We start from the raw sequence: 43,967 nt of genomic DNA, 5'->3' as shown, positions 1-43,967 counted from the left end.
TGCTCAGGTACTTAAAAAAAATATTTTATAATAGTGTTGCGGAATTAAGGTTAATTTAAAATCAAAGTATCAAAGATGAGAAAATCAATTCTCTTGTTTGTACTCTTTACTCTGACAAGTATCCCCCTGTTGCTTTTTGCACAGGGTGGATATCAGGTAACTGGACATATTATTTCGGCGGAAGATAATCAGCCGATGATTGGTGTGTCTGTTTTGGAGAAGGGTACGACGAACGGAGTAATTACCGATATGAATGGTAATTACAGTATCACAGTGACGAAATCCCCCGCCATTTTGCAGTTTTCTTACATTGGAATGAAAACGATGGAAAAGCAAGTGTCTGCTGCCACTCGTATTGATCTGAAGATGGAGAGCGATGCACAGATGGTAGAGGAAGTGGTGGTCGTTGCCTATGGTACACGTAAGAAAGGAACGATTGCCGGTGCCGTATCTACTGTAAAGGCAGAAAAAATGGAAAATGTACCTGCGGCCGGTTTCGACCAATCGTTGCAGGGACAGACTCCTGGATTAACGGTAATCTCTAATTCGGGGGAACCAAGTAAGGCGGCTGTTTTCCAGCTTAGAGGTACCAACTCTATCAATTCAGGTACATCTCCTTTATTTATTTTGGATGGTGTACCTATTTCCAGTGCTGATTTTAATACAATCAGTCCGGGAGATATAGAATCCATTTCTGTGTTGAAAGATGCTTCATCAACCTCTATTTACGGTGCCCGTGCTGCGAACGGTGTGGTAGTAATCACTTCCAAACGTGGTTTGGCGATTGACAAGGCGAAAGTAACCATGCGTGCGCAATGGGGTTTTTCACAATTGGCTTCAGACGACAATTGGGTAGTGATGAATACTCCGGAACGTATCCAGTTTGAAAAAGAAATCGGTTTAGATACGGGAAAGGATTACAACTTGCTGTCTCGCACGGATGTAAACTGGCTGGATGAAGTCTTCAATGATCGTGCTCCTTTACAGAGTTATGAATTGTCAGTTAATCGTGCCACCGACCGTTTGAACTATTTTGTTTCCGGGGGATTCTACGATCAGGAAGGTATCGCCCAGAGTTCTACTTTTCGTCGCTATAATATGCGTGCCAATGCGGAAGTGAAAGCTAGCAACTGGCTGAAAATTGGTACTAATACGATGATGGCGTACGAAGAGATATCACAGGCCGAAGAGGGAGAACCAGCACTCTATACACCTATTTCTGGATCTCGTTTTATGTTGCCTTATTGGAATCCTTATAATGCGGATGGTTCTTTGGCTTCCGAAAACGATGGAACTTGGACGGGAACCGGACAGAACCCGATAGAATGGATGGCGAATAATCCTGTAGAATATAAAAAATACAAATTGCTGTCTACTATTTTCGCGGAAGTTACTCCGATTCGGGATTTAACCATTCGTGCACAGTTTGCTGCAGATTATGCACATTCTACGGCTTTCATGCAGTCTTTCCCAAGTTATATAATTAATAATAAATCAGGTAAAGCGGGGCGCAGTTCATCCGATATTCTTAGTTTGAGTGAAACTCTTACAGCTAATTACCGGTGGGCCTTGAATGATAATCATTCATTGAATTTTTTACTGGGACAAGAAGGGATAGATTATCACTCAACCGGATTTCAGGTAAGTACACAAGGACAGAATAACGACCGTCTTACTAACTTGCTTTCCGGAACTCGTGCTATCTCATGGCCGGATTCAAATAGTGCTTATTCATACCTGTCTTTTTTCTTTCGTGGAGAGTATAATTATAAAGAGTTATATTATGCGGAAGTTGCCGCACGTGCAGATGCTTCTTCTCGTTTTGGTAAAGACCACCGTTGGGGAATGTTCTGGTCGTTGGGCTTTATGTGGAATATCAAGAACGAGGCTTTCCTTAAAGATATAGAATGGCTCACAAACGCACAGATTAAGTTAAGCACAGGTACTTCTGGTAATTCGGAAATTCCTTACTATGATCATTTAGCGCTGGTTTCCGGTAATGCCAACTATAATGATGAAGCTGGTATATATCCTGCACAAAGTGGGAACGAAGAGTTAAGCTGGGAGCAAACTTGGGCAAACAATATCGGTTTGAGTTTGGGCTTTTTCAATAGAGTCAATTTGAACGTCGATTTTTATCATAAAAAGACTACTAATATGTTGATGTTAGTTCCTCAATCGTATGCTATTACCGGTGTCGGTAATCGTTGGGACAACATTGGCGCTATGATGAATCGAGGAGTGGAAGTTGCAATTGACGGAGATGTGATCCGTACAAAAGACTTCACTTGGAATCTGAGCGCGAACGTATCTTATAATAAGAATAAACTGTTGGAACTTTATAATGGCGTGGAAGAATATGTAAATTCCACTACCGGATTGAAATACGTAGTAGGACATCCTGTACATGAGTACTTCATGAACCGTTATGCAGGAGTGAATCCGGCCAATGGTGATGCTTTGTGGTACACTGCCGACGGAGAACTGACAACAGAATACCGTGAAGAAGACAAAGTGATGACCGGTAAAACCTTTGACTCTCCCTGGGCAGGCGGCTTCGGCACAACCCTAATGTGGAAAGGGCTTTCATTATCGGCCCAGTTCAGTTGGATGGCTAAACGATATGTGATGAATAATGACCGCTTCTTCGAAGAAAGTAACGGACTGTATAGTGCTTACAATCAATCAAGAAGACTATTGTACGATCGCTGGAAAAAACCGGGCGACATTACGGATATTCCCCGTTATGGAGTGACGGCTCAACTGGATGACCGCTTTCTTGAGAACTCTTCATTCCTTCGTTTAAAGAACCTGACACTGGCTTATGCGCTTCCACAATCATTATTGAGCAAAACTCATTTCTTCACGTCAGCACGTGTTTATTTGCAGGGACAGAATTTGTTTACTTGGACAGGTTTTACAGGACTTGATCCGGAAGTGGCAACTAATGTGTATAGGGCAAAATATCCAGCTTCACGTCAGTTTACTTTGGGTATTGACATTTCATTCTAATAGTATAATAAAAAAAGATGATTAAGAAATTTAAATTATATATCCTGATAGCTGCTGTGGCTTTTTCCGCCACTTCCTGTTTGGATAAGATGCCGGAAGATTCTATTCCTTTTGACGATGCCATTCAGACGGTGGATGATGTAAATCTGGCAGTTATCGGTATTTATGATGCATTTAAGAATAGTGCTCTGTATTCCGGTAATCTCACAATACTTCCTGATTTGCAGACCGATCTTGTGTATGGAATTAACGGAAATACGAATATATACGGAGATATCTGGCGCTGGAAAGATATTCTGGCAACAAATACAAGTATTGAGGCTGTTTATGCCGGACTTTACAATGTGATCAATCGTTGTAACTTCATGCTCGACCGTGTAGACGGAGTGAGAAATAACACAACGGATGATAATGATTTGGATAAGCTCGACCAGTATTGTGGTGAAGCTTATTTTGCCCGTGCACTTGCTTACTCTGAATTGGTGAAGCTATTCTGTAAGGTTTATGAAAGTGATGAAGACGCAGCCAATCAGTTGGGGGTTATTTTGACTAGGCATTATCAGGGCGGAGAAGAAATGAAACGTGCTTCGTTGAAAGACTCTTATGGATTTATTCTTGAAGACCTTGACCGGGCTGCTAAGTTGCTGGAGTTGGATAAGGATTATGACCCGTCTGTAGATGTGCCTTTATTTAACAATGCTACTTACTTCAACGAGTATACTGTATATGCTTTACGTGCCCGTGTTGCTCTTTATATGAAGAAGTGGGACGAAGCTATCAAGTACTCCAGTAAAGTTATAGATAGCGAATATTATCTGTTGGCTAGTTGTACTCGTGCGATTTCATCCGGAGTCAGTTATTATAAGTATATGTGGACAAATGACATGTCTACGGAAGCTATTTGGAAAGTGGGGTTCACCGTCAATTCTTATGGAGGCAAACTGGGATTGATTTTTTTAAATTACGACCACGTGAATTATCGTCCGGACTATGTTCCGGCTACTTGGGTGCTCAATTCTTATAATGCAAATGATTTACGTGCTTCTACTTTCTTTGAATCACGCACTACCAGCTTCAGCCACCATCTTTCATGGCCTTTGCTGATTAAGTATGCCGGTAACGAAGAGTTTATTGCTGCCAATATTCTTCATGTTTCCATGCCAAAAGTATTGCGTTTGTCAGAGCAATATCTGATACGTGCCGAGGCTTATGTGCAAAAAGAACAGCCTGATTATAACCGTGCGGGAAAAGATATCACAACACTGCGTACCGCACGATATTCCTCTTATGGTGGATCAACTCCCATGAGTGAGTCTAATGCAATGGAGATCATCGAGTCCGAACGTGTGAAAGAGCTTTATATGGAAGGTTTCCGTCTTCATGATTTAAAGCGCTGGCACAAAGGATTCGAGCGTAAGCCCCAAGACCAATCTTTGTCAACAGGAGACCGATTGAAGGTAGAAGCGGATGATCCTTTGTTTGTATGGCCTATACCGCAACATGAACTGGATGCTCCCGGCTCGCAAGTGGAACCGAATGAAAGTAATAAATAAGATTTAAACATATGATAATGAAGAAATTATTAATAGGATGTATAGTAGCCGTTGCTGCTCTGATAGCTTTTTCCGGATGCGATCAGGACAAGGTGTTGTACAGCGGGCCCAATTATCTTATGTTTTCTGACACGCTTTATACATATGCCGTGCAAGAAACCAATGAGATATTCAATGTGCCTGTTTCCGCTACTATACCTGCAGACTACGACCGTACCTTCGGTGTCGAAGTGATAGATAAGGAGAGTAATGCGGTTGAAGGTAAACATTACAAGATTTTGTCGAATACCGTTACTATAAAAGCGGGAGAATTGAGTACGAATGTTGCGGTGGAGGGTATTTATAAAAACATGGATATTTCAGATTCATTGGGATTCGCTTTGCGATTGATAATCCCCGAAACTGAGCAATGGAGTCTTTACAAGAACGAAGCCAAAGTGGTGATGCAAAAGATTCGTCCGTTTGATATTAAAAACTTTAAAGGCTATTGTAAAGTAACTTCCACTTATTTATCTTCAGACTACTATCCGCATAAAGTGGATTTGCGTTTAGTGACTTCGGATGTGGTGAAGGGGAAAGATAATACGATCGTAGTCCATGGACTCTATTTTGATGGTTATGATATGGAAATCACTTTCAACCGGAAAGATGTTCTGGAGCCTTTGGTTGAAATGGAAGAACAAATTTGTGGCTCTACAGGAGAAGCTTTCAATACAGTTCATGGTGACGGCAAGTTACGGTTAAATCAACCTACTGCTTATACGTCTTACTTTAGCACCAATGAGAATTTTGTCTTACAGTATGTTACGATGAGCGTGAACAATAAAGACGGATCATACTATGGTACAGTAGGAACGTTTGTCAATATACTCGAATGGATAAGTGAAGCAGAAGCTGAAAAATTAAAAGAACAAGGATATTAAAAAATAGCAAAAGATAAAGATATGAAAAAGTTTAGTTTAAAACCACTAGGAGATTCGTGCATGAAGACATTATGCAAGAGTTGGCTCTTTATTGGCTTACTTATGGCTTTCTGTCTGGCGGCATGTTCGGACGACGATGATAATGCAGTGACTCCGATATTTCCGGAAAAGCAGAATCTCATCTGCAATTCTAATGATACAAGGGAGTTTACATTTACGGCTAATACGAACTGGAGTTTGGCGTCTTCTGCCATTTGGTGTAAGTTTAAGACAGACGATGAACTGGGAGAATTTGTTCTGTCCGGTACTGCCGGTACGCAGACAGTAACTCTTGTGATTACGAATGATAATATGCAAGTGGGCGACGTCAGTGTGGCTAAATTGGAATTGACTATGGGCGGTCAGACGATTGTGATTGGTGAAGTGACTCGTTCTAAGGTGGATTATGAATTGAAGATATACGATAAGGAAGGAAATGATATCACCAAAGACGGAGTTCTTAAAGTCGGTTATCAGGAATATGTTCTTTTTGATGTTGAAGCAAACTTCCGTTTTGCAGCTACAAATTTGCCGGGTTGGGTGGAATTGGACGGCGGCTCTCTTGTAGGCCCGGTCAATAAGAAAGTGCAAGGTGGTTTGCGAATAATCGAAAACGGAATCCGTGAAAAGTATCCGGTTTTGGCTAGTGATGAAAATGTGATAACATTTTCTGATGAAGAAGGAAGAGCATTCCATTCTATCAAACTAGTTTACGAAGGTATGACACCGGGAGTAATGGAATTGAAACGTCCGTCAAGTAATATGTATGATTGGGTTGTATCTTTGGATGGAAAGAGTTTCACACAAGGCTCTGGTGGTGTGGCTGGTACTGGAAGTAGTACAACCTCTTTTAAGAATCGTTTACCGTTTACTGTTAAGACTTTGGAAGATAAATACCATGTGGTATTTGTTACAAAAGGTGCTTCTAATAATAATTTGTATTTTGAAGGTGTAGATGATGATGAATGGATGGATGAGAAATGGATGAGTTGTGAGGATGAAAAGAAAGATGGAAATATCTCACTTATTGTAAAACCTTTTACTCCTATTTCGGGATATGCTGAAGAAAGAGTCGGATATGTTCTTGTGTTCTCTGATGCTGAATTTAATAGAATTGGCAGGGATAATTTAGAAAGTACCATTATTAATGGTGATGAATTGGTCTATCAGTATGAACAAACAAATCTTGTTCTTCAGTTCACTCAAAAAGAAATAAAAAAGGATGAAGCCATACAGTATTTTAGTGCTGTGGATGGAACTGATTACGTAACGCCTATCGAATGTACGCCTTATACCGAAAGTAATGCCGAACATTTTAAAACCGAATATGGCGTTAAAGGTATTTCAGAAATTAAACAGCCGGGGGTAAGTACTTATGTTACGGTTTCTTTTGAAATATGGGATGCTAAATGTTATTTCTTAGACAATGAGGAAGCGGCACCCGATGGTATTATAGATCCTGCTGGAACAACAATGAGCATAGATAGCAAAAAGACAAATGGAAAGGATATATTTGTGATTGTCAAAGGAGAAACTGAAGATGACAAAGCAATGCTTATTGTAAGAACAAGTAATGCTAGTGGGGGAGAAGTTGGTGGTGAAGAAACGGCTATATTCAAGATTACCAGTAGTAACGGGATGGGAAGTGATTTTGTATGTACCCCTTATAGTGGTTCCCTTGGAGGTGCCCAATATTTCCAAAATACTTATGGAGCGACTGAACTTTTTGAAATGGAGAATCCTAATGCTGGAATAAACATTGCTCTTACTTCTTCTGATGTTGTGAGCTATAAGGCTTATACTGTTACAGATACTTCTGAAGAAGAGTTAACTTCTGATGATATTACTATTGGAGAGGATTACTTTAGTGGTAAAAAGGTACTTAATGTATGGCTTGGAAGTGGTAGTAGTTTGCCAATATCCTCTAAGCCTATTCTTCTTGTGATTACCGGAGAAGATGGAAGTAAGCAAATACTCTTTATCATCAATAAGTAACGTATATATCAAACGAATAATAGGTTAAATGAATCTACAAAAATTATACTCAATATACCTCTTACCCCTTATCGTCAGCATGCTGACGATAGGGTTGGTAACTAGTTGTTCCGACGATGATGAGGCACTGCAAAGCCAATATGGCTATGTGCAGTTCAAGCTTTATAAGAGTGCCTCATTTGATAAAGGGACAACTACTCGTGCAACGGACAAACTCGAATCATTGTCGAGTGCACAGAAAATTAAAGTTGTGATGGAGCATAACGGTACAACCGTTTCGCAGACTTTGCCTTTGAACGCATATAATGAAAGCAATGCGGAATATGGTATGCGTAGTGATAAATTGCAGTTGCTTGTCGGTACTTACAAAATCATCGGTTATTATCTGTATGGTAAATTGGATGAGGTATTATTGGCAGGACCCGGCGGAGATGACAATGAACTGATCGTCATCAGTGGCGGACTTCAAGAGAAGGCTTTGGTAGTAGATGCCGTACCTCGCGGAACTGTAACTTTCAAATTGACAAAAGAAGGACTTGCTACTCGTGCTGCCGGTGAATACCTGTTTAGTGATATCCGCTTCATCAAAGTCACAGTGATGAATACCTTCAATCGTGTCACTACCGAATTGAAGGATATGAAAGTCACCTATAAAGAAGATTCTAAGAAACATGAGAATCCTGACAATCCTAATGACCAGTATATGGATATAGGTGTAGCGACCTGTGACTCTGCCGTATGGCTTCCTGCCGGAACTTATCAGGTAGTAGCTTATACCACTTATTCTAAAAGCGGTAGCACAAAAAAGGAACTGGAAACACAAGTTGTCAGAGGTGAACCTTTTATTGTGAAAGATAATGAGTTGACAGAAGATGCTAATGTGCCTATCCAATTGAAAGAAACTGCAGAGTATATCAAAGACTATAGAGCACTGAAAGAAATTTGGGAAGCTTTAGATGGTAAAAACTGGAAATATTATGGAGGTTCAGTAGATAATTCTGTGCATAGCGCAAATTGGAACTTCAATAAAGAAATGGACATGTGGGGGGATCAGCCCGGTGTTGACTTGGATAATAACGGGCGCATTACCGGACTTTCAATTGCCGGATTCGGAGCTAAAGGTATTGTGCCTGATGCTATCGGACAATTAACGGAATTAAGGACGCTGTCTTTTGGTACACACAGCGAAACGCTGAGCGGGAGATTGTTTGGTGAAGACGAACTGACTCCGAATATGAGTGACGAACAGAAACAGCGGATACGTATGCATTATAAGAGGACATTCCTTGATTATGACCCGCGTCAGGGTATGTCGGAACTTATACAAGATGGCATCAATAGGAATCCAGATATGAAACCTATCAAGAAAAACAGTCGTATATCATTGAAGGATACACAAATAGGTACCCTCACCAACCAGATTACGTTTGTTTCGAAAGCTATTATGCGATTAACTAAATTGCAAGCGCTTTTTTTCGCTAATTCGCCTTTTACTCAAGATGCCATCGCAACCGGATGGGCTGACGAGAATTCCGAGTATGCCAAACAGTATATGAATGAAGATTTGAGTTGGAGCAAAATGGAGTCATTGACAGATGTGGAACTGTATAATTGTCCTAATATGACACGTCTTCCGGAATTTATATTTGATCTTCCGGATTTACAGTTGCTTAATATCGCTTGCAACAGAGGTATTAAACCTGACGATATATTGACTGATTGGCAAAAATTGGCGGACGATGAAGATACAGGTCCGAAGATTCAGATCTTATATATGGGATACAACAATCTGGAAGCATTCCCGCCACACGAGTCATTAAAGAAGATGGTAAAACTCGGCTTGTTGGATTGTATTCACAACAATATCAAGACACTGAATCCTTTCGGTACGGAAGTTAAGTTATCAGACCTTAAATTGGATTATAATCAGATTGAAGTAATTCCGGATGATTTCTGTGCTTTTACCGATCAGGTGGAAGGCTTGGGATTTTCACATAATGAACTGAAGTATATTCCGAATATATTCAATGCCAAATCGGTATATGTAATGGGCTCTGTAGATTTCTCGTACAATAAAATAGGTTCGGAAGGCAAAAATATAAATTGTCCGATGAGTGAATTCAAGGGTATTAATGCTAGTACAATTACCTTATCTAATAATCAAATAGGGACATTTCCTACAGAATTGTTTGCGTCAGATTCTCCTATTTCTACTATTGATTTAAGTAACAATAGAATGACGTCGATTCCGAAAAACTCACTTAAACCGAAAGATGGAAATTATAAGAATACGTATATGCTCACTACGATAGATTTACGTTTTAATAAACTGACAAGTTTATCTGATGATTTCCGAGCGACTACTTTGCCTTACTTAAGCAATATGGACGTTAGTTTCAACTGTTTCTCAAAGTTCCCGACGCAGCCGTTGAATAGTAGTCAGTTGCAGGCTTTCGGTATCCGTCATCAACGTGATGCGGAAGGTAACCGTATCTTACGTGAATGGCCTACGGGGATTACTTCTTGTCCGAGCTTGATTCAGTTGCAAATCGGTTCGAATGACATTCGTAAAGTAACTGAAAAGCTAACGCCACAACTGTGGATTTTAGATATTGCCGACAATCCGAATATATCTATTGATGTGACAAGTGTATGTTCTTATATTGAAGCAGGTATGTACGTACTTATATATGATAAGACACAAGATATTCGTGGTTGTGATGCTTTGGATATTGAACGATAATATAAAGGATGCTATTAATGAAATATTTTAGTAAAATAACATTAGGATTAATTCTTTGCACGGGATTCCTGTTCTCGTGCAAGGATGACGATGAAACGAGAATCGACGGTATTACGGTAGATAAGGAAGAAATTACTATCGGTGCTGAAGGAGGAACAGAAAAGATATCCGTTTCGGCCAATGATCAATGGGTGGCACGTGTGTCACAACCTTGGATTGCTGTTTCACCGGCAAATGGTATGGGAACAGCAGGTTGTGTTCTTGCTATAGACTCAACATTGGCAAATGTTGCGCGGACAGCACAGGTGCGTTTTTCAATGGACGGTCGTGAACCTAAATTGGTTACGGTTACGCAATTCGGGTTTGGGAAACAAATTTTGGTAAAAGAGCCGGAAGTGGAGATTCCCAGTTCTGATGCTTACAAGAAACGCCATTTCGAGACTACAATCTCTACAAACGTTAAATTTAGGATCGAGGAAAATGTAGATTATTCTTTTGCGGAAGAGGCTACAATGACCGAAGAGGAAAAAAAGGAAGCGGAGGGAGAACGTACTGGTTGGCTGACATTGCCGAAAGCAGAGGATTTAAAGGTTGATCTTGACAGAGGTGCGCGTCCCCGTACTCTGAAGGTTGATTTCCGTTGGGGAATGAATGTGGCTCCTTATACCCGTGTGGCAAAAGTACGCTTGGTTCCACAGGATCAAGAGAATGATCAATTAGTGGATAATGACGGTAATAAAATAGATGCTGTTGTGCTGATTGTAACACAGAAAGCTGCAATGAAAATTGAAGATAACCGTTCGGGAGACTCATTGGCTGTAATCACGATCAATAGCAAACTTCAGACTATGATGAGTTTCGATACCAGTGAAAGTATGACTAACTGGGATTTTGTAACGCTTTGGGAAGCTACTGATAAAGAGATTAAAAATAACGAAGTTCCTGAAGAAGCAATAGGACGTGTACGTTCGGTAAGCTATGCTATGATTGATTTGCAAGACGGTGAATCATTGCCGAAAGAAATTCGTCACTTGAAGTATCTTGAATCATTCTCTGTCCAGAGTAATGCGAATCGGCAAACTCGTACTTTTCATTTAGGAGAGGAAATCTGTGAATTACAATATTTGAAGAATCTGACGGTGTTCTCTTTCGGAATAGCAGACTTACCGAATGGTTTTGAGAAATTAGGTAAAAAACTGGAGAAACTGGATTTGGCAAGTAATAATTTCAAGACATTGTCTGTGGTTACGGGAATAGTGAATCAGGATAATTTCCCAAAATTGAAATATCTGACATTGACCGGATGCCGTGCTACGGAGACATTAAGAGATTTAAGTCTGATTGAAGGCACTAAATACAATGGCAGAGAGGTCGGATTGTATGTGAATATCTCTAAAGGTCAATCGGAACGGGAGGCTTTCTTGAAATTGCTGACTTGGGATAATCTGCTTTCACTGCAAATGTCATACAATTTTATAGAAGGGGAACTTCCTACAGATGAAGAAGTAACCGAAGCTTTGAGAGCGGCAAATAAACCGTTGACTTATCAAGCAGGAGATTTCTTTACTAAAGATGAACTGACAGCTACGCCGTCCATATACCAGAATCAGATATCAAAAGATACTTGCCAATGGTTGTTGACGACAGATCAGCCTGTGGAATATAAGAAAACCGAAACTACGGTAAACGGACAGCAAATACCGCGTGTATTGCCATTTGCTCGTAATGTTCATTTTAATCTGAATTTTCTGACAGGTGCAGTGCCAAATTGGATCTTATTCCATCCTTATTTTGCATACTGGTACCCGGAAACTATGATATTCAATCAACAGGAGAATGGAAAGAATTCAAGTGGAACTGCGGTTGGATTTACTAATGTGGATCTGGTGAACTACGATTATTCTTATTATTATGGAAAAGAAGATCCAGGGGACAATGCAGTTGTGGAAGGTGTGGCCTATCCGTTGTATTTCAGAAAATTCGTATTATCGGGTACAACAGAATAAGCAATTGTGGCATAAATATCATTAACAAGAATAATTAAAAAAGGAACAATGAAGAAAAAATTCTTATATACAGCATTGTTTGCCATCACATTGGCTTCATGCTCGGAACAAGAACTTATTGAACAACCGTCTACCCCTATAGGGGGGACGGAAGTTCAGCTTCCGGCTGATGTTACTTCTGGTGAACTGCTGATTAAATTCGATCCTCAAATGACAGATATTCTTGATCGGACTCTAAAGGTTACGACAAGAAGTGGAGGAGCTATGACTCGTTCCGGTATTCCATCTACGGATGAAGTATTGGATATTTTGGGAGCATATCATTTTGAACGTATATTTCCGGTAGATGTTAAGAATGAGGAACGCACACGTTCTGCCGGATTACATCTCTGGTATCGGGTAAAGTTCGATGAAAATACAGACTTGAAGGAGGCTGCCGATCGTCTTGCCAAATTGGGCGAGATATCGAAAGTACAGGCCAATGGACATATTAAACGTGCTTATAATACTAAAGGTTATAGGAGTTATATTAGCGAGGCTGCGTTACATCAAAAGTCGGCAACACGTGCTGTAGCAAGCAGTAAATTCTCTGATCCCGGATTATCTTATCAGTGGCATTACATCAACAGTGGTACTAATGATTTTGATAATAAAAACGGGCTTGATAATGGTTCGGAAGTTGGATGCGATGTAGGTTGTGCGGAAGCCTGGAAAAAGTGTACTGGTGATCCTGCTATTGTTGTTGCAATATTGGATGAAGGAGTGATGTTTAATCATCCCGATCTAAAAGGTAATATGTGGATTAACGAAGGGGAGAAACTTTATGCAGATACGGACAAAGATGGTAACGGGTATAAGGATGACGTGTATGGATACAATTTCGTAAATAATACAGGTATTATCTCGTGGATGGAGGCTGAAGATTCCGGACACGGAACACACGTTGCAGGAACAATTGCTGCTATGAATGGCAATAATGAAGGTGTTTGTGGTATTGCCGGAGGTGACGGTCCTGAAAATCCGGGAGTGCGAATAATGTCCTGTCAGGTCTTCTCTGGTATAAATGGTGTCACTTTGGATGCAGAAGCCAGAGCTATTAAATATGCTGCGGATAATGGTGCCGTTATCCTGCAATGTAGTTGGGGATATAACTCTTCCTTGGCTAATATGATTGAAGGATATTCTCCCGGACCGGGTTCGGAGGAGGAATGGGAAAATATGTATCCTCTGGAAAAAGAGGCATTAGATTATTTCGTCAATAATGCCGGTTCTCCTAACGGAGTGATTGACGGTGGATTGGCAATCTTTGCTGCCGGTAATGAATATGCAGGGATGGCGGCATTTCCCGCTGCTTATTCCAAATGTGTATCCGTTAGTGCAGTCGCAGCAGATTTTACTCCCGCTTCTTATTCAAACTATGGTGAGGAGGTGACTATTTCTGCTCCTGGTGGTGATACGGAATATTATAATAAGGTGGGGCAGGATGATCCTGAAAGTTGGTCGGATGGAATATATTCCGGTTCTGTTCTTTCTACATGGATACAGAATGGTACGGCTACATACGGATTCATGGATGGTACGTCTATGGCTTGTCCGCATGTATCGGGAGTTGCAGCGTTGGGATTGTCATACGCTTACCAGCAACGTCGTCATTTCAAGGCTAGTGAATATGTGGAATTGCTTAAGGCATCAACGAAGCCGTTAGATAGTTGGTATGGTGGTGGAAGGGTGAAAAAATATTATCGCAATCATCTATCTGTAGGCGCTTCTCTCACCCAGGTGAATTTGTCGAAATACATTGGTAAAATGGGAGCTGGCCTTATAAATGCAGGAATTCTGCTTGACAATATTGAAGGTAAGGGTTCGGACATGGTAGTACCTAATGTATATGTAGCTGAAGGTATGGAATCAACTCTCAATCTGGCTTACTACTATGTGAAGGGAGAGAATCTGACTTATACCTGCACATCGAGCGATGCATCTATTGCTACAGTCACTGTTGAAGGCACACTAATGAAAGTGTCCGGAGTGAAAACTGGTGCGACTCGCATCTTGGTGAAAGTAAGTAATGGAAACGAACAAACCATAACAGTCACCGTTCGTAAGAAGGCGAATGATAACGGTTGGATGTAAATTCTGATATTTTAATGAAACCATTTACTCTAATACGGCTAATTTTATTAAGTGTAGTCATTGGACATTGCCGGGCGCTCGAAGCCCGGATTGGCTATTCAGCTCCACAGGTGCGAATAGATTCACTTATAAATCCGCCGTTGTTAAAGCAGGCCGGACAAATATTACGTTTCGACAGGAATTTGTTGGATATCGGGACATTAACCGAAGATGATACTCCGAAGACATATCGTTTCATGTGTACTAACGTAAGTGGTAAGACCTTGAATTTAACCCGAGTTAAAACGACTTGCGGATGCATGGTTGCGGATGTTCAAACTGGAGATATATTACCGGACGAGACAAAGGTTATCGGATTGACATACAATCCGAATAACCATCCCGGAACGATAGATGCAAATGCTTTCGTTTATTTGTCTCTCTCTGATACAAAGCCTGTGGCACGACTCACTTTAAGAGGAAATGTGTTACCCGGAGCGGATGAATGGGCGCGATACCCATATAGAATGGGGCAATTGCGGCTCAAACAAAACCGGATGGAATTTAATGACGTAATTTCCGGAAAGCATCCGTCAGAACGAATTCTTTGTGGTAATAGTGGAGAGCGAGAGTTGCGTTTATCAGCCTCCGGTGTTCCCAAGTTTGCAACTTTCTGTACAGAACCGGAGGTTATCGGTCCGGCGGGAGAAGCTGATATAATGGTTACGATAGATGCGTCACAGATTCCTTCAGGAAAAGGCTATTCGTTTACCTTTTCTATTATAATAGAAGGAATAGACGGACCGCAGTCTGACCGTACATTGAATATTAGAGTAAATCGTATTGAGTAACGAAATAAATAAAAGAAATATGAAGAATGTATTTAATTTGATAGTATTATTCGCTTTTGTACTTTGTTTCACTTCTTGTGATGACGATGAGAGGACGGATATTCCGACATTGCCGGTTACTCCGGCTAACTTGAACGGGACGTGGCAATTGGCCGAATGGAACGGACAATCTCTTGCCGAAGGTACATATTGCTACATAACCTTCAACCGCAAGGAACAAACTTTTGAAATATACCAGAAGTTTGACAGTATGTACGCGCGTTATATCACTGGTGATTTTAGCATTGAAAAAGATCCTTATTTAGGATATGTGATTAGTGGTGAATATGATTTTGGTAACGGTGAATGGAATAACGATTACATCGTAACTGATTTATTGGAAGTCGGTTCTATGATTTGGACAGCGAAAGATGATGCGGGAGATGTATCTAAATATGTTCGCTGTGACGAGGTTCCTTCTAAGATTGTAGAAGAAGCGAGAGTTGATACGGATAATTAAGTTTTAATTTACGGAAAGAAAAAGAGGATTCACGCCATTCAGTAAATGGAGTGGGTCCTTTTTTTATACTGATTTATCTCTTTACCTAATAATGTCAGTCATGTCACACAAAAAAAAGTCATGAATTATTTGGAAATAAGATTAAGGATTTCTATCTTTGCATTGGATTTATAATTGTAATGAATACAACTTTGAAAAGAAAGGAAGATGATGAAACCATACGATCGATTATTAGAGCATAATATCAAGCCTTCCATGCAACGCATCGCTATCATGGAATATTTGATGGAGCATCCGATTCATCCGTCGGCTGATGATATTTACACAGCATTGTCTCCTTCAATGCCGACACTTTCAAAGACAACGGTCTATAATACTTTGAAATTGTTTTCTGAACAGGGTGCGGCATTAATGCTTACGATTGACGAAAAGAATACAAACTTTGATGCGGATACTTCTGTACATTCCCATTTCCTTTGCAAACGTTGCGGACATATTTATGACTTGAAATGTCCGGAAGCGATTAAACAAGTGGAAAATTTGGAAATGGATGGTCATCAGGTATCGGAAGTTCATTATTATTATAAAGGTATTTGCAAGAATTGCTTAAGTAAAGATAAAGAAACACGTATTGACTAATTAATTTAAAATTGAGAAGAAAATGAAGAAATTTAGATGTACTGTATGCGGTTACGTTCATGAAGGTGACGCAGCTCCTGAGAAATGTCCATTGTGTAAAGCTCCTGCCAGCAAGTTCGTAGAAGTTGTTGAAGTAGAAGGTGGCGCATTGTCTTTTGCTGACGAACACGTTATCGGTGTTGCAAAAGGTTGTGACGAAGAAATGATTAAGGACTTGAACAATCACTTCATGGGAGAATGTACTGAAGTTGGTATGTATTTGGCCATGAGCCGTCAGGCAGACCGCGAAGGTTATCCTGAAGTAGCTGAAGCTTTCAAACGTTACGCTTGGGAAGAAGCTGAACATGCTGCTAAGTTTGCAGAACTGTTGGGTGACTGCGTATGGGATACTAAAACTAACCTGCAGAAACGTAAAGACGCTGAACAAGGTGCTTGCGAAGACAAAAAACGCATCGCAACTCGTGCTAAAGCTCTGAACCTGGATGCTATCCATGACACTGTACACGAAATGTGCAAAGACGAAGCTCGTCACGGTAAAGGTTTTGAAGGATTATACAACCGTTATTTCGGTGATAAGAAATAATTAAGCCTAATAAACTCTTAAAAGGTCTGTATTCCGCAACGAATACAGACCTTTTTTATTTATATTTGTCTATCAATTTTTAAATACCACAGTTATGAGAAAAGTACAACTATTGTTAGTTTGTTTAATGCTTTCAGCGGCTGCCTTTGCTGCTGATAAGGTGATTAAATTGCCGAAGCCTAATTTAAACCGCACTGGTGCGGTGATGAAGGCATTGTCTGAACGACATTCAACTCGCGAATATGCTTCGAAAGCATTGAGCCTGGCTGATCTGTCTGATTTGTTGTGGGCTGCTAATGGAATAAATCGTCAGGAATCTGGAATGAGAACCGCTCCGTCAGCGTTGAATAAGCAGGATGTGGATGTATATGTAGTAATGCCTGAAGGAAGTTATCTGTATGATGCGAAAAATCATCAGTTGGCACTGATAGCTGCGGGAGATTATCGTGGTGCAGTGGCAGGTGGTCAGGCGTTTGTGAAAACAGCTCCGGTATCATTGGTTTTAATCAGCGATCTTTCTCGGTTTGGTGATGCCAAAAGTCCACGCAGCCAGTTGATGGGGGCTATGGATGCCGGTATTGTTTCCCAAAATATTTCAATCTTTTGTTCTGCTGCTAACTTGGCAACAGTACCACGTGCTTCGATGGACAATGAGCAGCTAAAGAAAGTTTTGAAATTGAAAGATAGTCAGATGCCAATGATGAATCATCCTGTAGGATACTTCAAATAAGGATTCGCAGGAAGACTTATAATCTGTATAAAGAAGATTTATAAGCCTATAAAAAAGAGTGACGCTATCTCTATCGGATACCGTCACTCTTTGCTTGTTATAGCATCACTATCCTGATTGGATACCGTCACTATATTTTCTTCATTATTTCAAGAGAAATTCATCAATCGCTTTCTTGTAAGTTGCTTTATCAGCAGCTCCACGGAAAAGCTGTGGATCCCCTTTCATCGGAATGAACACAAACAATGGAATACTTGTAGCATTAAACAAAGCTGCCAGTTCTTTTTGTTTATCCACGTTAACTTTGTAGATGACAATTTTCCCTGCATATTCCTTTGCCAGTTCTTTCATGATAGGAGCTGTCTGACGGCAAGGTCCGCACCAGTCTGCATATAAATCGATGATGGCGGGCTTGTCGCCTTTGTATTTCCACTCCTTTGATTTCTCATAATCGAAGACGTCTTTCAGAAACATATCTTTGTCCATTACGACGACTTCACCGTTACCTGTTACCTCTTTTTTACCTTGATTGGATTTCCCGCTGTCATTGAAAGCGTATACAATCACGCTTACCATGACAAGGGCTACCATTACTAATACTTTCTTCATTCGTTATCTTTATCTTTTTAACTATAATGCTTTTCAATAACCCCTTGCAGCTCGCTGCTATGGATTACGCCGGAATGTCTCCAGACAGCCTCTCCGTTTTTAAATAATATAAAGGTAGGCACAGCTTGTATGCGATATTTAGTAGCCAGGTCTTCATGCTGGTCAACATCTATCTTTGCAATACGTGCTTTATCTCCTACAATTAATTTTAGTTCTTCTAAAACTGGTTTCATAGCTTTACAGGGTCCACACCATTCTGCAAAGAAATCAACTAAAACCGGTACCGGTGACTGTATTAAATCTTCAAACTTTTCCATAATCTTTCCTTTCTTAGAGTTAAATAGCAGTCATTGGAGACTGCAAATATAAATCCTATTTTATTATAATAACGAAAAAAAGTCGTTTTTGTTCATGCAATAGTAATCGTAAGATTTGTGAAATAGTAATTAGGAGGAGTTTGTCTGAATGAGGATAAGTTGAAAAGAAAAATGGATAATGAACGACGATGTAAATCCATCAGGCTTCATTATCCATTTTTTCTTTATAAATGATTTTTCTGTTTATTCTACAATAGTCAATTCATCAATAATATGAGATGCTCCCGCATATTTGTCGATAATAAATAAGGTATAACGGATGTCAACGCAGGCAGCTCGTTGTGAGGAAGGACGGAAAGCGATGTCTCCTGTCAAACCTTCAAAATTGCGGTCGAAAGCAGTTCCTATCAATTGGCCTTTGCTGTTAAATACCGGACTACCGGAATTTCCTCCTGTATTGTCGGTGTTTACAATAAAGCAGACGGGCATTTCACCGTTTTTACCATAGCGTCCATAATCCTGGGATTTATACAGCTCTTTCAATTTTTGAGGCACTACAAATTCCCAGTTACCCTGATCTTCTTTCTCCATTACACCTTTGAGGGTGGTATGAGCATCATACACAACACCGTCAGCGGGTTCATAAGAAAGTACCTGGCCGTAGGTCAAACGTAAAGTTGAATTGGCGTCCGGATAAATAGGTGTACCTTTTTCCTGTCTCATATCCATCATGCCTTTCACCCATACTTTATGAGCAGCGTCATAGTTCTGATTGGCTTCTTTCATGGCAATGGCTGTTTTCAGGATCCCGTCGGTAATAGAATATTTGAATAATATCATCCAGTCATATCCTATTTTATACAAACTTGGTTTCTTGATAAACTTTTCAAAATTTTTAGGATTGCCAAAAATAGAATGTTCAAAGCAAGCATCGACGAAGGCATCGATACTACCCTTGAAGCGGGAATTGATGATTTCGAAGATATTGATTCGTTGTTCCTCCGGAATATAGTTGGCATAAGTTTTCAGCATCTCTTTGGCAACCATCCGTTCTACTTCGGGGAAGGGGACAGAAGCAAAATACTTATCAGCTTCTTGCTTTAATTTTAGCTTCGCCTCTTTTATTTGCTCCTTATCTTTTGATTTCAGAGCGGCAACCAATTCCATCGTGGAAGGGATGCGCATAAAATCAAGGGCGGTGACCAATGCTTCATTGATAGCCTGCTGATGATAGATCGCGTCACGGCGATGAGCCACAATAGAACGAATCTCATCAAAAGCTTTCTGATATGAATCATCTCCTTTTTCACGGCCACGGGCTAATAATTCCTCTTGTTGCGCACGTTTGGTATCCAGTACGTTGAGACGTACCAGTCCTTCATTCATACCGATGGCATTCTTCCAGTAGTTGGCTGATGAAGCATACTTGCTCGCATAATGAATACGTACGGCAGGATCTTTCAGCATTTGCTCCATGAGTACTTTCTGACGGGCTCCACGTACATGCTGGCGCATAAAGTTGGTCGTTTGCATCCGTTCTTCCACTTCGTCGGAAATCATATATCGCCAGTTACGTCCCGGAAATCCCATCACAAAGGTGAAATCTCCTTCCTGAACTCCGGCAATGCTGATTTTCAGGTGTTTCTTTACCTGCAAAGGAACGTTATCTTTTGAATATTTTGCCGGTTTTCCGTTCTTGTCCGCATAAATACGGAAAAGGGAAAAGTCACCTGTGTGACGAGGCCACATCCAGTTGTCGGTATCTGCACCGAATTTACCGATGGAAGAAGGAGGAGCACCTACCATACGAATATCACTGTACACCGTTTTGATGAACATATAATATTTGTTTCCTCCGTAAAAAGCCTTGAGCTCCAGTTTTGTTGCAGGAGTTATTTCTATGTTCTCTGCTTTGGCGAAACGTTCTGCCACGGTGCCCAGATAACTTGGTGACAGGTAGTTGACACCTTCCGGATCCGGATCTTTTTTCAGTTGCTCATTGACGTAATCGGTCACATCCAAAATCCGGTCGATAAATGTAACGGTCAATCCCGGAGTAGGAAGTTCCGCGTCACGGTTCATAGCCCAGAAACCATCTGTCAGGTAGTCATGTTCCACATTACTGTGTTGCTGGATAGCTCCATAACCACAGTGGTGATTCGTCAGTACCAGTCCTTCGGAAGAGATAATTTCTCCCGTACATCCTCCTCCAAAGTGTACCACAGCATCTTTCAGAGAAAGACCGTTCGCGTCGTATACTTCTTCGATCGGAATTTCAAGACCGAGTTCGCGCATGGCAACTGCGTTCTGGGTTTTCAGATCGGTTAGCATCCACATGCCTTCGTCGGCGTGGATGCTAAGAGTTGCCAGTGAAAATAGGACAAATAGGATTTGTTTTCTCATTTATTCTACGATTGTCATTTCATTAATCAAGTGTCCGCAGTTGCCTAACTTCTCCAGAATGAACAGGACATAACGGATATCCAGGTTAATGCAACGTTGCAGGTTGTTGTCGAAGTTGATGTCACCGCTCAATGATTCCCAGTTACCATCAAAAGCACAACCGATCAGTTCTCCGTTTTCATTCAATACCGGGCTGCCGGAATTACCGCCGGTGATGTCATTGGTAGACAGGAAGCAGACAGGCATATCACCGTTCGGTAAAGCATAACGGCCATAATCTTTTTTCTCAATCAGCTCTTTCAGTTTGGCAGGTACAACGAACTCGCGGTCTTCCGGATTTTCTTTCTCAAGAATTCCTTTAGTAGTGGTGTAATAGTTGTAGTGTACGCCGTCTTTCGGATCGTATGGTTTCACGTTACCATAAGTCAGACGAATGGTAAAGTTTGCGTCCGGGTAAGAGGGGACAGGCAATTTCATTTCGCCCAGACCACGAATATAAGTTTTGTGCAGTAAAGCCAGTTCTTGATCCATGTCCTTGAGCTGGGAAACCAGTTTATCCATCAAGTCATATTTAGACTGGCAGTATTGTAATGCAAGATCGTTGTCGATTGCTTTCACTGACGGCTTCTTTGTAAACTTCTCAAAGTTTGCGCGGTTGGCAAAAATAGAGTTGTCGTACATATCATCAACAAATTTGTTGTAATCGCCCTTATATTTCTGCTCAATTACTTTGTAGATAGACGGACGCTGGTTAGCCGGAACCATTTCCGCATATAACGGGAACAATGCTTTAGCAACTTTGCGGTCTACTTCATGGTCATAATCTTTGTTATGGATACTTTCGTAAGTGCTTTCCAGCGCTTTCATACGTGCTTCGATCACAGAGTCGTTCTTTTCAAGCAATGCTTCACGTGTTTTAGATAACATGACATTACCAAATTCGATAGCTCCGAAGAAAGTCTCTCTCAAACAAGTATATTGATAATTGAGAGGAGTTGTTTTAGCTACCAGGTCGTCGATGTTCTTCACAACTGCCGCATATTCGGCATTGTTTTGTGCCTTTGCAAATTCTGCGAATTTAGCTTCCTGTGCAGCTTTCGTTCCCAACACATCATTATCGATGATGGCTTTATTCATACCAATGGAGTTTTTCCAATAATTGCTGGAACCCGCATACTTGTTAGCATACTGAATACGGATTTTGTCACTGGCATTCATCACTTCCTTCAGGACAGCCAAACGTGCGCCACGAATACGGATACGCGGGTCGTTCTCCGATTCCATACGTTCTTTCACCTCTGATACAGTCAGGTAACGGCTCGTGCTTCCGGGGAATCCCATAATCATTGCGTAATCTCCTTCTTTCAACCCTTTGATAGAGATAGACAAATGTTTCTTTGTTTTCAGGGGAACATTGTTTTCACTGTATTCTGCCGGTTCACCGTTCGCGTCAGCATAGATACGGAACATGGAGAAGTCGCCGGTATGGCGCGGCCACATCCAGTTGTCTGTCTCGCCACCGAACTTACCGATAGAAGAGGGGGGAGCAGCTACCATACGTACATCCGGATATATTTTCTTATAGAAAAGATAGAATTTATTTCCGGCATAGAACGGAAGAGCCTGCGGAACAATTCCTTTTTTGTCTGCCAGGTCACTTTTGAAATAAAGGTCATGAGCTAGCTTTTGAAGGAACGTATTGCTGAATGATTCGGATTCGGTGATTTCCTTTGCCGCAATCTTGGCATTGACAATGTCTGTAACATCTTCGATACGTTCGATAAATGTAAATTTCAGTCCCGGAGTAGGAAGCTCCTTGTCTCTGGAAGTAGCCCAGAAACCATCTGTCAGATAATCGTGCTCAACACTACTATGTTGCTGGATGGATGCGTAGCCACAGTGGTGATTGGTTAGAATCAAACCTTCGGGTGAGATAATTTCTCCCGTACATCCACCTCCGAATATACCTACGGCATCTTTGAGAGAAACGCCGTTTGGATTATATAAGTCCTGGGCTTCTAGTTTTAATCCCTGTTTTTTCATCATATCTATGGAATGTTGCTGTTGCATCAATTGCAATAGCCACATACCCTCATCCGCTCTAACGGAAAATACAAAAAGCGCAGCCAGCGCTACCAGATAAAATCTTAGTTTGTTCATTATTTAATGATAAAATTTGAATATATGATTGTTAATATCTTCTGTTTCTCATTCTCAACTCTCCACTCTCAATTCTCCATTTCTTAAAGCTTCCATGATATTAGCAGGCGGACGTTGATTCATCAGTTCGTTTTTCATAAAGTCCATGTAAGGAGCTACGTGTTTAAAGAACTGATAATAACCTTTGCATAAGTAGTTCAATCCCGGTTCACCTTCTGCCGTTTGGCTAAAACGATTTTTCGGGCATTCCCCGTTGCAGGCAAACAGGAACTCACACTCCTTGCATTGAGTAGGGAGAGACTGGTATTTCATGTTTCCGAAGTTGTGCTGACGCTCGCTATGCATCATTTCTACCAGTGTCTTACTGTAAATGTTACCTAATTTATATTCGGGGAATACAAAGTGGTCGCAAGAATAAACGTCTCCGTTGAATTCCATTACACCGGCATGTCCGCAAGTCTTTGCCATCGTGCATATACCGGGTTGCTCACCCATCCAGTTGGCCAGGGTAGAATCGAATATCTGCACATAGTATTTGCCTACATCTTCTTTCACCCATTCGTCAAAGAGAGTACAGAGGAAGTTCCCCCATTGTTCCGGAGTGATTGAAAAGTCAGCCAGTGTTCCGGCTTTATTTTCGGCAAGAGAAGCGAGATGACGTCCGTCTTCATGTGAAAGAATACGTTCAACGATAGGAGCGAACTGGATATATTGGCAACCGATCTCTTTGAAGAAACGATAAAACTCCAACGGATATTCGGCATTGAAGTCATTAATAACTGCCATTGCATTCCATTCTACCCCGTGTTTCTTCAGAAGATTGATGCCTTGCATCACTTTCACAAAAGAAGGTTTTCCCAATTTGTTTTTGCGATACTCGTCATGAAACTCCTGGGGACCGTCGATGGAGACACCTACCAGCCAATTGTTTTCACGGAAGAATTCGCACCATTCGTCAGTAAGCATGGTTCCGTTGGTCTGGATGCAATTGTCGATCGTACGTCCGCGGGCGTATTTCTTTTGTAGTTCCATTGCCTTTTTATAGAAGGAGAGCGGTCGCATCAGCGTTTCTCCTCCGTGCCAGGTGAAAAGTACCTGCGGCATGGTTTGTGAGTTAATGTACTCGTCGATAAACTTTTCCAGAAGTTCATCGCTCATTACGTGTTTCGGATTGTCTTTGTATAGGTTGGCCTTTTCCAAATAATAGCAATAATCGCATGCTAGATTACATACGGCACCTACAGGCTTTACCATTACGTAAAGCGGTTTTGCAAAAGGGGCAAATGTTGATGTTTTCATGACTGCAAAATTAGATAAACTAAATGAAAAAAATAGCCTTACACCTATGTTTATAAGGATTATTAAAGAAAAGACTCTTACAAGATTTAAATATTGATAAAATGTTTCTTTGAATTCTGAATCAGTTGTACCTTTGTGCACAGAATTTAATGAATAGATGAACGTGAATAAAATTTTGCCTTTTTTGCTTTTGCTTCCGTTTCTGGCTTCCTGTACCAGTAAGTACAAGATTGAAGGAACATCTTCAGTGAATAGTCTGGATGGAAAGATGCTGTATCTTAAATCCCTGCTTGATGGCGAGTGGGTGAAGCTGGATTCTGCTGAAGTGGTGCATGGTCTGTTTTCAATGAAAGGGAAAATAGATTCCGTACAGATGGTGACGCTTTATATGGATGAAGAAAGCATTATGCCGATCGTTCTGGAAAGTGGAAAAATAACAGTTACCATTAGCAATACGGACTTGAAGGCAGTGGGAACTTCTTTAAATAATGCGTTGTACGAGTTTATCAGCAAAAGAAACCAATTAGAAGAAAGTATCAGCGAACTGGAGCAGAAAGAAACCCGTATGGTATTGGATGGAGGGGATCTGGATGAAATTCACAGTCAGCTGGTGGTGGAAGGTGATTCACTGATGCAAGCGATGAATCAGTATGTGAAAACGTTCATTTCCGACAATTACGAAAATGTATTGGGACCCAGTGTATTTATGATGCTTTGCAGCTCTTTGCCCTATCCTATTATGACTCCGCAGATAGATGATATTATAAAGGATGCTCCTTACTCTTTTAAAGATAATAAGCTGGTAAGAGAATTCCTGTCTAAAGCAAGAGAAAACATGAAGTTGATAGAAGAACATCAACGATTGGAACAAAATGCTTCAACAAATAAGTAATACTTGAGTTTTTTGTGTATTTTTGCATAAAACTCAAGTAAAATGAAAACGACTACTGTTTCGGTATACGCCGCTTTCTTTTTTATTTTAGTCTTATCGGTTTCTTGTCGTAGAGATTCGGAGGCCCCCGATGTGGCGTTCCAGAAGATCGAAATGTGTATGGAATCTCTCCCTGATACGGCTCTGTATCTATTAAAATCAGTTCCTCATCCTGAAAAAATGCGTGGAAAGTCGCAGGCGGATTATGCGCTTTTATTAACGCAGGCAATGGATCAGAACTATGTGAAGTTTACTTCTGATTCGTTGATTGCATTGGCACTGAATTACTATACTGTAGAGCGTGGTGACACTGCCATGCGTGCTAAAGCACAGTATTATTATGGTAGAGTGCTGCGTGAATTGGGTAAAGATGAAGAGGCTTTGTCGTTCTTGTCTTCAGCAAAGGAAATGTTCGGGAAGATTCAATGTTGCAAGATGTTTGCCATGGCTACTGATGAAATAGGGATGGTGAACCGGAAAAAGAAATTGTATCAGGAGTCATTGAAGAATTTTCAGGAGTCATACGCTATCTATGAAGAGTTAAAAGATTCTGTGGGTATTGTCAGAGCCGGGCAGAATATAGGACGGGCTTATTTGTTTCAGAATAAATGGGATAGCTGTTATTTCTATTATAATAATGCTTTAGAATTAGCCAGGAAAAAACAGTATCCGTCTGAAGTTTCCATTTTACATGAGTTGGGTATCCTGTATCGTTCTATGGGAGAGTTGAAAAAGTCAGAGCGCTATTTCCTTGCTGCTTATGAAAAAGAAACGGATGAGGAAAGGAAATATGTAGAGTGTATGTCTTTGGGATATTTGTATATACAAATGGGGGATGTGGAGAATGCCAGAAAATATTTTAAGATGAGTGTAAATTCTTCTAAAGAGTATACCCGTATTGACGCATACAACAATTTATACTTTTTGGAAAAGGATATTGATAATTTTGAAGAAGCAATTACTTATCATGAAAAAGCGGATTCCATTGTCAGCGTATTGGATGAGGTCGATTCTTTGGAGTTGATAACAGAACTGCAAAAGCAGTATGAGAACGAAAAACTCCGGAGCGATAATTTACAAATGAAAATGCACCGTACAGTTTTTCTGTTTTGCGGTACGATTGTTTTTCTGATTGTAGCCTTCTATATGTGTTATTACTATTACAAAAGTAAGAACCATAAAAAGAAGATTGCCGAGATTGAATCCCAGATTAGAGATAATGAAGAGGAGATAAAGCGATATCAGCAGGAGATGGAAGAAATCCAGGAGTTGAAAGACCAAGTGCTGGAAGAGAACCGCATACTCGAAGAAAATCGAATGAAGGTAGGCGAGTTGAATGGAAAGATTGTGCTTTTGAGTATGCAGAACAAAACCTTATCGGGGTTGTTGAAAGAACTAGGAGGAGAATTAACTGTCGGACCGTCTTCTGAACAATACATATCTGCCTTTCGATTACTGCTTGCTATAAAAGAGGGAACATTAAGAGGTAAGTTGTCTGATGGAGAACGCTATAAATTGTTTAGTCTGTTTGATTTACTCTATGCTAATTACGTTACCCGATTGCTTGACAAAGCTCCTTTATTGACGAAACGTGATCTTGAAATCTGTTGCTTCCTTAAATTTGGGCTGACTAATGAAGAGTTGGCTCGTATTTTCCAGACCTCTTCCGACTCGGTAACCAAGGCGAAGGGGAGACTAAAAGGCCGGTTAGGCATTTCTTCACAAGAAGATTTAAATGCATTTTTAAGGGACTTTTGATAAATAAAAAATGAATTGTCCGGGTCAATAACAGAATCAAAACATGTATTTTGTTGGATTTTAGATGTTTACGATGAATCAGACACACTGATTTTGTCCGGGTGACTTTTTTTGTGTTTTCAGATGCATGCCGTACTTTTGACCTAACAAAAACCAAATAGCTATATGAAAAATCCTAATGAATTATCTGCTACCTCTTCATGGAGAGGTAACGAATTACAGTTGATAGAACAGAAAGCCAACATTGTTGTCGGAGTAGCTAATTCTCGTACGCGGTTAAGGATAGGAGTTCTATTAAGTAAATATTCAGAGTATCAGGTGGATTATATATCCTCCGAGAGTGAAACAGGTAAACTGATTGAAGAAGCCGATCTAATAATTGGAGCGGGGATTACTGCCTATGAAGGGGTGTTACGCCGGAAACCGGTGATTGTAGTGGGGGATTATGGCTTTGGAGGCTTGGTTACTCCGGATACATTCCGCAAGCATTATAACAATCGGTTTAGAGGAAAGATTAATGGTGCAAGAGGTGAATCTTTCTCATTGGAGAATTTAGAAAAAGAAATTCATAAAGGTTTTAATTTGACTTTTCAAGAATTGCAAATGATGTCAAACCAAACCATAACTTTGCAAAACATCTAAATATCTGAATTCCTTAATTTCTTAATTTAATAGTTTGATGCATAAAACTGGTTAGGAGTGTGGGGGTGCGTGAGCATCCCCATATTCATTTTTAGGTATAATACACAAATTACCGGTCTTGATCTTCGTTTTTCACCATTCCCTTATGTTGCTCCGGGAGGGCACTTTCAACAGCAGCGTATGCCTCTGCCATGGTTGCCTTGATATTTTCCATGCCTTTTCCTTTGGGAGGAATAGGGTCGTGAATAGTCAGAATCATGCGATGGCGATGTATCCATTTGCCTGTGCGTGGAAGGATTTCAAATGAGCCATCGATAGTGACAGGTACCACTGCCAACTGTAAATCATCCGCCAATTGGAAAGCCCCTTTTTTAAAATATCCCATGTGTCCGGTAAAAGTGCGTGCACCTTCGGGAAAGACCACCAGAGAAACTCCGTCTTTCAACGAGTCTTTTGCCTGCCGGATGGTTTCCAAAACCTTCTTCGGGCCGGAACGGTCTACAAAGATATGTCCTGCGCTTTCACAGGCTTTTCCGACGAATGGCAATTTACGCAGACTTTTTTTCATCATCCACTTAAAGTTTCTTCCAATGAAGCCGTAGATGAGGAAAATATCAAATGAACCCTGATGGTTAGGTACAAAAATATAGGAAGTTTTGTCATGCAGCTTTTCGCGCCCCTCAATCTTCACGGGAATCAACAGGAACAGACAAATTAATTGTGACCATATCTTTCCCGGATAATATCCCCAGAAGTGGGCTCCTCCCAAGAGGGAACCTACAATAGTGACGATTGCCGTAAGGATGGTCAGCACTAATAAAATAGGCAAAGCGATGCAAATCTGATAAATATAATACAGTATCTTCATAGGGTTGGATTTTTATCCTGCAAATATACATGATTATTGGTAAAAAAGAGAGGCAGATGCGAGATAATCTTTCCGATTGTGTTATTTTTGCCTCTTGTTAGTAGAGATAGTTATAAAATTATGATACGTATATTACATACTGCCGACTGGCATTTGGGACAAACCTTTTTTGGATATGATCGCACGGGAGAACATGAGGTATTCCTGAATTGGCTGGCAGAAGAAATTCGTCAGAAAGAGATTGATGCATTGATTATAGCCGGAGATGTTTTTGATGTTTCCAACCCTTCCGCTGCATCCCAAAGCATGTATTATCAGTTTATTTATCGGGTGACAGTGGAGAATCCGAATCTGCAAATTGTCATTGTAGCCGGCAATCATGATTCGGCAGCACGTCTGGAAGCTCCTTTGCCTCTGTTGCAGGCTATGCGGACAGAAGTCAGAGGGGTAGTGCGTAAACTTGAAGGTGGAGAAATTGATTATGACCATTTGATCGTGGAACTGAAGAACCGGAAAGGGGAAGTGGAACTGCTTTGCATGGCTGTCCCTTTTTTGCGCCAGGGGGATTATCCGGTCGTGCAGACGGAAGGCAACCTGTACGCGGAGGGAGTTCGCGAACTATATTCGCAGCTTCTGCAAAGGCTATGGAAGCAAAGGACAGCGAATCAGTCGATTCTTGCCATCGGTCATTTGCAGGCTACAGGATCGGAGATTGCAGAAAAAGATTATAGTGAACGTACTGTGATTGGTGGTCTGGAATGTGTATCGCCGGAAGCTTTTTCCGAACAGATAGCGTATACGGCATTGGGGCATATACATAAAGCGCAGCGAGTGTCGGGAAGGGAGAATGTGAGATATGCAGGAAGTCCTATTCCGATGTCTTTTGCAGAGAAACATTATCATCATGGAGTCGTGATGGTGACCTTTGACGGAGGTTGTGCAGTAGACATTGAACGGTTGGAATGCCCGAAATTAATCCCTTTGGTAAGTGTGCCGAATGGAGATCCCGCCTTGCCGGAAGTGGTGTTGGAAGCCTTGAAAGAATTGCCGGAGACAAAGGATGTAGCTCCTTATTTAGAAGTGAAGGTATTGCTGGAGGAACCGGAACCCATGCTTCGGCAGGAGATTGAGGAGGCATTGGCAGATAAAAATTATCGATTGGCACGCATTGTGTCTACCTATCGCACCGATGTAGAAAATACGGAGAAAGAAAACGAGAACTGGAAGAGAGGATTGCAGGAGATGTCTCCCTTGCAGATTGCGCAGTCTGCCTTTGAAAAGATTTATCAGGTGGAAATGCCTGCCGAACTGACAGGTTTGTTTCAGGAAGCCTATTGGGCTGCTACTCATAAAGAAGAGGAGGAAGAAGAATGAAAATACTGGCTATACGATTGAAGAATCTGACTTCGATAGAAGGGACAGTAGAAGTCGATTTTACAGCAGAACCATTACACTCTGCAGGTATATTTGCCATATCAGGACCTACGGGTGCCGGTAAGTCTACTTTACTAGATGCTTTATGTCTGGCACTGTATGATAAAGCTCCCCGTTTCGCAACTTCGGTGGAAAGTGTGAATCTGGCAGATGTAGGAGACAATCAGATAAATCAATCCGATGTAAGAAATTTATTGCGCCGGGGGACCAGCGACGGCTATGCGGAAGTCGATTTCTTAGGCATTGACGGACGGCGTTACCGTTCTCGCTGGTCGGTACGGCGGACAAGAAATAAGATAAGTGGTTCTTTGCAGCCACAAACGCTGGAGGTGAAAGAACTGGATACGGAGAAAGAATTCCAGGGTACCAAAAAAGAGTTGTTGATTCAGTTGGTGGAGTTGGTGGGGTTGACGTATGAGCAGTTTACCCGTACCGTATTATTGGCGCAGAATGATTTTGCGACATTCCTGAAATCGAAAGGAGCGGCCAAAGCGGAGTTGCTTGAGAAGTTGACGGGAACCGGTGTTTATTCCCGGATTTCTCAAGAAGTCTATGCCCGGAATAAGGCGGCACAGGAAGAAGTCACTTTGATTCAGAATCGAATGAATGTGATCGAATTGATGCCGGAAGAAGAATTACTTGCTTTACAAAAAGAGAAAGAGCTGTTGGCCGAAAAGCGTGTGACAGGAATCAAACTGCTGGCAGAGCAGAATGAACAACTGAATGTGGTTCGTTCATTAAAAATGCAGGAAGATCTTTGGAAGAAGAAGCAACAGGAAGAACAGGAGGAACAGGCAAGATTGAAAATGTTACAGGGCGCATTGGCTTCACAAGAAGAAGGATTGGTGCATTTCAAGGCACAATGGGAAGCCATACAGCCGGACTTGAAGAAAGCCCGTCAGTTGGATGTACAGATACAGTCACAGCAGGACAGTTACACACAATCGAAACAGATGTTACAGTCCGCTAATAAACAGGTGTCGGAGCAGGAACAAAAAATGCGGATGGCTACGGAGCAGTTGCAGGTTTCTTATTCTTCTCTGAATCGTTTGCTGAATCATGTAGGAATAGAAAAAGCGTTGCAGCTAGAACAGGTGGAAGAAATTCTACGGCAGGAAGCAGACAAACTGACAGCCGAGATAAACACGAATGAAGAGCGGTTGTTGCGATTAAACTCTTTCGGATATCCGTTATTGACCGAAGAACAGATGAAGTTGCAAAAAGAGCTGACACGCCAACAGAATATCCGGCAATTGACGGAAACGCAGACGAAAACAAAGGCAGAAATAGAACGGTTGGAGAAAGAAACAACTGATTGCCTGAAACAATTGACGGAACAAGAAACCGCATTGAAAGTAACTCAACGCCTTTACGAAAATGTACGTATGGCAGTGGGAAAAGACGTGAAAGCATTGCGTCAGCAATTGCAGGAGGGGGAAGCTTGCCCGGTTTGCGGTAGTACGGCGCATCCTTACCATCAGGAACAGGAGGTAGTAGATACTCTTTTCCGGAGTATAGAACAGGAATATAATGCAGCAGTAGCAAACTGTCAACAGATCAATAACCGGAGCATTGTTTTGCAACGTGATTGGACGCATCAGAAGATGGTGGACGGACAGATTGGAGAACAGTTGGCGGCATTGTATAAAGCTGGGATCGATGCTGGTAACGAAGAGCAGATACAACATCGTTTGACGGAACTGGCAGAACGTATTTTAGAATATCGTAATCTTTATGCAGAATGGCAACGCAGCGATGAAGAAATTAAAAAGATGCGTGCGCATTGTGAAGCTCTTCGTGAGAATGTATCTCTTTGTCGCCTGGCGATGCAGAAAGTATCGTCTGCTAAAGAACAGTTGTTATTACTGCAGAATACTGCTTCAGCCGAACAAAAGAGATTTGAAGTTATAGAGAAAGCGTTGAATGTGCTCCGTCAGGAACGTTCGCAACTATTGAAAGGAAAAAGTGCGGATGAAGCGGAGGCGGTCGTTGCAAAAAGAGAAAAAGAGCTGAATTTGGCTTTGGAGAAAGCACGCAAAGAGGTAGAGGCTGTGCACAATCGCCTTTCTGGTCTGCAAGGAGAGATGAAGCAAATTACGCTGGCTATCGGAGAATTGCAGGAACAGTATAAAAAGATTGAGTCTCCCGAACAACTTCCCGAAATAATAAAGAAACAACAAGAGGAAAATCTGAATACCGAACGTGCTCTTTCTACTATGGAAGCCCGTCTGCTACAACAAGCAAAGAATAAGCTAACTGTGGAGCAGATTGCGAAGGAGCTGGCAGAGAAACAGACGATTGCCGAACGTTGGGCGAAACTTAATAAACTGATAGGCAGTGCGGACGGAGCGAAATTTAAAGTGATAGCTCAAAGTTACACTTTGAATTTACTGTTGCTTCATGCCAATAAACATTTATCCTACCTTTCTAAACGCTATAAGTTGCAACAGGTTCCCGACACGTTGGCGCTTCAAGTGATAGATTGTGATATGTGTGATGAAATACGGACTGTGTACTCTCTTTCCGGTGGTGAATCATTCCTGATATCTTTGGCGTTGGCTTTGGGCTTGTCTTCCTTATCAAGCAATAACCTGAAAGTAGAATCTCTATTTATTGATGAAGGATTCGGCTCTTTGGATGCGGAAAGCCTGCGTACGGCAATGGAAGCATTGGAACAATTACAGATGCAGGGACGGAAAATCGGAGTTATTTCTCACGTACAGGAGATGAGTGAACGAATTTCTGTTCAGGTGCAAGTGCATAAGAAAGTGAATGGAAAGAGTGTGCTTACCGTTGTAGGGTAAGCACATCCATTATCTCCTTTTACATTAATTCGTTCAATTCGCTTAAATTCTTCTTTATTTCGTGGATGCGATTTAAGAACTTCTTGCGGTAAATCCATAAAATCAATCCTAGTCCTCCGCCCCATAACAGGATAAAGAAGGCTATCATGCCTATTCCATATTGCCACACTTGCCAGTAGATAAATGAGAGTACAGCCAGTACCAGGAGGAAAGCAATAGCAATCAGTCGTTCTCTGATGGTCCATCGGTGTATACGGTTCACGCGGCTGATTACCTCTACCAGAGGCATCTCGTCTATTTGAGTCCGTTGGAGGTAGCGGGTGGTGACGATGTCCCAGCAAAGTGCGGGAATCCATGCGAAAATGATAATGATGTAGATCGGGTTCAATCTGTTGTGCAACAACACCTCCGCTAAAAACAAGATCAATATCGGCAAAGAAATCAGAATAAGCTTGATGTTCAGGCTGGCAATGGCATGGATACCTTTGTCTGCATGCCTTATCAGCTTTTCAAGCTCTTCTTCTTTGATGAACTCTTTATCTTTCAAGTGTTCATCCAGGGCATTCCAAGATTTTTTCAGTTCTTCCAGTTCCATATATCTTATTCCTCCTTTTTCATTCTTTTAAGTTTGTCTTTGATGCGGCTTAGTTTAGTCGCTACATTGGTAACCGTCAGTCCGGTAATTTCTGCTATTTCTTCATAACTTTTGTCTTCGAGATAGAGCAGGATAATTGATTTGTCTAGTTGTCCCAGCTGGTTAATCATCTGATAAAGCTGTTTCAGCATTTCGTTGATCGGGTCGTGTGCTTCTATGGTCCAGTCAGTATCTTTGGTGAGACTGACAATTTCCGGTATATTCTTTTCTTTACGATAAAAACTGATACATGTGTTGAGGGCAATACGATAAATCCATGTAGATACTTTACATTCTTTTCTGAATTTAGGATAGGCTTTCCAAAGATTCAGTAGCACATCCTGATAAAGGTCATTGAGCGGAGCATTGGGGTTGGCGTACAGATAGCACACTTTGTAGATCACCCGTTCATATTCGCGGATTACCGACAAGAACTCTTGCTCAATAGGAGGATTGGCTTCTGTTGTTTGTTCTCTCATGAAGTCTATGATTGCTTTTCTGGTTAGTTAGTCGTGAGAAAAGGAGAAAAATCACAGGAGAATGATGATTATTGAAGATTCGCTGCCAGAAACTTGCGCATTTCTTCGATGCTTTTTCCCCGGCGGCGGGTATAATCTTCGAGTTGGTCTTCTCCAATCTTTCCTACAGAGAAATATTCGGAAGCCGGATGCGAAAACATAAGTCCGCAAACAGAAGCGTGCGGATACATGGCCCCGTTTTCAGTCAATGAAATACCTATCTGTTTCATGTCCAGCAGTTCATCCAACAGGAAGTTGACAGACTGATCCGGTAAAGACGGGTAGCCGACGGCAGGGCGAATACCTTGATATTTCTCGACCAATAAATCCGCTATGCCCAGATTTTCTTCTTTGGCATATCCCCATGCTTCTTTTCGTACATACTCATGCATCTTTTCTGTTGCAGCTTCTGCCAGTCGGTCGGAGAGGGTTTGGACAAGCAAGTGTTTATATGGGTCCTGTTCATACAGTCCTTCCATGTCCGCATCAATAGAAGAAGCAAAAGCACCGATGGTGTCGGGGATGCCGGAAGAAAGAGGACGGATAAAGTCGCTTAGACAAAGGAAAGGACTTCCATCTCTTTTGGGCGTCTGCTGACGCAGCAAAGGAAAGGTGACGAATTGGTCTTTTTCTTTCTCAATAATTAGATTATCTCCGTCAGAATTTGCTTTACAGAGCTTGAATAGGGTCTTTACCTCATAATCCCGGTCGAGTAGATCAAGCATCCGGTTGGCTTCTTTAAATAGCTGCATGGCTTCGGAAGCCTTGCTACGTTCTTCTTCTGGAAAAGTCGTCAGCCACGAAGCACGGCAGACGTCACATCCGTGAATGTTAGCAATGGCTGCGAAACGTGGCTGGAAACCCCATGCGTGGAAAAAGTAAATCCAGTTGATGTAGGGAGTGACTGTATGTATTTTATAAGATAGAATCATAATTTATACAATTAAATGGGAATTTATCGGTTAAATGAGAATTTATCGGTTAAATGGGAATTTTGCAGTTAGGCTGAAAGCCTTACAATTATATATTTATTGGGGTGCCCTGAAAGGGCTTAATTATATAGCGTAGGGCAACGCCCTACGTAAAAACGACAATCTGAATTTGCGCCCTGAAAGGGCATAATTGTATACAGTTCCGCCCTTTCAGGGCTTGTGGCTGGTGTGTTTTTTTCGTAGGGCGTTGCCCTACGCTATATAATTAAGCCCTTTCAGGGCACTCCGCAAAATTATCATTTATCGTTCGAAGAACAATTCTTGTCCGCGATAAGACTCGTCTATTTCTCCATTGTTATACAACAGATGTCCGTTTGCAAATGTTTTCTCTACCTTCCAGTTGAATGTATGGCCTTCCAGCGGGCTCCATTTGCATTTGCTTAAGATGCAGTCTGTGGTTACAGTCCATTCGCTTCCGGGGCGGACTAATACCAGGTCAGCCTGATAGCCTTTGCGGATGAATCCCCTGTTTGGTATCTCATACATCTGTGCAGGAGCATGAGCCATTTTTTCTACTACTTTTTCGATAGTAAACACTCCTTTATCTGCCAACTCCAACATGCTGACCAGCGAGAACTGAATCATCGGCATCCCGGACATTGCCTTTAATGCACCTCCTTCTTTTTCACTAAGCAAGTGTGGGGCATGATCGGTTGCGATGGCATCAATCAGACCGCTATTGACAGCCTCTTGCAAAGCTTTCCGGTCTTGTGCAGTCTTGATGGCAGGGTTACATTTAATGCGGGCACCCAATGTCTGATAATCTTCTTCCGTAAAGAGTAGATGGGAAACGCAGGCTTCTGCTGTAATTCTTTTTTGTGCCAGAGGAACGTTGGAAAACAGACTCAACTCTTTAGCGGTGGAAATATGCATGATGTGCAGGCGGGCATTTGTTTCCCGTGCCAGTTGCACAGCCAGCTCGGACGAACGATAGCAAGCCTCTTCCGAACGGAGAAGCGGATGAAGAGCCAGAGGTACATCGTCTCCGTATTCTTTCTTATATTTATCCGTATTTTCTTTGATAATTCCCTGGTCTTCGCAATGGGCGGCGATGAGCAGATCGGTTCCGCCGAATATATTACGCAAGCTGGCCATCCGGTCTACCAGCATATTGCCGGTGCTTGAACCCATAAATAACTTCACGCCACAAACCCGGTGTTTATCCAGTTGCGCAAACTGGGTATAGTTATTATTCGTTGCTCCGAAATAGCAGGAATAGTTGACTGCTGATTTCTCACCTAGTAGGGTGAATTTCTCTTCCAAAGCCTCCAGCGTCGTAGTCTGCGGGTTTGTATTGGGCATATCCATGATGGAAGTGACACCTCCTGCTGCAGCGGCATGGCTTTCTGTGGTAATATCAGCTTTATGAGTCAGGCCGGGATCGCGGAAATGAACATGTTCGTCGATGGCACCCGGTAGGAGATAACACCCGCTTGCGTCAATGACTTCGTCACAAGGGGCAGTTGCTTTTTCTTCACCCACCAATATTTCGGCTATCTTTTCATTTTCAATGACTACTGAACCCAGTACTTTTCTTCCTTCGTTAACAATAACGGCGTTTTGAATCAGTGTACGTTTCATGACTTTTGCGGGAATTTATGGAACCAACTATTTACTTTTAATTTAATCACACCAAATATGGCCTCTCCAAAGATGCTGCTATTCATCTTGGAAGTCCCTAGTTCACGATTAATGAAAATCACGGGAACCTCGATGATTTTAAAACCACATTTGTAAGCGGTGAATTTCATTTCAATCTGAAAAGCATATCCCTTAAAACGGATATGATCCAAATCGATCATTTCCAGTACCTGACGGCGGTAGCAGACAAATCCGGCAGTTGTGTCTTGTACGGGTATTCCTGTGATGAACCGCACATATTTGGAAGCAAAGTATGACATCAATACTCGTCCCATCGGCCAGTTCACTACATTCACTCCGCTGATGTAGCGGGAGCCGATGGATACATCTCCACCCTGTTCCGAACAAGCCTGATACAAACGGGGTAAATCGTTCGGATTATGACTGAAGTCGGCATCCATTTCAAAGATATACTCGTATGCGTGTTCCAGTGCCCATTTAAATCCGGTAATATAGGCAGTGCCCAATCCCAGTTTCCCTTTACGCTCAATCATAAAAAGCCGTTCGGGAAATTCTTGTTGCAAGGTTTTTACGATGGTTGCCGTTCCGTCCGGAGAGCCGTCTTCTATTACCAGAATATGGAATACTTTGGGAAGGCCGAATACGGCACGGATGATATTTTCTATGTTCTCCCGTTCATTATAGGTAGGGATAATTACAATGCTATCCGATGTCTGCATATAGATACTATAAAATTTAAAACAAAAGTAGTTCTTTTCCTTTAGTTATAGCCGAACTAAGGAAAATTTAACGTGAAGAGCAGAATGCAATCTTTTGTTTCTTGGTGTGAAACGGTTTGTTCCTCGGTGTGAAACAAGTTGTTTCTCGGTGTGGAACACTTTGTTTCTCGGTGAGAAACTTTGGGGGGATGAAAACTTTCCCACACTTATGTCTGTCCTGCGATTCTTTTTTGTAATTTTGCGGGGAAATTTTATAGGTATGACAATAACTGAATTGCAACAACAATATGCTGCCCATCCCAATATGGCAGTAATGAAGCGCTTGTTGAAGGACACTTCTGTTCAGACTGTTTTTTGCGGAGGACTGTGTGCATCTGCTGCTTCTCTTTTTTCTTCTGTACTGGTGCAAGAGGGTGGTTGCCCGTTTGTCTTTATTTTAGGTGATCTTGAAGAAGCCGGATATTTTTATCATGACTTGACGCAGATATTGGGGACGGAAAAGGTGTTATTCTTTCCATCTTCATTCCGTCGCTCTATTAAATATGGGCAAAAAGACGCAGCCAATGAGATTCTGCGCACGGAAGTACTTAGCCGCTTGCAAAAAGGGGAGGAGGGACTATGTATCGTTACGTACCCGGATGCATTGGCAGAGAAAGTAGTGTCGCAAAAGGAATTGAGCGATAAAACCCTGAAACTGAATGTAGGGGAGAAAGTGGATACCACGTTTATCACTGATGTGTTGCATAGTTATGGCTTCGAATACGTAGATTATGTATATGAACCGGGGCAATACGCTGTTCGCGGTAGCATTATCGACGTTTTCTCTTTTGCTTCGGAATATCCTTATCGTATTGATTTCTTTGGTGATGAAGTAGAAAGTATCCGTACCTTTGAAGTAGAGTCCCAATTATCCCGCGAGAAGAAAAGTGGAGTGTCCATTGTTCCCGATTTAGCAGTGACAGGAGACGTGACAACTTCCTTTCTGGATTTTATCCCGAAAGATACTACTCTGGCAATGCGCGATTTTCTTTGGTTGCGTGAACGAATCCAGGTGGTGCATGATGAGGCGTTGACCCCCCAGGCAATAGCTGTCCAGGAAGCCGCAGAGAATGGAGGTATTACATTAGAAGGAAAACTGATAGACGGCAGTGAATTCACTGTACGGGCACTCGATTTCCGCCGATTGGAATTTGGTAACAAACCAACTGGAACGCCGAATGCCAGTGTTACTTTCAATACATCTGCCCAACCCATCTTTCATAAGAATTTCGATTTGGTAGCTTCTTCTTTCAAAGATTATTTGGAAAAAGGTTATTCGCTATATATCTGTAGTGACAGTATGAAGCAGACAGATCGTATCAAGGCTATTTTTGAAGATCGGGGCGATCAGATTAATTTTACTCCCGTAGAGCGTACCATACATGAAGGATTTGTAGATAACACACTACGGCTCTGTATCTTCACCGATCATCAGTTGTTTGACCGTTTCCATAAATATAACCTGAAAAGTGATAAAGCCCGTTCGGGAAAAGTAGCACTGTCCTTAAAAGAACTGAATCAGTTTACTCCGGGAGATTATGTGGTGCATACCGATCATGGTATCGGACGTTTTTCCGGTTTGGTGCGTATACCGAATGGTGATACTACGCAGGAAGTTTTGAAACTGGTGTTTCAGAATGAAGATGTAGTGTTCGTTTCCATTCATTCACTGCATAAAGTTTCTAAATATAAAGGTAAGGAGGGAGAGGCTCCCCGGCTTAACAAATTAGGTACAGGGGCATGGGAGAAACTGAAAGAACGTACAAAGAGCAAAATCAAGGATATAGCCCGCGATTTGATAAAATTGTATTCGCAGCGTCGTCAGGAAAAAGGGTTTTCTTATAGTCCCGATAGTTTCTTGCAGCGTGAGTTGGAAGCATCCTTTATTTATGAAGATACCCCGGATCAGAGTAAGGCGACGATTGATGTCAAAGCGGATATGGAAAGTGACCGCCCGATGGACCGTCTGGTCTGTGGAGATGTAGGATTTGGAAAAACAGAAGTTGCAATTCGTGCCGCTTTCAAAGCTGTTGCCGATAATAAACAAGTGGCCGTTCTGGTTCCGACAACGGTGCTTGCTTACCAGCATTTTCAAACATTCCGCGAACGTCTGAAAGGACTGCCATGCCGGGTGGAATATTTAAGCCGCGCACGTACTGCCGCACAAACCAAAGCTGTATTGAAAGGACTGAAGGATGGAGATGTCGGTATTCTGATAGGTACCCACCGTATCTTAGGCAAGGATGTTCAGTTTAAAGACTTGGGACTGCTGATTGTTGACGAAGAGCAGAAATTCGGAGTTTCCGTAAAAGAAAAGCTGCGTCAATTGAAAGTGAATGTAGATACACTGACAATGACTGCTACTCCGATTCCCCGTACCCTTCAATTCTCGTTGATGGGCGCGCGTGATTTGAGCGTGATTTCCACTCCGCCGCCTAACCGCTATCCGATTCAGACCGAAGTGCATACTTTTAATGAAGAAGTGATAACGGATGCCATCAATTTTGAGATGAGCCGCAACGGGCAGGTCTTTTTCGTCAATAACCGGATTGCGAACTTGCCGGAACTGAAAGCAATGATAGAGCGCCATATTCCGGATTGCCGTGTAGCAATCGGACACGGACAGATGGAACCGACAGAACTGGAGAAAATTATTCTGGATTTTGTCAACTATGACTATGACGTGCTCTTGGCAACCACAATCATCGAAAGTGGTATCGATATTCCGAATGCAAATACCATCATTATCAATCAGGCGCAAAACTTCGGCTTGAGTGATCTCCATCAGATGCGTGGACGGGTAGGGCGTAGTAACAAGAAGGCATTCTGTTATCTGCTGGCTCCTCCGTTGGGTAGTTTGACGGCCGAAGGAAGACGACGTCTTCAAGCGATTGAGAACTTTAGCGATTTGGGGAGTGGTATTCATATTGCCATGCAGGATTTGGACATTCGTGGAGCCGGAAATTTGCTCGGAGCCGAGCAAAGTGGCTTTGTTGCTGATTTGGGATATGAAACATATCAGAAGATACTGACTGAGGCTGTCCATGAGTTGAAAACAGATGAATTTGCGGAACTGTATGCTGATGAAATAAAAGGTGAAGGACAAATTAGTGGAGAAGAATTTGTAGAGGAGTGTCAGGTGGAAAGTGACCTCGAACTTTTATTGCCGGCCAACTACGTAACCGGCAGCAGCGAACGTATGTTGCTCTATCGTGAACTGGATGGACTGACATTGGATAAGGATGTGGAAGCTTTCCGCGCCCGCCTGGAAGACCGCTTCGGACCGGTTCCCCGGGAAACGGAAGAACTACTCCGCATTGTTCCTTTACGTCGTTTGTCAGCGCGTTTGGGAGCAGAGAAGATTTTCCTGAAAGGCGGACGAATGACCTTGTTCTTTGTTTCCAATCCGGATAGTCCGTTCTATCAAAGTAAGGCTTTCGGTAAAGTGATAGACTATATGATGAAGTATACCCGGCGCTGTGATCTGCGTGAGCAGAATGGCAGACGGAGTATGTTGATTAAAAATGTAACTAATGTGGAGACGGCAGTCAGTGTGTTGCAGGAGATTGTGGCGTTGCCTGTGAAAGAAGAATAAATAAGCTTTTCGGGGAAGATAAGCGAGGAATTGTTTGTTTTATACCAAGGGGATCTTTATCTTTGTAGATATAACTTAATAACTGATATGGCTAAGAAATCATATAAACCTCAAAATAATGAATTGCCACAGGTCAATGAACCAGTGGCTGCTTATCATGTAACTACTCCTAATGCAAATCTTTATGTTCCTACAGAATATGAACAGGAAATTATAATGCATTCTGAAAAAGATTATGAAGAGGGTAGATTGCATACTCAAGAAGATGTGGATAAGCTGGTGGAACAATGGCTAAGTTAAAAATAGTCTGGACAGAAACAGCGACTATTGTTTTTCAGCAAATTCTGACTTTCTATAATGTGAGAAATGGAAATACCCAATATAGCCGTTCCATTTATACAATGGTGAGAGACGTATTGCAATTAGTCGCTAAATATCCTTATATGTATAAAGCTACTTCTGTTCCTAATATACGTGTTTTTCATTGTGATTATTTCAAAGTCTATTATCGGGTACTTGAAAAGCAGATTCTTGTGGAAGCTGTTTTTGATACTCGCCAAGATCCTGATAAGGCTCCTTTTTAGAGGTGGTTTTGTAAGTGATGGAATGGAGCGAATTAGCGTTTTCTGTATAATTTGTCTATCAAATCAGAACGTCCGATACGTCTCAACTCATTGATGATATTTCTCCTTTCTTCCGGTTTATACCAAAAAAAGAACTGTCGTTGTGCTAGTTTCTCCCGTTGGGTTTTAGCACTGAATATCGGTTCTAACGTGTATGGATGGAATCCGGTATACCAGGCTTCGGTGGCTACTGTCATCGGAGTGGGAGTGAAGTCCTGCACTTGTTCCAGGTGGAAGTCCAGACGTTTAGTGATAACGGCAAGTTCCGCCATATCTTCTTCTTTGCATCCGGGATGCGAGGAAATGAAATACGGAATCAGTTGTTGACGTAGATTCTCTTCCCGGTTGATACGGTCGAATATCCTCTTGAATGTTTCAAATTGCTCGAAAGAAGGTTTGCGCATCACAGATAATACCCGGTCACTGGTATGTTCCGGAGCTACTTTCAGCCGACCACTTACGTGATTGACAATCAATTCACGGGTATACTCGGCAGTGCTGCGGTTGATCGCTTCATCTTTACTTTGATGAAGTAACAGGTCATAGCGTACTCCGCTACCGATAAACGATTTTTTTATTCCGGGCAAGGCATCTACTGCACGGTAAATATCCAGTAAGGGGCGATGGTCGGTATTTAGATTCGGGCAAACTTTCGGATGGATACATGACGGTCGTTTGCACTTCTTGCAAATAGCTTCGTCTTTTCCTTTCATCTGATACATATTAGCGGAAGGACCACCCAAATCGCTTAAATATCCTTTGAAATCGGGTAACTGGATGACCTCTTTCACCTCTTTCAGTATAGACTCTTTGCTACGGCTGACGATAAACTTTCCCTGATGAGCAGAAATGGTGCAGAAGGCACAACCGCCGAAACATCCCCGGTGAATGTTGATGGAAAACTTAATCATATCGTATGCCGGAATCCGTTTCCCTTTATATTTAGGATGAGGCAGCCGGGTATATGGTAAATCAAACGAACGATCGAGATCTTCCTGGCTCATCGGAGGATATGGAGGATTGACTACTACTATCTTGTTTCCGACGGCTTGCGTGATTCGGGAAGCCGAATATTTGTTAGATTCTTCTTCGATATGCCGGAAATTACTAGCCTGTTTCTTTTTATCTGCCAGACATTCTTCGTGCGAATAAAGTGGAAGGTCATCTTCGGCAGAGGTCCATTCTGTTGCACGACAAAGATAGGCTGTTTGAGGAACTGATCCGATGATTGTTCTGAATTTACTGCTTGTCAGTACTGGCTCTTCAGCAGTAAGCAGACTTTTCATATTCTTCACCAGGTCTGGAAGTGGTTTTTCTCCCATTCCGTAAATGAGCAGGTCGGCACCGCTGTCGCATAAAATGCTCTTTTGCACTTTGTCCTGCCAATAATCGTAATGACTTAACCGTCTTAAACTGGCTTCGATTCCTCCGATAACTACGGGAACATCCGGATAAAGTTTCTTTAGTATCTGGCTATAAACCGTAGAAGGATATTCCGGACGCATATCCGGACGACCGTCCGGGGTATATGCATCTTCACTGCGCAATCGTTTGTTGGCTGTGTATTTATTTACCATCGAATCCATGCATCCACCGGAGATGCCGAAGAATAGCCGTGGGCGTCCCAGCTTCTTGAAGTCACGCAGGTCGTCACGCCAGTTGGGCTGGGGTACAATGGCTATTTTCAAACCTTCCGCTTCAAGAATCCGTCCAATAACGGCAGCACCAAAAGAAGGGTGATCCACGTATGCATCAGCACTGAATAGAATGACATCCAATTCATTCCATCCGCGAAGTTCTACTTCTTTCTTGGTAGTAGGTAACCAGTCAGTCAATCGATATTCTTTCATGCTGCAAAGATACGGATAATAAAAAAACATCCCAATGATTTTTTTATTCATTGAGATGTTTAACTTCGATTATCAGGATGTTTTGCTTCAATCATTGAGATGTTTTTTTATAACTTCCCATTGATTGTGAACTGTAATGTCATTTGTTCTCCATCATAGATTTCACGAAAACCGATACCTTGCTCGGACAGATATTCCTTTAGATCCTGAAACGCGTCAGCATGGTTCATGATAATCTCTATCGTTTCTCCCGGAGAGGCAGTGCACATTGCTCTTATTGCAGGAATCAGCGGACTGTATGCTGTTATTCCGCAGGTATCTACCGTAATCATTATTCCTCCTCTTCTTCCGCTTCCGTGTTGGAAAGCCAGGTAAGATAGAGCTTAATGAGCTGTTGCAGACCGAATGCCTTCATATTATTGTGATAAATCACGTCGATACAAAGGTCCAGCAAGTCTTTACTGTCTTCTTCCTGACTGGCGATA

33 protein-coding genes and 1 pseudogene (1 of these 34 only partly in view) are annotated in these 43,967 nt (G+C 41.8%); 21 read left to right on the top strand and 13 right to left on the bottom strand.

Annotated features, from left to right (window positions below; genetic code table 11):
- The first annotated feature begins 75 nt into the window (after positions 1-75).
- The 12 genes from DW862_RS15935 to DW862_RS15880 all read left to right on the top strand — a co-directional run bounded on the left by DW862_RS15935 (position 76) and on the right by DW862_RS15880 (position 17,685).
- Positions 76-3,012: a TonB-dependent receptor gene (locus DW862_RS15935; RefSeq protein ID WP_120069263.1), complete on the top strand. Its 2,937-nt coding sequence runs from the start codon at positions 76-78 to the stop codon at positions 3,010-3,012.
- Positions 3,013-3,029: 17 nt separating this feature from the next.
- Positions 3,030-4,565 carry a RagB/SusD family nutrient uptake outer membrane protein gene (locus DW862_RS15930; RefSeq protein WP_120069260.1) on the top strand — a complete coding sequence of 512 codons (1,536 nt, stop codon included), beginning with the start codon at positions 3,030-3,032 and terminating at the stop codon, positions 4,563-4,565.
- Between the two features lie 17 nt (positions 4,566-4,582).
- Entirely contained in the window at positions 4,583-5,488 is a 906-nt protein-coding gene (locus DW862_RS15925; protein ID WP_120069257.1) for a DUF4984 domain-containing protein, read from the top strand.
- Between the two features lie 21 nt (positions 5,489-5,509).
- Complete coding sequence (locus DW862_RS15920; protein WP_120069255.1) at positions 5,510-7,522, top strand: DUF5003 domain-containing protein; 2,013 nt, start codon at positions 5,510-5,512, stop codon at positions 7,520-7,522.
- A gap of 28 nt (positions 7,523-7,550) precedes the next feature.
- Complete coding sequence (locus DW862_RS15915) at positions 7,551-10,265, top strand: DUF4458 domain-containing protein (RefSeq protein WP_120069250.1); 2,715 nt, start codon at positions 7,551-7,553, stop codon at positions 10,263-10,265.
- A 17-nt stretch (positions 10,266-10,282) separates the two neighbouring features.
- Positions 10,283-12,271: a BACON domain-containing protein gene (locus DW862_RS15910; protein WP_120069247.1), complete on the top strand. Its 1,989-nt coding sequence runs from the start codon at positions 10,283-10,285 to the stop codon at positions 12,269-12,271.
- A 48-nt stretch (positions 12,272-12,319) separates the two neighbouring features.
- Positions 12,320-14,404, top strand: coding sequence for a subtilase family N-terminal domain-containing protein (locus DW862_RS15905; RefSeq protein ID WP_120069244.1), 2,085 nt, complete (start codon positions 12,320-12,322; stop codon positions 14,402-14,404).
- Positions 14,405-14,418: 14 nt separating this feature from the next.
- Complete coding sequence (locus DW862_RS15900) at positions 14,419-15,234, top strand: DUF1573 domain-containing protein (RefSeq protein ID WP_120069279.1); 816 nt, start codon at positions 14,419-14,421, stop codon at positions 15,232-15,234.
- A 19-nt stretch (positions 15,235-15,253) separates the two neighbouring features.
- Positions 15,254-15,733, top strand: coding sequence for a lipocalin family protein (locus DW862_RS15895; RefSeq protein ID WP_120069240.1), 480 nt, complete (start codon positions 15,254-15,256; stop codon positions 15,731-15,733).
- Positions 15,734-15,943: 210 nt separating this feature from the next.
- Entirely contained in the window at positions 15,944-16,372 is a 429-nt protein-coding gene (locus DW862_RS15890) for a Fur family transcriptional regulator (RefSeq protein ID WP_004315958.1), read from the top strand.
- Between the two features lie 22 nt (positions 16,373-16,394).
- Positions 16,395-16,955: an NADH peroxidase gene (locus tag DW862_RS15885; RefSeq protein WP_004297333.1), complete on the top strand. Its 561-nt coding sequence runs from the start codon at positions 16,395-16,397 to the stop codon at positions 16,953-16,955.
- A gap of 94 nt (positions 16,956-17,049) precedes the next feature.
- Positions 17,050-17,685, top strand: a complete 636-nt coding sequence (locus DW862_RS15880; RefSeq protein ID WP_165861932.1) for a SagB/ThcOx family dehydrogenase — start codon at positions 17,050-17,052, stop codon at positions 17,683-17,685.
- 144 nt (positions 17,686-17,829) lie between these two features.
- On the opposite strand, the gene DW862_RS15875 is transcribed toward DW862_RS15880, so the two are convergent.
- The 5 genes from DW862_RS15875 to DW862_RS15855 all read right to left on the bottom strand — a co-directional run bounded on the left by DW862_RS15875 (position 17,830) and on the right by DW862_RS15855 (position 24,473).
- Positions 17,830-18,294: a co-chaperone YbbN gene (locus DW862_RS15875; protein WP_120069232.1), complete on the bottom strand. Its 465-nt coding sequence runs from the start codon at positions 18,292-18,294 to the stop codon at positions 17,830-17,832.
- Positions 18,295-18,311: 17 nt separating this feature from the next.
- Positions 18,312-18,611 carry a thioredoxin gene (trxA, locus tag DW862_RS15870; RefSeq protein WP_004315954.1) on the bottom strand — a complete coding sequence of 100 codons (300 nt, stop codon included), beginning with the start codon at positions 18,609-18,611 and terminating at the stop codon, positions 18,312-18,314.
- A gap of 243 nt (positions 18,612-18,854) precedes the next feature.
- Positions 18,855-21,014 carry a S46 family peptidase gene (locus DW862_RS15865; protein ID WP_120069229.1) on the bottom strand — a complete coding sequence of 720 codons (2,160 nt, stop codon included), beginning with the start codon at positions 21,012-21,014 and terminating at the stop codon, positions 18,855-18,857.
- The gene (locus DW862_RS15860; RefSeq protein WP_009040909.1) at positions 21,015-23,174 is read right to left on the bottom strand and encodes a S46 family peptidase; all 2,160 of its coding nucleotides are present in this window, start codon (positions 23,172-23,174) and stop codon (positions 21,015-21,017) included.
- A 54-nt stretch (positions 23,175-23,228) separates the two neighbouring features.
- Entirely contained in the window at positions 23,229-24,473 is a 1,245-nt protein-coding gene (locus DW862_RS15855; protein ID WP_008021790.1) for an anaerobic sulfatase-maturation protein, read from the bottom strand.
- Positions 24,474-24,630: 157 nt separating this feature from the next.
- On the opposite strand from DW862_RS15855, the gene DW862_RS15850 reads away from it, so the two are divergent.
- The 3 genes from DW862_RS15850 to DW862_RS15840 all read left to right on the top strand — a co-directional run bounded on the left by DW862_RS15850 (position 24,631) and on the right by DW862_RS15840 (position 27,804).
- Positions 24,631-25,365: a DUF4369 domain-containing protein gene (locus tag DW862_RS15850; protein ID WP_008021792.1), complete on the top strand. Its 735-nt coding sequence runs from the start codon at positions 24,631-24,633 to the stop codon at positions 25,363-25,365.
- A 42-nt stretch (positions 25,366-25,407) separates the two neighbouring features.
- Complete coding sequence (locus DW862_RS15845) at positions 25,408-27,162, top strand: tetratricopeptide repeat protein (protein WP_120069224.1); 1,755 nt, start codon at positions 25,408-25,410, stop codon at positions 27,160-27,162.
- A 165-nt stretch (positions 27,163-27,327) separates the two neighbouring features.
- Positions 27,328-27,804: a hypothetical protein gene (locus DW862_RS15840; protein WP_049703084.1), complete on the top strand. Its 477-nt coding sequence runs from the start codon at positions 27,328-27,330 to the stop codon at positions 27,802-27,804.
- Between the two features lie 109 nt (positions 27,805-27,913).
- On the opposite strand, the gene DW862_RS15835 is transcribed toward DW862_RS15840, so the two are convergent.
- Positions 27,914-28,672, bottom strand: coding sequence for a 1-acyl-sn-glycerol-3-phosphate acyltransferase (locus DW862_RS15835; RefSeq protein ID WP_004315944.1), 759 nt, complete (start codon positions 28,670-28,672; stop codon positions 27,914-27,916).
- Between the two features lie 120 nt (positions 28,673-28,792).
- Between DW862_RS15835 and DW862_RS15830 the strand changes: the two genes are divergently transcribed.
- From DW862_RS15830 to DW862_RS26760, 3 genes and pseudogenes are all read left to right on the top strand, one after another.
- Complete coding sequence (locus DW862_RS15830) at positions 28,793-30,046, top strand: exonuclease SbcCD subunit D C-terminal domain-containing protein (RefSeq protein WP_118218184.1); 1,254 nt, start codon at positions 28,793-28,795, stop codon at positions 30,044-30,046.
- Positions 30,043-32,910 carry an AAA family ATPase gene (locus DW862_RS15825; protein ID WP_120069221.1) on the top strand — a complete coding sequence of 956 codons (2,868 nt, stop codon included), beginning with the start codon at positions 30,043-30,045 and terminating at the stop codon, positions 32,908-32,910. Before DW862_RS15830 ends, DW862_RS15825 begins: the two co-directional genes overlap by 4 nt.
- Positions 32,911-33,393: 483 nt before the next feature.
- A pseudogene (locus DW862_RS26760) lies at positions 33,394-33,438 on the top strand (hypothetical protein); the annotation flags it as partial.
- Between the two features lie 72 nt (positions 33,439-33,510).
- On the opposite strand, the gene DW862_RS15815 reads toward DW862_RS26760, so the two are convergent.
- The 4 genes from DW862_RS15815 to DW862_RS15800 all read right to left on the bottom strand — a co-directional run bounded on the left by DW862_RS15815 (position 33,511) and on the right by DW862_RS15800 (position 37,375).
- The gene (locus DW862_RS15815) at positions 33,511-34,023 is read right to left on the bottom strand and encodes an RNA polymerase sigma factor (RefSeq protein ID WP_008021804.1); all 513 of its coding nucleotides are present in this window, start codon (positions 34,021-34,023) and stop codon (positions 33,511-33,513) included.
- A gap of 68 nt (positions 34,024-34,091) precedes the next feature.
- Positions 34,092-34,994: a vitamin B12 dependent-methionine synthase activation domain-containing protein gene (locus DW862_RS15810; RefSeq protein WP_120069218.1), complete on the bottom strand. Its 903-nt coding sequence runs from the start codon at positions 34,992-34,994 to the stop codon at positions 34,092-34,094.
- 300 nt (positions 34,995-35,294) lie between these two features.
- Complete coding sequence (locus tag DW862_RS15805; protein WP_120069214.1) at positions 35,295-36,635, bottom strand: dihydroorotase; 1,341 nt, start codon at positions 36,633-36,635, stop codon at positions 35,295-35,297.
- Entirely contained in the window at positions 36,632-37,375 is a 744-nt protein-coding gene (locus DW862_RS15800) for a polyprenol monophosphomannose synthase (protein WP_120069211.1), read from the bottom strand. Before DW862_RS15800 ends, DW862_RS15805 begins: the two co-directional genes overlap by 4 nt.
- A 259-nt stretch (positions 37,376-37,634) precedes the next feature.
- On the opposite strand from DW862_RS15800, the gene mfd reads away from it, so the two are divergent.
- The 3 genes from mfd (at position 37,635) to DW862_RS15785 (ending at position 41,593) form a co-directional block, all read left to right on the top strand.
- A complete protein-coding gene (gene mfd, locus DW862_RS15795; RefSeq protein WP_120069276.1) occupies positions 37,635-41,009 on the top strand; it encodes a transcription-repair coupling factor in 3,375 nt (1,124 codons plus the stop codon).
- An 87-nt stretch (positions 41,010-41,096) separates the two neighbouring features.
- A complete protein-coding gene (locus tag DW862_RS15790; protein ID WP_008021814.1) occupies positions 41,097-41,309 on the top strand; it encodes a hypothetical protein in 213 nt (70 codons plus the stop codon).
- Complete coding sequence (locus DW862_RS15785) at positions 41,297-41,593, top strand: type II toxin-antitoxin system RelE/ParE family toxin (RefSeq protein ID WP_004312602.1); 297 nt, start codon at positions 41,297-41,299, stop codon at positions 41,591-41,593. Before DW862_RS15790 ends, DW862_RS15785 begins: the two co-directional genes overlap by 13 nt.
- Positions 41,594-41,625: 32 nt before the next feature.
- On the opposite strand, the gene DW862_RS15780 is transcribed toward DW862_RS15785, so the two are convergent.
- From DW862_RS15780 to DW862_RS15770, 3 genes are all read right to left on the bottom strand, one after another.
- Entirely contained in the window at positions 41,626-43,482 is a 1,857-nt protein-coding gene (locus DW862_RS15780; protein WP_120069273.1) for a YgiQ family radical SAM protein, read from the bottom strand.
- A gap of 107 nt (positions 43,483-43,589) precedes the next feature.
- Complete coding sequence (locus DW862_RS15775) at positions 43,590-43,814, bottom strand: sulfurtransferase TusA family protein (protein WP_004312598.1); 225 nt, start codon at positions 43,812-43,814, stop codon at positions 43,590-43,592.
- Positions 43,814-43,967, bottom strand: the final stretch of a protein-coding gene (locus tag DW862_RS15770; protein ID WP_004312597.1) for a hypothetical protein. Its footprint extends 164 nt past the window's final position; only the last 154 of its 318 coding nucleotides appear in the window; its start codon lies off the right edge, out of view; the stop codon is at positions 43,814-43,816. Before DW862_RS15770 ends, DW862_RS15775 begins: the two co-directional genes overlap by 1 nt.

The sequence above is a fragment of the Bacteroides sp. AM37-9 genome (assembly GCF_003603455.1).
Lineage (GTDB): Bacteria > Bacteroidota > Bacteroidia > Bacteroidales > Bacteroidaceae > Bacteroides > Bacteroides xylanisolvens.
The sequence above is the reverse complement of the archived record's forward strand: the minus strand, read 5'-3'. Positions and strand labels throughout refer to the sequence as shown.

Bases quoted from the DNA above. Each gene is read 5' to 3' on its own strand.
- DW862_RS15935 (WP_120069263.1), top strand. From the start codon at position 76: ATGAGAAAATCAATTCTCTTGTTTGTACTCTTTACTCTGACAAGTATC.
- DW862_RS15930 (WP_120069260.1), top strand. From the start codon at position 3,030: ATGATTAAGAAATTTAAATTATATATCCTGATAGCTGCTGTGGCTTTT.
- DW862_RS15925 (WP_120069257.1), top strand. From the start codon at position 4,583: ATGAAGAAATTATTAATAGGATGTATAGTAGCCGTTGCTGCTCTGATA.
- DW862_RS15920 (WP_120069255.1), top strand. From the start codon at position 5,510: ATGAAAAAGTTTAGTTTAAAACCACTAGGAGATTCGTGCATGAAGACA.
- DW862_RS15915 (WP_120069250.1), top strand. From the start codon at position 7,551: ATGAATCTACAAAAATTATACTCAATATACCTCTTACCCCTTATCGTC.
- DW862_RS15910 (WP_120069247.1), top strand. From the start codon at position 10,283: ATGAAATATTTTAGTAAAATAACATTAGGATTAATTCTTTGCACGGGA.
- DW862_RS15905 (WP_120069244.1), top strand. From the start codon at position 12,320: ATGAAGAAAAAATTCTTATATACAGCATTGTTTGCCATCACATTGGCT.
- DW862_RS15900 (WP_120069279.1), top strand. From the start codon at position 14,419: ATGAAACCATTTACTCTAATACGGCTAATTTTATTAAGTGTAGTCATT.
- DW862_RS15895 (WP_120069240.1), top strand. From the start codon at position 15,254: ATGAAGAATGTATTTAATTTGATAGTATTATTCGCTTTTGTACTTTGT.
- DW862_RS15890 (WP_004315958.1), top strand. From the start codon at position 15,944: ATGAAACCATACGATCGATTATTAGAGCATAATATCAAGCCTTCCATG.
- DW862_RS15885 (WP_004297333.1), top strand. From the start codon at position 16,395: ATGAAGAAATTTAGATGTACTGTATGCGGTTACGTTCATGAAGGTGAC.
- DW862_RS15880 (WP_165861932.1), top strand. From the start codon at position 17,050: ATGAGAAAAGTACAACTATTGTTAGTTTGTTTAATGCTTTCAGCGGCT.
- DW862_RS15875 (WP_120069232.1), bottom strand. From the start codon at position 18,294: ATGAAGAAAGTATTAGTAATGGTAGCCCTTGTCATGGTAAGCGTGATT.
- trxA (WP_004315954.1), bottom strand. From the start codon at position 18,611: ATGGAAAAGTTTGAAGATTTAATACAGTCACCGGTACCGGTTTTAGTT.
- DW862_RS15865 (WP_120069229.1), bottom strand. From the start codon at position 21,014: ATGAGAAAACAAATCCTATTTGTCCTATTTTCACTGGCAACTCTTAGC.
- DW862_RS15860 (WP_009040909.1), bottom strand. From the start codon at position 23,174: ATGAACAAACTAAGATTTTATCTGGTAGCGCTGGCTGCGCTTTTTGTA.
- DW862_RS15855 (WP_008021790.1), bottom strand. From the start codon at position 24,473: ATGAAAACATCAACATTTGCCCCTTTTGCAAAACCGCTTTACGTAATG.
- DW862_RS15850 (WP_008021792.1), top strand. From the start codon at position 24,631: ATGAACGTGAATAAAATTTTGCCTTTTTTGCTTTTGCTTCCGTTTCTG.
- DW862_RS15845 (WP_120069224.1), top strand. From the start codon at position 25,408: ATGAAAACGACTACTGTTTCGGTATACGCCGCTTTCTTTTTTATTTTA.
- DW862_RS15840 (WP_049703084.1), top strand. From the start codon at position 27,328: ATGAAAAATCCTAATGAATTATCTGCTACCTCTTCATGGAGAGGTAAC.
- DW862_RS15835 (WP_004315944.1), bottom strand. From the start codon at position 28,672: ATGAAGATACTGTATTATATTTATCAGATTTGCATCGCTTTGCCTATT.
- DW862_RS15830 (WP_118218184.1), top strand. From the start codon at position 28,793: ATGATACGTATATTACATACTGCCGACTGGCATTTGGGACAAACCTTT.
- DW862_RS15825 (WP_120069221.1), top strand. From the start codon at position 30,043: ATGAAAATACTGGCTATACGATTGAAGAATCTGACTTCGATAGAAGGG.
- DW862_RS15815 (WP_008021804.1), bottom strand. From the start codon at position 34,023: ATGAGAGAACAAACAACAGAAGCCAATCCTCCTATTGAGCAAGAGTTC.
- DW862_RS15810 (WP_120069218.1), bottom strand. From the start codon at position 34,994: ATGATTCTATCTTATAAAATACATACAGTCACTCCCTACATCAACTGG.
- DW862_RS15805 (WP_120069214.1), bottom strand. From the start codon at position 36,635: ATGAAACGTACACTGATTCAAAACGCCGTTATTGTTAACGAAGGAAGA.
- DW862_RS15800 (WP_120069211.1), bottom strand. From the start codon at position 37,375: ATGCAGACATCGGATAGCATTGTAATTATCCCTACCTATAATGAACGG.
- mfd (WP_120069276.1), top strand. From the start codon at position 37,635: ATGACAATAACTGAATTGCAACAACAATATGCTGCCCATCCCAATATG.
- DW862_RS15790 (WP_008021814.1), top strand. From the start codon at position 41,097: ATGGCTAAGAAATCATATAAACCTCAAAATAATGAATTGCCACAGGTC.
- DW862_RS15785 (WP_004312602.1), top strand. From the start codon at position 41,297: ATGGCTAAGTTAAAAATAGTCTGGACAGAAACAGCGACTATTGTTTTT.
- DW862_RS15780 (WP_120069273.1), bottom strand. From the start codon at position 43,482: ATGAAAGAATATCGATTGACTGACTGGTTACCTACTACCAAGAAAGAA.
- DW862_RS15775 (WP_004312598.1), bottom strand. From the start codon at position 43,814: ATGATTACGGTAGATACCTGCGGAATAACAGCATACAGTCCGCTGATT.